The organism is Pseudomonas sp. CC6-YY-74, assembly GCF_002025205.1.
In the GTDB taxonomy this organism is placed as follows: Bacteria; Pseudomonadota; Gammaproteobacteria; order Pseudomonadales; family Pseudomonadaceae; genus Aquipseudomonas; species Aquipseudomonas paeninsulae.
This window is the reverse complement of the sequence record NZ_CP019947.1, coordinates 1042861-1098519: the sequence shown is the minus strand read 5'-3', so window position 1 is coordinate 1098519 and position 55659 is coordinate 1042861. Positions and strand designations below refer to the sequence as shown.

The 55659-nt window shown below is 60.2% G+C and carries 60 protein-coding genes and 1 pseudogene (2 of these 61 cut by a window edge); 12 read left to right on the top strand and 49 right to left on the bottom strand.

Annotated elements, in window-relative coordinates; all coding sequences use genetic code 11:
* Positions 1-884, bottom strand: the start of a protein-coding gene (gene fusA / locus B2D37_RS05165) for an elongation factor G (protein WP_079201710.1). 1219 nt of this gene lie to the left of the window's left edge; 884 of the gene's 2103 nt are visible here — the first part of the coding sequence; its start codon is at positions 882-884; its stop codon lies beyond the left edge, outside the window.
* Positions 885-1384: 500 nt separating this feature from the next.
* Positions 1385-1747, bottom strand: coding sequence for a winged helix-turn-helix domain-containing protein (locus tag B2D37_RS05160; protein WP_079201709.1), 363 nt, complete (start codon positions 1745-1747; stop codon positions 1385-1387).
* 325 nt (positions 1748-2072) lie between these two features.
* Here B2D37_RS05160 and B2D37_RS05155 point away from each other — a divergent pair, with 325 nt between their 5' ends.
* The 4 genes and pseudogenes from B2D37_RS05155 to arsJ all read left to right on the top strand — a co-directional run bounded on the left by B2D37_RS05155 (position 2073) and on the right by arsJ (position 5173).
* Complete coding sequence (locus B2D37_RS05155; RefSeq protein ID WP_079201708.1) at positions 2073-2429, top strand: metalloregulator ArsR/SmtB family transcription factor; 357 nt, start codon at positions 2073-2075, stop codon at positions 2427-2429.
* A 96-nt stretch (positions 2430-2525) separates the two neighbouring features.
* A complete protein-coding gene (locus B2D37_RS05150) occupies positions 2526-2852 on the top strand; it encodes a YnfA family protein (protein WP_079204903.1) in 327 nt (108 codons plus the stop codon).
* A 24-nt stretch (positions 2853-2876) separates the two neighbouring features.
* On the top strand, positions 2877-3881 hold the full coding sequence (locus B2D37_RS05145) for an ArsJ-associated glyceraldehyde-3-phosphate dehydrogenase (RefSeq protein WP_079201707.1): 1005 nt from the start codon (positions 2877-2879) through the stop codon (positions 3879-3881).
* Between the two features lie 63 nt (positions 3882-3944).
* A pseudogene (arsJ, locus tag B2D37_RS05140) lies at positions 3945-5173 on the top strand (organoarsenical effux MFS transporter ArsJ).
* Here the strand turns inward: arsJ and B2D37_RS05135 are convergent.
* From B2D37_RS05135 to B2D37_RS05115, 5 genes are all read right to left on the bottom strand, one after another.
* Positions 5174-6535: a hypothetical protein gene (locus B2D37_RS05135; RefSeq protein WP_256573150.1), complete on the bottom strand. Its 1362-nt coding sequence runs from the start codon at positions 6533-6535 to the stop codon at positions 5174-5176.
* 135 nt (positions 6536-6670) lie between these two features.
* Positions 6671-6973 carry a chaperone modulator CbpM gene (locus B2D37_RS05130; protein WP_079201706.1) on the bottom strand — a complete coding sequence of 101 codons (303 nt, stop codon included), beginning with the start codon at positions 6971-6973 and terminating at the stop codon, positions 6671-6673.
* 3 nt (positions 6974-6976) lie between these two features.
* Positions 6977-7915, bottom strand: a complete 939-nt coding sequence (locus B2D37_RS05125) for a DnaJ C-terminal domain-containing protein (RefSeq protein WP_079201705.1) — start codon at positions 7913-7915, stop codon at positions 6977-6979.
* 66 nt (positions 7916-7981) lie between these two features.
* The gene (locus B2D37_RS05120) at positions 7982-8149 is read right to left on the bottom strand and encodes a thioredoxin family protein (protein WP_154067042.1); all 168 of its coding nucleotides are present in this window, start codon (positions 8147-8149) and stop codon (positions 7982-7984) included.
* A gap of 423 nt (positions 8150-8572) precedes the next feature.
* Positions 8573-8812 (bottom strand): hypothetical protein, encoded by a 240-nt coding sequence (locus tag B2D37_RS05115; RefSeq protein WP_154067041.1) that lies wholly within the window; start codon positions 8810-8812, stop codon positions 8573-8575.
* 513 nt (positions 8813-9325) lie between these two features.
* On the opposite strand from B2D37_RS05115, the gene B2D37_RS05110 reads away from it, so the two are divergent.
* Positions 9326-9538: a cold-shock protein gene (locus B2D37_RS05110; protein ID WP_069516724.1), complete on the top strand. Its 213-nt coding sequence runs from the start codon at positions 9326-9328 to the stop codon at positions 9536-9538.
* A gap of 176 nt (positions 9539-9714) precedes the next feature.
* Here the strand turns inward: B2D37_RS05110 and B2D37_RS05105 are convergent, their stop codons facing one another.
* From B2D37_RS05105 to dnaX, 4 genes are all read right to left on the bottom strand, one after another.
* A complete protein-coding gene (locus B2D37_RS05105; protein WP_079201703.1) occupies positions 9715-10863 on the bottom strand; it encodes an acyl-CoA dehydrogenase family protein in 1149 nt (382 codons plus the stop codon).
* A 376-nt stretch (positions 10864-11239) separates the two neighbouring features.
* Positions 11240-11839: a recombination mediator RecR gene (gene recR / locus B2D37_RS05100; protein ID WP_079201702.1), complete on the bottom strand. Its 600-nt coding sequence runs from the start codon at positions 11837-11839 to the stop codon at positions 11240-11242.
* Positions 11840-12027: 188 nt separating this feature from the next.
* Positions 12028-12354: a YbaB/EbfC family nucleoid-associated protein gene (locus B2D37_RS05095; protein WP_079201701.1), complete on the bottom strand. Its 327-nt coding sequence runs from the start codon at positions 12352-12354 to the stop codon at positions 12028-12030.
* A gap of 4 nt (positions 12355-12358) precedes the next feature.
* Complete coding sequence (gene dnaX / locus B2D37_RS05090; protein ID WP_079201700.1) at positions 12359-14425, bottom strand: DNA polymerase III subunit gamma/tau; 2067 nt, start codon at positions 14423-14425, stop codon at positions 12359-12361.
* Positions 14426-14985: 560 nt separating this feature from the next.
* On the opposite strand from dnaX, the gene B2D37_RS05085 reads away from it, so the two are divergent.
* Both B2D37_RS05085 and B2D37_RS05080 read left to right on the top strand, forming a co-directional pair.
* Positions 14986-15207, top strand: a complete 222-nt coding sequence (locus tag B2D37_RS05085; RefSeq protein ID WP_079201699.1) for a hypothetical protein — start codon at positions 14986-14988, stop codon at positions 15205-15207.
* 58 nt (positions 15208-15265) lie between these two features.
* Complete coding sequence (locus tag B2D37_RS05080; protein ID WP_079201698.1) at positions 15266-15553, top strand: DUF3509 domain-containing protein; 288 nt, start codon at positions 15266-15268, stop codon at positions 15551-15553.
* Between the two features lie 221 nt (positions 15554-15774).
* Here B2D37_RS05080 and B2D37_RS23015 read toward each other — a convergent pair whose 3' ends face one another.
* From B2D37_RS23015 to B2D37_RS05040, 8 genes are all read right to left on the bottom strand, one after another.
* The gene (locus B2D37_RS23015; RefSeq protein WP_154067040.1) at positions 15775-16266 is read right to left on the bottom strand and encodes a hypothetical protein; all 492 of its coding nucleotides are present in this window, start codon (positions 16264-16266) and stop codon (positions 15775-15777) included.
* Between the two features lie 135 nt (positions 16267-16401).
* The gene (locus B2D37_RS05070) at positions 16402-17121 is read right to left on the bottom strand and encodes a hypothetical protein (protein WP_079201696.1); all 720 of its coding nucleotides are present in this window, start codon (positions 17119-17121) and stop codon (positions 16402-16404) included.
* On the bottom strand, positions 17118-17714 hold the full coding sequence (locus B2D37_RS05065) for an RNA polymerase sigma factor (RefSeq protein WP_079201695.1): 597 nt from the start codon (positions 17712-17714) through the stop codon (positions 17118-17120). The genes B2D37_RS05070 and B2D37_RS05065 overlap by 4 nt, the downstream gene beginning before the upstream one ends.
* A gap of 2 nt (positions 17715-17716) precedes the next feature.
* Positions 17717-19441, bottom strand: coding sequence for a VWA domain-containing protein (locus B2D37_RS05060; protein ID WP_079201694.1), 1725 nt, complete (start codon positions 19439-19441; stop codon positions 17717-17719).
* Positions 19442-19521: 80 nt separating this feature from the next.
* Positions 19522-20961: a PLP-dependent aminotransferase family protein gene (locus tag B2D37_RS05055; protein ID WP_079201693.1), complete on the bottom strand. Its 1440-nt coding sequence runs from the start codon at positions 20959-20961 to the stop codon at positions 19522-19524.
* A 250-nt stretch (positions 20962-21211) separates the two neighbouring features.
* A complete protein-coding gene (locus tag B2D37_RS05050) occupies positions 21212-22027 on the bottom strand; it encodes an OmpA family protein (protein ID WP_079201692.1) in 816 nt (271 codons plus the stop codon).
* The gene (locus B2D37_RS05045; RefSeq protein ID WP_079201691.1) at positions 22027-22377 is read right to left on the bottom strand and encodes a DUF4398 domain-containing protein; all 351 of its coding nucleotides are present in this window, start codon (positions 22375-22377) and stop codon (positions 22027-22029) included. The genes B2D37_RS05050 and B2D37_RS05045 overlap by 1 nt, the downstream gene beginning before the upstream one ends.
* A gap of 10 nt (positions 22378-22387) precedes the next feature.
* Complete coding sequence (locus B2D37_RS05040) at positions 22388-23215, bottom strand: ABC transporter substrate-binding protein (RefSeq protein ID WP_079201690.1); 828 nt, start codon at positions 23213-23215, stop codon at positions 22388-22390.
* A 114-nt stretch (positions 23216-23329) separates the two neighbouring features.
* On the opposite strand from B2D37_RS05040, the gene B2D37_RS05035 reads away from it, so the two are divergent.
* Complete coding sequence (locus tag B2D37_RS05035) at positions 23330-24268, top strand: alpha/beta fold hydrolase (protein ID WP_079201689.1); 939 nt, start codon at positions 23330-23332, stop codon at positions 24266-24268.
* A gap of 75 nt (positions 24269-24343) precedes the next feature.
* On the opposite strand, the gene B2D37_RS05030 is transcribed toward B2D37_RS05035, so the two are convergent.
* Positions 24344-25273, bottom strand: coding sequence for an electron transfer flavoprotein subunit alpha/FixB family protein (locus B2D37_RS05030; protein WP_079201688.1), 930 nt, complete (start codon positions 25271-25273; stop codon positions 24344-24346).
* Positions 25274-26023, bottom strand: a complete 750-nt coding sequence (locus tag B2D37_RS05025; RefSeq protein WP_079201687.1) for an electron transfer flavoprotein subunit beta/FixA family protein — start codon at positions 26021-26023, stop codon at positions 25274-25276. It lies immediately after the preceding gene.
* Between the two features lie 319 nt (positions 26024-26342).
* Here B2D37_RS05025 and B2D37_RS05020 point away from each other — a divergent pair, with 319 nt between their 5' ends.
* A complete protein-coding gene (locus B2D37_RS05020) occupies positions 26343-28007 on the top strand; it encodes an electron transfer flavoprotein-ubiquinone oxidoreductase (RefSeq protein ID WP_079201686.1) in 1665 nt (554 codons plus the stop codon).
* A gap of 114 nt (positions 28008-28121) precedes the next feature.
* Here the strand turns inward: B2D37_RS05020 and B2D37_RS05015 are convergent, their stop codons facing one another.
* The 5 genes from B2D37_RS05015 to B2D37_RS04995 form a co-directional block, all read right to left on the bottom strand.
* Positions 28122-28691 (bottom strand): DUF1285 domain-containing protein, encoded by a 570-nt coding sequence (locus tag B2D37_RS05015; RefSeq protein WP_079201685.1) that lies wholly within the window; start codon positions 28689-28691, stop codon positions 28122-28124.
* Positions 28692-28701: 10 nt separating this feature from the next.
* Positions 28702-29304, bottom strand: a complete 603-nt coding sequence (locus B2D37_RS05010) for a DUF4823 domain-containing protein (RefSeq protein ID WP_079201684.1) — start codon at positions 29302-29304, stop codon at positions 28702-28704.
* Between the two features lie 64 nt (positions 29305-29368).
* A complete protein-coding gene (locus tag B2D37_RS05005) occupies positions 29369-30259 on the bottom strand; it encodes a radical SAM protein (RefSeq protein WP_079201683.1) in 891 nt (296 codons plus the stop codon).
* A gap of 76 nt (positions 30260-30335) precedes the next feature.
* Positions 30336-31304, bottom strand: coding sequence for a GTP 3',8-cyclase MoaA (locus B2D37_RS05000; protein WP_079201682.1), 969 nt, complete (start codon positions 31302-31304; stop codon positions 30336-30338).
* 89 nt (positions 31305-31393) lie between these two features.
* Positions 31394-32032: a TetR/AcrR family transcriptional regulator gene (locus B2D37_RS04995; RefSeq protein ID WP_079201681.1), complete on the bottom strand. Its 639-nt coding sequence runs from the start codon at positions 32030-32032 to the stop codon at positions 31394-31396.
* Positions 32033-32108: 76 nt separating this feature from the next.
* On the opposite strand from B2D37_RS04995, the gene B2D37_RS04990 reads away from it, so the two are divergent.
* Positions 32109-33242, top strand: coding sequence for an aminotransferase class V-fold PLP-dependent enzyme (locus B2D37_RS04990; RefSeq protein ID WP_079201680.1), 1134 nt, complete (start codon positions 32109-32111; stop codon positions 33240-33242).
* 430 nt (positions 33243-33672) lie between these two features.
* On the opposite strand, the gene B2D37_RS04985 is transcribed toward B2D37_RS04990, so the two are convergent.
* The 13 genes from B2D37_RS04985 to B2D37_RS04925 form a co-directional block, all read right to left on the bottom strand.
* Positions 33673-34455: a TatD family hydrolase gene (locus B2D37_RS04985; RefSeq protein ID WP_079201679.1), complete on the bottom strand. Its 783-nt coding sequence runs from the start codon at positions 34453-34455 to the stop codon at positions 33673-33675.
* A 107-nt stretch (positions 34456-34562) separates the two neighbouring features.
* On the bottom strand, positions 34563-34919 hold the full coding sequence (locus B2D37_RS04980) for a PilZ domain-containing protein (RefSeq protein WP_003245164.1): 357 nt from the start codon (positions 34917-34919) through the stop codon (positions 34563-34565).
* A gap of 36 nt (positions 34920-34955) precedes the next feature.
* The gene (locus tag B2D37_RS04975) at positions 34956-35942 is read right to left on the bottom strand and encodes a DNA polymerase III subunit delta' (RefSeq protein ID WP_079201678.1); all 987 of its coding nucleotides are present in this window, start codon (positions 35940-35942) and stop codon (positions 34956-34958) included.
* Entirely contained in the window at positions 35935-36567 is a 633-nt protein-coding gene (gene tmk, locus B2D37_RS04970; protein ID WP_079201677.1) for a dTMP kinase, read from the bottom strand. The genes B2D37_RS04975 and tmk overlap by 8 nt, the downstream gene beginning before the upstream one ends.
* Before the next feature lie 10 nt (positions 36568-36577).
* Positions 36578-37630 (bottom strand): endolytic transglycosylase MltG, encoded by a 1053-nt coding sequence (mltG, locus tag B2D37_RS04965; RefSeq protein ID WP_079201676.1) that lies wholly within the window; start codon positions 37628-37630, stop codon positions 36578-36580.
* A gap of 3 nt (positions 37631-37633) precedes the next feature.
* Entirely contained in the window at positions 37634-38449 is an 816-nt protein-coding gene (pabC, locus tag B2D37_RS04960) for an aminodeoxychorismate lyase (RefSeq protein WP_079201675.1), read from the bottom strand.
* A complete protein-coding gene (fabF, locus tag B2D37_RS04955) occupies positions 38449-39693 on the bottom strand; it encodes a beta-ketoacyl-ACP synthase II (protein WP_079201674.1) in 1245 nt (414 codons plus the stop codon). Before fabF ends, pabC begins: the two co-directional genes overlap by 1 nt.
* 292 nt (positions 39694-39985) lie before the next feature.
* The gene (acpP, locus tag B2D37_RS04950) at positions 39986-40222 is read right to left on the bottom strand and encodes an acyl carrier protein (RefSeq protein WP_025167424.1); all 237 of its coding nucleotides are present in this window, start codon (positions 40220-40222) and stop codon (positions 39986-39988) included.
* 196 nt (positions 40223-40418) lie between these two features.
* Positions 40419-41162 carry a 3-oxoacyl-ACP reductase FabG gene (fabG, locus tag B2D37_RS04945; protein ID WP_079201673.1) on the bottom strand — a complete coding sequence of 248 codons (744 nt, stop codon included), beginning with the start codon at positions 41160-41162 and terminating at the stop codon, positions 40419-40421.
* 16 nt (positions 41163-41178) lie between these two features.
* Complete coding sequence (gene fabD, locus B2D37_RS04940; RefSeq protein WP_079201672.1) at positions 41179-42114, bottom strand: ACP S-malonyltransferase; 936 nt, start codon at positions 42112-42114, stop codon at positions 41179-41181.
* A gap of 166 nt (positions 42115-42280) precedes the next feature.
* A complete protein-coding gene (gene plsX / locus B2D37_RS04935) occupies positions 42281-43291 on the bottom strand; it encodes a phosphate acyltransferase PlsX (protein ID WP_079201671.1) in 1011 nt (336 codons plus the stop codon).
* Positions 43292-43294: 3 nt separating this feature from the next.
* Positions 43295-43477 (bottom strand): 50S ribosomal protein L32, encoded by a 183-nt coding sequence (rpmF, locus tag B2D37_RS04930; RefSeq protein ID WP_079201670.1) that lies wholly within the window; start codon positions 43475-43477, stop codon positions 43295-43297.
* A 13-nt stretch (positions 43478-43490) separates the two neighbouring features.
* Positions 43491-44018, bottom strand: coding sequence for a YceD family protein (locus B2D37_RS04925; protein ID WP_079201669.1), 528 nt, complete (start codon positions 44016-44018; stop codon positions 43491-43493).
* 111 nt (positions 44019-44129) lie between these two features.
* Between B2D37_RS04925 and B2D37_RS04920 the strand changes: the two genes are divergently transcribed.
* Positions 44130-44708 (top strand): nucleoside triphosphate pyrophosphatase, encoded by a 579-nt coding sequence (locus tag B2D37_RS04920; protein WP_079201668.1) that lies wholly within the window; start codon positions 44130-44132, stop codon positions 44706-44708.
* A 48-nt stretch (positions 44709-44756) separates the two neighbouring features.
* Here B2D37_RS04920 and B2D37_RS04915 read toward each other — a convergent pair whose 3' ends face one another.
* From B2D37_RS04915 to rluC, 3 genes are read right to left on the bottom strand one after another with little or no spacing between them, the layout of a single operon-like run.
* Entirely contained in the window at positions 44757-45737 is a 981-nt protein-coding gene (locus tag B2D37_RS04915; RefSeq protein WP_079201667.1) for a S49 family peptidase, read from the bottom strand.
* The gene (locus tag B2D37_RS04910) at positions 45727-46422 is read right to left on the bottom strand and encodes an HAD-IA family hydrolase (RefSeq protein ID WP_079201666.1); all 696 of its coding nucleotides are present in this window, start codon (positions 46420-46422) and stop codon (positions 45727-45729) included. The genes B2D37_RS04915 and B2D37_RS04910 overlap by 11 nt, the downstream gene beginning before the upstream one ends.
* Entirely contained in the window at positions 46415-47368 is a 954-nt protein-coding gene (gene rluC, locus B2D37_RS04905; RefSeq protein WP_079201665.1) for a 23S rRNA pseudouridine(955/2504/2580) synthase RluC, read from the bottom strand. The genes B2D37_RS04910 and rluC overlap by 8 nt, the downstream gene beginning before the upstream one ends.
* A gap of 578 nt (positions 47369-47946) precedes the next feature.
* Between rluC and rne the strand changes: the two genes are divergently transcribed.
* Entirely contained in the window at positions 47947-51036 is a 3090-nt protein-coding gene (gene rne / locus B2D37_RS04900) for a ribonuclease E (protein ID WP_079201664.1), read from the top strand.
* Positions 51037-51245: 209 nt separating this feature from the next.
* On the opposite strand, the gene murB is transcribed toward rne, so the two are convergent.
* From murB to B2D37_RS04865, 7 genes are all read right to left on the bottom strand, one after another.
* On the bottom strand, positions 51246-52265 hold the full coding sequence (murB, locus tag B2D37_RS04895) for a UDP-N-acetylmuramate dehydrogenase (protein WP_079201663.1): 1020 nt from the start codon (positions 52263-52265) through the stop codon (positions 51246-51248).
* A complete protein-coding gene (locus B2D37_RS04890) occupies positions 52262-52726 on the bottom strand; it encodes a low molecular weight protein-tyrosine-phosphatase (RefSeq protein ID WP_079201662.1) in 465 nt (154 codons plus the stop codon). Before B2D37_RS04890 ends, murB begins: the two co-directional genes overlap by 4 nt.
* Positions 52726-53490 (bottom strand): 3-deoxy-manno-octulosonate cytidylyltransferase, encoded by a 765-nt coding sequence (gene kdsB, locus B2D37_RS04885; protein WP_079201661.1) that lies wholly within the window; start codon positions 53488-53490, stop codon positions 52726-52728. Before kdsB ends, B2D37_RS04890 begins: the two co-directional genes overlap by 1 nt.
* Positions 53491-53676, bottom strand: coding sequence for a Trm112 family protein (locus tag B2D37_RS04880; protein ID WP_079201660.1), 186 nt, complete (start codon positions 53674-53676; stop codon positions 53491-53493). It lies immediately after the preceding gene.
* Between the two features lie 62 nt (positions 53677-53738).
* On the bottom strand, positions 53739-54743 hold the full coding sequence (lpxK, locus tag B2D37_RS04875; protein ID WP_079201659.1) for a tetraacyldisaccharide 4'-kinase: 1005 nt from the start codon (positions 54741-54743) through the stop codon (positions 53739-53741).
* 13 nt (positions 54744-54756) lie between these two features.
* Positions 54757-55185 (bottom strand): biopolymer transporter ExbD, encoded by a 429-nt coding sequence (locus B2D37_RS04870; protein WP_079201658.1) that lies wholly within the window; start codon positions 55183-55185, stop codon positions 54757-54759.
* On the bottom strand, positions 55182-55659 hold the 3' portion of the coding sequence (locus B2D37_RS04865) for a MotA/TolQ/ExbB proton channel family protein (protein WP_079201657.1). The gene runs 155 nt beyond the window's last position; 478 of the gene's 633 nt are visible here — the last part of the coding sequence; the start codon falls outside the window, past its right edge; it ends in the stop codon at positions 55182-55184. The genes B2D37_RS04870 and B2D37_RS04865 overlap by 4 nt, the downstream gene beginning before the upstream one ends.

Below are 55659 nucleotides of genomic sequence, written 5' to 3'. Positions count from 1 at the left end.
ATCGAGGGAACCTCGGTGGGCGCCGGCAGCAGCTCGACCACCGCATCCAGCACCAGCGGCACGCCCATGTTCTTGAACGAAGAGCCACAGACCGCCGGCACCACCTCACAGGACAGGGTGCGCAGGCGCAGGCCGGTCTTGATCTCGTCCTCCGACAGCTCGCCACCGTCCAGGTACTTGTTGAGCAGCTCCTCGTTGCCCTCCGCGGCGACCTCGAGCAGGTTGGCGCGCCAATGTTGCGCCTGCTCCAGCAACTCGGCCGGAATCTCCTCCTCGCGCCCGCTCAGGCCCTGGTCCTCGGCGCTCCAGTAGATGGCCTTCATGCGGATCAGGTCGATCTGCCCGCGGAACGCCTCCTCCTGGCCGATCGGCAACTGGATCGGCACCGGCGTATGGCCCAGGCGCAGCTTGATCTGCGCGACCACCCGGAGGAAGTCGGCGCCCGCCCGATCCATCTTGTTGACATAGGCGATGCGCGGCACCTGGTACTTGTCGGCCTGGCGCCAGACCGTCTCCGATTGCGGCTCGACCCCGTCGGCGCCGCTGAACACCACCACCGCGCCGTCCAGCACGCGCAACGAACGCTCCACCTCGATGGTGAAGTCGACGTGGCCGGGGGTGTCGATGATATTGATCCGGTACTTGTCCAACTGCTTGCGCGAGCCGGTCCAGAACGCGGTGGTCGCCGCCGAGGTGATGGTGATGCCGCGCTCCTGTTCCTGGACCATCCAGTCCATGGTCGCGGCGCCATCATGCACCTCGCCCATCTTGTAGTTGACCCCGGTGTAGAACAGGATCCGCTCGGTGGTGGTGGTCTTGCCGGCATCCACGTGCGCCACTATGCCGATATTGCGGTAATGGTTGATGGCTGTAGTGCGGGGCATGACGATCACCTCCATGACTGGCTGAGCGATACGCAGGACGTATGCCTGGCAGGGTCGGCGCAACAACCGACGCCCGCATGTGAACGCTAGCACCCCTGCAAACCTATGCAGACGCGACGCACCGCCGCCTATCGGGAGAGCGGCCAAAGGCCGTCAGCAAACACGCTCAGCGCCCGCTAAGAGCCCCCACCACCACTGGCGCCCCTTGGTACGAGCGGAGCGATGAGCGGCTTGAACTCAGGTACACCCTTGCCGATAGCATCAACGCGCTGATGGATACCGCGAATCACCTGGTGATGCTCCGCATGATCGATTTCTCCAGAAGATAACCGCACCCGGCGGTACTGACCACGCAACCTGGGCTTAACCAGCCTCCAGCCGCCTGGACAGGCCGGTGCAAGACGAATGAGCGAGCACGACTCGATGCTCGCCAGCGGGATGCCACGGGATAAAATTCAGCGGCAGAACCAGGCGCCCTTGGGTAACGGCCGGACTGCGGGCTAACGGGTTGCGGGCGCGGAATCCGCCAACAAGGCGCCAAGCTCATCCAGGCCATCCTGCACGGCGGCCAATGCCTGTGCACAGAGCTCACGGTAGCGCTGCAGTACCCGCACGCCCATCTCGGTCAGTTGGGTGCCACCACCATGGCGTCCGCCCGTCAGCGTGGTCACCAGGGGCTCCTGGAAGCAGCGATTCATGGTTTCCACCAGCAGCCAGGCGCGCCGGTAAGACATGCCCAAACTGCGCGCGGCCGCACTGATCGAACCGGTTTTCCGGATGGCTTCGAGCAAGTCGGCCTTGCCGGGGCCGATGGCGATATCGGCCCCGTTGTGCAGGCGAATTTTCAGGTCGAGTCGGTGCATAGGGGCTTGAGCTAAATTGGAGGAGGACAACCATTCACTGCTCGCACTATACCTGCCACGTGCGCTGGCGAACCGTAAAATGGCGAGCACCTGGGAGCTGATCGGGCTTTACGATACATACGGCTATACGTATATTCGCCAAGCCATATATTGTGAGTCGCGCGATGACCAACCAAACTCGTGTGCTGTTTGTCTGCGCGGCCAGGCCACAAGTTAATCGACGACATACACGTCGTTGAGCGCGAGCGCCTCATCAACCTATGCGCTAAATCTGCCGGGGCTGGTGATGAGCGGATCAAGATGGAAGCTAACGTTGAGAACCGCAATGGCAGCACACCTGACCCCGACCCGCGTCTTCAAGTGCCTGGCCGATGAAACCCGCGTACGCCTAATGCTGCTGATCACGGCCGAGCAGGAACTCTGCGTCTGCGAGCTGACCTGCGCCCTTGGCGAAAGCCAGCCCAAGGTCTCCCGGCACCTGGCACAATTGCGCACCTGCGGCCTGCTGGCAGATCGTCGGCAGGGTCAATGGGTGTATTACCGGCTGCACCCCAACCTGCCGGACTGGGTGATCGCCGTGCTGGACGCCACTCTGGCTGCCAACCAGCATTGGCTCAGCCCCGACGCCAAGCGCCTCGAGGGCATGGGCGAGCGACCCGAGCGCCTCGCCGCCTGCTGCTGAAACCCTGTTGCCACGCGACTGGAGTAATTTTATGGACGACGCTCACCCGCCAACATGGAGGAGCAACTGGTCGAACTGCCGATACCTGAGGTACCCATGTTCAATACTTTGGGCTTGTTCGCCCTGACTGCCCTGGCCGAGATCATCGGCTGTTACCTGCCCTATCTGTGGCTCAAGCAGGGCAAAAGCATCTGGCTGCTGCTGCCAGCGGCGGCCGCGCTGGCGCTGTTCGCCTGGCTGCTGACCTTGCACCCGGCCGCTGCCGGGCGGGTATACGCCGCTTACGGCGGGGTCTATGTGGCGATGGCGATCCTCTGGTTGTGGCTGGTGGATGGTATCCGCCCGACCCACTGGGACTTGCTGGGGGCCGGTGTGGCCATGCTTGGCATGGCGATCATCATGTTTGCGCCGCGTAACGCCTAATCACTGTTACAAGGAAATCGACACATGACCATCAAAGTAGGCATCAACGGTTTCGGTCGTATCGGCCGCCTGGCATTGCGCGCCGCCTGGGACTGGCCAGAGTTCGAATTCGTGCAGATCAACGACCCGGCCGGCGACCCGGCGACCCACGCGCACCTGCTGAATTTCGACTCGGTACACGGCCGCTGGCAGCATGAGGCGAGCAGCGCGGGCGACTGCATCCTGATCGGCGGCAAGCAGGTCAAGATCATCGCCAACAGGGCCATCGCCGACACCGACTGGTCGGGCTGCGATCTGGTGATCGAGGCCAGCGGCAGGATGAAAACGGTCGCGGTTCTTTCGGGCTACCTGGACCAGGGGGTCAAGCGTGTGGTGGTCAGCGCACCGGTGAAGGAAGCCGGCGCACTGAATATCGTCATGGGCGTCAATCAGGACCTGTTCGACCCGGCCCGGCACCGCATCGTCACGGCCGCATCCTGCACCACCAACTGCCTGGCGCCGGTGGTCAAGGTGATCCACGAGCACCTGGGCATCCGCCACGGCTCGATCACCACCATCCACGACCTGACCAATACCCAGAGCATCCTCGACCAGCCGCACAAGGACCTGCGCCGCGCCCGCGCCTGTGGCATGAGCCTGATTCCCACCAGCACCGGTTCAGCCTCGGCCATCGCGGAAATCTTCCCCGAACTGCGCGGCAAGCTGAACGGCCATGCCGTGCGCGTGCCCCTGGCCAACGCCTCGCTGACCGACTGCGTGTTCGAGGTCGAGCGCGCCACCACGGTGGCTGAGGTCAATGCCCTGTTCAAGACGGCGGCGGCCGGTTCCTTGAAGGACATCCTCGGTTACGAGGAGCGCCCGCTGGTGTCCATCGACTACCGCACCGATCCGCGTTCCTCGATCATCGATGCGCTCTCGACCATGGTGATCAACGGCACCCAGGTGAAGCTGTACGCCTGGTACGACAACGAGTGGGCCTACGCCAACCGCACCGTGGAACTGGCGCGGCTGGTCGGTTTGGCTGGCTGACTGACTGAGAACTCACGTGTGGCATATCCGCCCTGCACATTCATGTTCCTTTGCAGAATCTATATGCACGCTCTGTCCCGCCTCGCTCCAGAAGTCCGCCAATACCTGCTGGTGACCGGTAACTACTGGGCCTTCACCCTCACCGACGGCGCGTTGCGCATGTTGGTGGTGCTGCATTTCCACAGCCTCGGCTATACGCCGCTGCAGATCGCCGCGCTGTTTCTGTTCTATGAAATTTTCGGCGTGATCACCAACCTGGTCGGCGGCTATCTGGGCGCCCGCCTGGGCCTGAACCGCACCATGAATATCGGCCTGGGCCTGCAGGTGGCCGCCCTGCTGATGCTCACAGTACCGGCCCCTGGCTGACTATCCCCTGGGTGATGGGCGCCCAGGCCATGTCGGGTATCGCCAAAGACCTGAACAAGATGAGCGCCAAGAGCTCGATCAAACTGCTGGTTCCGGACAGCCAGCAAAGCACCCTGTACAAGTGGGTGGCGCTGCTGACCGGCTCGAAGAATGCGCTCAAGGGCGTCGGCTTTTTCCTCGGTGGCGCCCTGCTCGCCCTGCTCGGTTTTCGCGCTGCGCTAATGGTAATGGCCGCGTTGCTGGCGCTGATCTGGCTGGCCAGTTTGCTGCTGCTGAAAAAGGATCTGGGCAAGGCCAAGGCTAAACCCAGGTTCCGCGACATCCTCTCGAAAAGCCGGGCGATCAATATCCTTTCGGCCGCACGGCTGTTTTTGTTCGGCGCGCGCGATGTCTGGTTCGTGGTGGCGTTGCCGGTGTACCTGTCCAGTGTATTGGGTTGGGATTTCTGGATGGTCGGTAGTTTTCTCGCGGCCTGGGTGATCGGCTACGGCATCGTTCAGTCCTGCGCTCCAGCCATAACCGGCAACGCCCGCGGCCAGGTACCGGATGGGCGCGCCGCATTTGTCTGGGCCGCCTCGCTGGCAGGCCTGCCGGCCTCCATCGCCCTGGGCTTGTACAGCGACTTGTCGGTGCAGTGGGTGCTGCTCGGCGGCCTGCTGGTGTTCGGTGCGTTGTTTGCGGTGAACTCCTCGCTGCACAGCTACCTGATCGTCAGTTACGCCAAGGAAGACGGCGTGTCGCTGGACGTGGGCTTCTATTACATGTCCAACGCCCTGGGCCGACTGCTCGGCACCCTGCTGTCAGGCTGGGTCTATCAGGCTTATGGCCTGCAAGCCTGCCTGTGGATTTCCTCAGCCTTCGTCCTGCTCGCCGCGCTGATTTCCTTGGGGCTGCCCAGGCATGCCGATCCATCCCCTGCCGGCTAACTAGTTACAGCCCGGCGCACAACCTGACTGCGGCCCCGGATAGACCGGCGCAAAGCCGCCGCCCGGGGTGCGGAAGTTGGTGGTCTGACCCTGGTACAGGCGCGCCGCCACCCACTGCACCGCGCCGTCGTAGGCGTAATCGCGCAGATCGAATTTCAACGCCGGGGTATCGCTGGCCATCACCCGCTGCCCCGGCAACACCAGAGCCTGGGCCACGTAGTCGCCAGCGAGAATCTCCTGCCAGACGCGCTGGGTCAGCTTGTCGCCACGGTAGGCGGCGCGGCTGCCGTAACCGGCGCTGGGTTTGAAAAACAGCTGCTTGCGTTGGCGCCACAGGCGCTCGGCATTGGCCGGGTCCACTACCTCGGTATGCGGAATGGCCGCCAGGAGCAGCTCCTGAGTGGCCAGGGGCACATCCAGTGCCTGCAATTGCTCGGCATCGCAGAGCAGCGCCAGGTTGCGCTTGTCGGCATACAGGGCATGGGCTTGCGGGTGCGGCGTGAGCACGCTGGCGTGCTCAAGATAGGCCTGACGCAACGTCGCATTGGCTGGGGCGTCGAGGGCGAAATCGGTCAGGCGGTTGTAGACCAGATCGATGGCCAGTTCGCCATGCCAGAGCACGCCATCCTGCAAGCTCAACTCGGCCGGGTCGGCGATCACCGCCTGCAAGCCATGGCGCTGGAACAACTGCTGGAACAGCAGAAATTCCGGGTACAGGTACTGTTGCTGTGGCGCTTCGTCGACGATGGCAATACTGCGCAGCGGCCGTGCATGACCAGCCAAGGCCCATTCCTGCTGGAACATGGCCATTATCCCAGCCTCCAGCGTCTCGGCGCGCAACGCCGGCGGCAGCATGTGCTCGATAGCCGGACAGCAGGCATGTTGCGCCCGCGCCAGCACGGCGTTGAGCATCGCCCCGCCGGCATTGCTGTTGATCTCGATCAGGCCGAAGCCACCCTCGGTGACATGAAAGTCGTAGCCGAAGAACACCCCCTTGGCGCCGCCCGGATCATGCGCCGCGATGGCCGGCGAGCGGGCCAACACCAACTCACGATAGGCCGGCAAGGCCACCACCGACTCGATGGCGCGGATCACTTCGGCCATTCGCTGCAAATGCGCCGGGGCGATAAACACCGGATGGGCGGCGAACAGATAAGGGCAGCGCTGCTGCACCAGTTCGAACAGACCGGGCTGACCCAGCGTCGACTCCAGAGCACGACGCAACGCCTCGGGGTCCAGGCTGATGCAGAAGCAGTGGCTGTTCAGCGTCTCGATCGAAACCCCGGCCACAGCTGCCGTAGCGGCAGCCTTCGAAAGGAAGACAGTATCCGTATCTAACAGTGGCATGGTTTGCTTGGACATGTCAGGTTCCACATGGGGTTTTTGGGGGGGGCTGAAGGAAAAACTCGAAACCTAGTAGCCGCATATACCTTGGCCACTCAGACAGAGCGACAGGATGTCAGGCCTACAGCCATGCGCGGGCCTCAGAGCCGCACGCTACGCGTCGATGCCCGCCGCCCTGAGTCGGCCCTTGAGTCGCCCTACTTCCTCGATCAAATCCACCACTAGGGCAGCCAGTTCGGGGTTGGCGTCGAAATCCCGTTCGATCGCCAGCATGTGTCGGGCGCGGACCAACTCGGCACTGCTGAAGCGCTGCGGCTGGGCTACTTCGCAGAGCAACCCGGCCTCGACTCGCTCGACGATCCACTGTGCATCGACCGAACAGGCCTGGGCCAGTTCATCGAGGTCGAGGGCGACCTCGTCCAGCACAACGCCGGTGACAACTTCAGTGTGTGGCATGGTTCAGGCTCCCATGGCCAGGCGCGGATTGAAGGCCATCTCCTGCGCCATCATTTCATAGAGCTGACGCGCCTTTTCAGTGTCGGCAGGCGGCAGCACGATTTCCAGCAGCAGATACAGATCACCCGCCGGTTCGCCGGGTATGCCGCGGCCCTTGAGGCGCAACTTGCGGCCAGCTTGCGAATTGGCAGGTATTTTCACCTGCACCTTGCCGGAAGGCGTAGGCGCCTCGATGCTGGCGCCCAAGGCCGCCTCCCACGGTGTGACCGGCAGGGTCTCGTAGACATCGCGACCATCCACGCGGTAGTGCGGATCCTCTTTGAAATGCACCTCCAGAAACAAATTCCCAGCCGCGCTGCCGCCAATACCCGGGCTGCCCTGGCCGGCCAGGCGAATGTGCTGACCCGCCTTGACGCCCTTGGGTATCTGCACGTTGAGGCTATGCTCCCGCATGCTCACGCGGCCCTGGGCATCGGCCCGTGCGCCACGCAGGGTGATGGTGCGTGGCGCGCCCTGATAGGCATCACGCAGGTCGATGACGATCTTGGCGTGGTGATCCTCGCCGCGTCGTGGCCGTGGCCCGCCACGTCCACCGCGCCCGGGCTGACCAAACAGGTTGGCAAAAAAATCGCTGTATTCGCCCATATCGGCGCCGGAGAAGTCCGCACCGGAAAACTCGAAGCCGGCGTCCCAGTTCGGTGGTGGCTGGAATTCCTGACCATCCCGGTAGCGACTGCCAAGCTGATCGTAGGCCGCGCGCTTTTCCAGATCACCGAGTACCGCATAGGCCTCGTTGACTTCCTTCATGCGCAATTCGGCATCCGCCTCCTTGCTCACATCCGGATGATACTTGCGCGCCAGCTTGCGGTAGGACTTCTTGATTTCATCCTCGCTGGCGCTCTTCTCCAGACTGAGAACCTGGTAGTAATCCTTGAATTCCAATTGCTCACGCTCCCCTGCTGGTTGATGGCTAGCCCGTGCTGAATGCGAGCTACCTGGCAGTCTGCATCAGCGGGCTTGCAGAAAGGCAGCTATCTCACCGGCCGTCATTACCTTGCCGACCGAGACCACCTCGTCGTCGATCGCCAGGGCAGACGTCGACATGAGCCCGTAGGCGGCGATTTCGGCGAAGTCGGTGACCTGAGCGCCTCGGCCGGAAGGCCAAGATTGCTCAATGCCTGGCGAGCGCTCTCACTCAGGCTGACGCACTTTTTTACAACCGCTACCGAACATCTTGATAATCATATCGATGCACCTTGCAGGCTAGATGAACAGATAGCCGATCAGCACATACAAGCAAACGCGGCTGAACACATCGCACAGCTGCTCGCAGGAGAACTGCAGGCGGTTACCCATGTCAGCTACGTCGGCGGCAGGTCGAGGATCTTGCGGTGCAGCACGAAACATTCGACATAGCGCCCCATCCCTGCCCTACCTGATCAGGCTGCCATCGAGCAGACGCTGGGTTTGCGCGGGCTAACTTCGCTTGATTCACATCTATAGTTTGTCGTCGTTACACGGCAGATAGCGCGCATGCTCACTGCTGCAAAGCCTCGGCAATTTCTGCGGCGGCAGACCGCGCGGTACGCGTGACGCCAATCAAGATGGCGGCGACTGCGCCGGTTCATTCGCCATGCCGACCAGCCAGAGCCGGGGCTGCTTGAGCGAACGAGTGCCCTCGACATCCACCGTAGCTTGCTCACTCAGCACCTCCAGGGCGACCAGACGATCCAGCCGCGGACGAGAACCGCTGCACCAGATCGCTACATCTATCTGCGGCCCAGTACCGTCGGCCCACGCCACGCCAGTAGATGTGAAATGGGTAAATGGCCGCGCCATCTGGAGCGCACCGCGCTCGCGCGCTTCGATCACCGGCAGGTTACAAAAATGCCGTTCCTTAACTTAAGTGAACGGCAAGCAATTGAAAGCAGAAAGATAGCCTGACGAGCTGTGGCCGATATTGGCTAACGCTTACCCAGCCTTGCACGAACCATTGACTGGCCTGAGAGCCCAGGATGAGGTGCGCATATAGATCAAGAAACCGCCCCGGCCTCATCGGACAATGCAGCTAAGAGCTGCTCCTGGGTTTAGGAGTACCGCCACTCGGTGCCTTGGCACGACCGAGACGGGATGACTGACCACGCGACAGACAACTTCGCCGATATACAGGCAAAAAACCGGAAAACAGCGTTAAAAAAAACAAACATCACCGACTTAAGCTGAAATTTACAGTGCAATCGGAGAGAATTAATTTCCACTCAAAGCCACTGAATACCGAAAAATCATTGCGTTCATCACCCTCCTGCGGTATTTCTAGTACTGCAATCCGCATCGATTCATAAGAGATACATCATGGCAAACCGCGAAACTGGCACCGTCAAATGGTTCAACGATGAGAAGGGCTTCGGCTTCATTACCCCGACTAACGGCGGCGATGATCTGTTCGTTCATTTCAAAGCTATCCAAAGCGACGGTTTCAAGAGCCTGAAAGAAGGCCAAACCGTTACCTATGTGGCCGCTCGCGGTCAGAAAGGTATGCAAGCTGAAGAGGTACAGGTAGCTTAAGCTCCCTGTCCTATTCAAGACGAGCCCCGCACAAGCGGGGCTCGTTTTTTTATGCTTGCTGAACGGCAACAACCCCGCCCCTGATAACCTCCACGCACCCGCGCGGAAGGACACTCGAGGACGAAACGCGAAAAGCGCCGTGAGGCTTTCGCGTCACTGTAGCGCCAAACCCCGCCCTACAAACCCATCTGCTTGCTGATGATCTCGTTCATGATCTCCCGCGAGCCGCCGCCAATCGACAGAATCCGATTATCGCGGTACAGGCGCTCTACCAGACCGCCTCTCATATACCCCATCCCACCCATTATCTGCACCGCATCGTAGGTCAGCCGGTCGGCAATGTCGGTGGCGAAGTTCTTCGCCATGGAGATTTCCTTTATCACACTCTTGCCCGCTGCCATCTTCGCCGCCTGGCGGTAGGTGAACTCACGGGAAATCTCTAACTGGGTAGCCATCTCCGCCAGACGGTGCTTGAGCACCTGAAACTTGCCGATTGGCTTGCCGAACGCCTCACGCTGCTTCGCCCACTCCATCGCTTCCTCGAAGGCCAGCTGCGCCGTCATATTGGCCATGATCGCCAGCGACAATCGTTCGCTCTGGAAGTTGGCCATGATGCAGGCAAAGCCCATGTTCTCGGCACCAATCAGGTTCGACACTGGCACCTGGCAATCGTCGAAGAACAACTCGGCGGTATCCGATGCCCACCAACCCATCTTCTTCAACTTGCGACCGACAGTGAAACCGGGCGTGCCCTTCTCGATCAGCAACAGGCTGATACCACCGAAACCGTCTCCACCAGTCCGTACCGCCACGGTGTAGTAGTCGGCACGAATGCCACTGGTGATAAAGGTCTTGCTGCCAGTCACCCGATAGCAATCACCGTCACGTAGCGCGCGAGTCTTCAGATTGGCCACGTCAGAGCCACCAGAGGGCTCGGTGACCGCCAAAGCCATGATCTTCTCTCCTGCGAGCACCTGCGGCACTATGCGTTCACGCAGCGCCGGAGCGCCCCACTTAACCACCGGCGGCAGACCGATATCCAGCGAACCAAGACCAGCGACCAGACCACCGGAACCAGAGCGCATCAACTCTTCACTGGCGGCGACCTTGGCGAAGATATCGCCCTCGTGGCTGCCACCAAACTGCTCCGGATATCCGATACCAAGAATCCCGGCGGCACCAGCCTTCAGGTACAGCTCACGCGGAAACTCTTCGGCCTCCTCCCACTCATCGACATGCGGAAGGATTTCCCGCTCGACAAAGCGCCGCACTGAGTCGCGCACCAGTTGCTGGGATGCATCAAAGTAATCCTGAAAGACAGACATGGGGCAGCTCCGCAGAGGTTTCCGCGACCATACCGAGCGCTTGCTTGGTTTACAAGATGTGAATTACGCCATCTGCAAGGACGATAACGCCGCGCCCAGCACAACGCAGAGATTGTCACAGCGGGAGGGGCCACAGCCCACCACATGCAGTCTCGGCGGACTGAACCCACCCTACGAGACTTGAAGGGCGCAAAGGGCGCACAAGGGTCAAAACCCTGCCGTAATTACCCGCAGGAGTTTGCCCGAAGCGTGCCGCGCAGCAAACTGTGTGGAACGTCGGGGATACCCAGTCATTCAGCCGCGAGCTCTTCGATACACAGCAAAAGCTTCGCGGCTGGAGCCACTTCTACTGGGCGGGCCAACCGTAGATACAGCCTTACAACTGAATCGGTCGCCGCCCGGCAATCGAATGAGCCAAGGTTCCGCCATCGACCAGCTCCAACTCACCCCCGAGCGGCATGCCATGGGCGATACGCGAGGCGATCAGCCCCTTGTTAGCCAGCAACTGGGCAATGTAATGGGCCGTCGCCTCACCTTCTACGGTAGGGTTCGTAGCTAGGATGACTTCGGCAAAACCGCCCTGGGCAATACGTGCCAGCAGATCAGGAATGCCAATGGCCTCTGGCCCCAGGCCGTCGAGCGGGGAAAGATGCCCCTTGAGCACGAAGTAACGCCCACGAAAGCCGGTCTGCTCCACTGCGTAGACATCCATCGGCCCTTCCACCACGCACAGCAAGCTGTCGTCGCGACGCGGGTCAAGGCACAACTGGCAAACCTCATCCTCGCTCAGACTGCGGCACTGCGTGCAGTGACCAACACCCTCCATCGCCCGGGTCAGCGCCTGAGCCAAGCGCATTGCGCCTCCGCGATCACGCTCGAGCATCTGTAAGGCCATGCGCTGGGCAGTCTTCTGCCCCACCCCTGGCAGGATGCGCAAGGAATCGATCAATTGGCGAATCAGCGGGCTGAAGCTCATGGGGGTACTCAATGACGGCAGAATTCGAGATAGCCGTTAAGTTCGGGAGCACCGCAACCGCAGGGCGGTCAGACGGCGCGCAGAACAAGGCACCGGCGGACGAGGAAGCGCAGTATGCTCGTGCACATGAGGATTCCAAGTCCGCCGACAACGCCGCCCAGTGCGCCGACTGGACGGCACAGGATCAATCAGAAAGGCATTTTGAAGCCGGGGGGCAGTTGCATCCCGTCGGTCATACCAGACATCTTGCCCTGACTGTTCTGCTCGACCTTGCGCACTGCATCGTTCACTGCCGCCGCAATCAGATCCTCGAGGATTTCCTTGTCTTCCTGCATCAGGCTGTCGTCCAGGCTCACGCGTTTGACATCATGGCGACCAGTCATCACCACGCTGACCAGGCCGGCACCGGACTGACCGGTCACTTCGGCGTTAGCCAATTCTTCCTGCATCTTCTGCATTTTTTCTTGCATCTGCTGGGCCTGCTTCATCAGGCCGGCCATTCCACCTTTCATCATGGTGCTAGTCCTCGGTAATCAGGGAGTTAACTTGAACATCTACGGGCTCGATACTGTCCACGCGGATAACCGCAGCGAACTGCTGAATCATTTGCTGCACCAGTGGATCACTGTGGATCGACTCTTCCGCCTGGCGCTGGCGATTGGCGCGCTTGCGTGCCGCTGCCTGCGCCGGAGTTTCCTGCTCGGGCGCGCACAACTCGATCTGCAGGTTTAACTCGCGCCCATGATACTGATCCAGGGCATCATTCAAACGACGCTGCTGGGTCGCATTGAACAGCGCACTGTGTCCCGGGTCGAGATGCAACAACCAGCTATCACCCTCGACCGCCATCAGCGTGCAGTTGGCGCCGATACTGCCGGTCATGCCAGACAGACCAAGCTTGGGAAACAGCTCCAACCAGTCGGCTGCCAGGCCGGTCGCCGGCTTCGCCGCGAGCTGCGGCTCCGGTTCGACGGGCGCAACGGAATCAACCGCATCGAAATCGTAGTCGAACGACTGTGCATCCATCTCTACATAATCATAATCGCTCAGCGGCGGCTCATCATCGCTGTCACTACTGGCCTCGACCGACGGCGCAATGCTGGCGGGCTTTACTGCCAACGCCTCGGCTTGTGGCGGCACCGACACCGGCTCAGCCAGTGGCGCACTATCCTCATCCGGGGCGGCCTGTTCTTCCCAGGGTAAATTTGTCACTTCGGCAATCGCCGCGGGCGGCGCAGCAGTCGGCGGCGTGGCGACAACCGGGGACGCTGCACGCGCAGGCTCCGGCTCGACCGGCGCCGATGCCTGAAACTCGACCTGCGCAGGCGGCGGCTCAGGCGCAACAGCCGCAACCACCACTGGCTCGGCTTCAGCCTCGACAACGGTGGCGGTCACAGCCGACACAACCACAGCCGTGCCGGCCACTGGGTTGGGACGGGGATCAGCTGTGGCCTGGCTAATCCCTAGGGGCTTTAGCGCCACCCTCGGCCCATCGCCGGTATCGGCGGGCCGAAACGCCAACATGCGCAACAGCACCATCTCGAAGCCGCTGCGCGGATCCGGCGCCAACGGCAGGTCGCGCCGACCGATCAGGCCCATCTGGTAGTAAAACTGCACATCTTCGGCTGGTAATACTTCGGCCAATGCCAGCACCCGATCACGATCACCCTGGCCGTTGTCGACCGCATCCGGCAGCGCCTGAGCGATGGCCACGCGATGCAGGACATTGAGAACCTCCGCCAGCACCCCACTCCAGTCAGGGCCCTGCTCGGCCAAATGGCGCACGGCATCGATCAGACCACGCGCATCACCCTCGAGCAAAGCATGCAGCACGCCATACACCTGACCGTGATCGAGAGTACCGAGCATCGCGCGCACGTCTGCCGCTAGTACCTTACCTTCACCGAAGGCAATCGCCTGGTCAGTCAGGCTCATCGCGTCGCGCATCGAACCATCGGCCGCACGGCCGAGCAGCCAGAGTGCATCGTCTTCAAACGGAATATTTTCCGCACCCAATACATGGGTCAGGTGCTCCACCACCCGCTCCGGCGGCATGTTCTTCAGAGAGAACTGCAAGCAGCGCGACAAAATGGTCATCGGCAGCTTCTGCGGGTCAGTGGTTGCCAGCAGGAATTTGACGTGCGGCGGCGGCTCTTCCAGGGTCTTGAGCAAGGCGTTGAACGAGTGCGAAGACAGCATGTGCACTTCGTCGATCAGGTAGACCTTGAAACGCCCACGGCTCGGCGAATACTGCACGTTATCCAGCAGCTCGCGAGTGTCTTCGACCTTGGTACGGCTGGCAGCATCAACCTCGATCAGGTCGATGAAACGCCCTTCGTCGATCTCCTTGCAGATAGAGCAGACACCGCAAGGCGTCGAACTGATCCCGGTTTCGCAGTTCAGGCACTTGGCGATAATGCGCGCAATTGTGGTCTTGCCCACGCCACGGGTACCTGTAAACAGGTAGGCGTGATGCAGCCGTTGACTGTCGAGGGCGTTGATCAGCGCCTTGAGCACATGGGCCTGGCCGACCATTTCGCGAAACGAGCGCGGACGCCACTTTCGTGCAAGAACCTGATAACTCATCTAAAACCGTCGCGAGATGAAAGCAAAAGTGGGCTAATCGTAACGGAGCATGGGCTAAATTGCATCCGATGTGCAGCTCGGCCCTGCCTGGCAATACTCATTGCATCGACTGAACCCATGTATTGGGTGACTGCTAGCGAATCACAGGAATGCCGGACCCCAGCCAGCGGGCTCCTACCGGGTATTATCCGCGTCCTGTACAGATTAAGCTGGCTAAAATTTAATCAAACAGTTACCATCCGGACCGTTAGTACCACGCTGTAAGTCATACAGGCCTTTCGGCCCCCTCGCTGGACTCCAGGTAAAGAACGCATACGCCCTATCAAGCTATGCCGCACAGTTCCTTACCAGACCCAACCTGCTGACTGATCAGGCCGTCTTGCGCAAGCACTGACTCAGCCTGCCTCCGAAGTGCCGACCCACATAAGAACCAGGCTAATACTGAACTTATGTGCGCAGTCCCGCTCCGATCAGATTCATGCCGTCGACCCAGAAAGTCGAAAGCCTGGAGCATTATTTAGCGCAATGACGCGCCCGCTGTTTTAGGAAACACCCAAAAAATGAATACTCAACACCAAATTCAGGATGCCATTCGCACCCTATCCGACGCCTTTGCGCCATTCGATTGCCGCATTCTTGCCAGCCGCAAGGGTAACTTCAGCTTCACTATCGTCAATCAGGCCGGTATTGCCCAGCATACCCAGCGCCTGTACCCCGAGCAGTACAGCAGCGAGTCCTTGCCGCAAGTAATCGAGCGCGCGCGCCAATCGCTAATGGCCTGACCGAACTTCACAACGCCACAGAGGTCTTAAGTGACTAGCCTCAGGATGGAGAACGGTCATGGATAGCATCAATCGCCAATTCGTCGAACAGTTGTTTGCTCCTTTACGCGTCACTTTCAGCCCGCGCCGCCCAGATGGAGGCATTGTCCTCTCCCTCATCGACGCCGCCGATGTCACCGCCTACAGCCGAGTCCTCAGCTCCGCCCAGCGGGATGACGCGCAGGCTTTTGCGCAAAGCCTCGAAGAAATTCGCCTGGAACTCGCTGTTCGCTCCGGCAATATTCCAGCAGAAATGCGCAAGGCCCTGAAAGAACAAAACAGCGTGCTCAACTACCACGTCGACTGAAATAGCCTGTACCGCCCAACCTCACCGCACAGCACAATGCCGCTCACTTGAATCAAGTAAGCGGCATTTTTTGTAACCTTGGGCCGATGGATTGCCCAGGGGATAACTCATCGAAGCGATTGCATCGGCCAATTGGCTTACCGCGTTTGCGCCTCAGCCAGAGCGAAATAATTGGAACTGACTAGCGTGCAGCACCAATGCTGCCACTTCATTCTGACTATCTATCGCTTGAACTTGAACTGCAGTTCGGCGCCTTCTAGCGAATCCCAATAGTCATTACTTCGCTCACTGGTGATCAGCTTTCCATTGAGCTGAAAGGGGCTTTCTGCTGCCTGATCTGCCCGAAATAGCGGCGGCAGCAAGGTCGGCGACGGCAGTTCATCAGGAGCAACGAGCGACTGCAACTCTTCAAACAGATCCGCCGGCAGGCTCAAGTCCAGTTCCGCCCGGAGCGGAGGGACAACAACACTGTCGCTGGCCACCGGCTTGTTGACCACGGCAGGCTTCGGGCTGGGCCGAGCAGGCTCGACTACTTGCTTGACGACAGACCTGGTTACCGGCTTCGACACGGGAGTGGGCGCAACATCTGCAGCCGGCATTGGCACGGCAGGTTTGGCAGGCTCGCCCGGCACAGCGGTCGCTGACTTTTCATCGTCGCACGCACTCATCGCTAGTAGAGCTAGAAGCAAAGGCAAAAACCGGAAACTGATCATCAACAAGCACAATCGCAGTAAGGGCGGAGCACCATGCTCCACTCTCCCCCGACATCTAGCAAGCCTGCCGTGCAGTGCTTACACGGTTTTACTCAACTTGCGGCCGATGAAATCTGCCCTCATCGCACTGGCCTGCTAATGGCTTCTCTCGAGTCGCTCGAGCTGCGCCTCGATATCCATCTGCGGATAATCCAGCTGCAAGCGTTGTTGCAGGCGCTGCGCCTCCTGAGCCTTGCCTGCGCGGCGCAGTTCGAGCAGCTGCATGAGCACTTTTTCCGCTTCCTGCTTCGCCGCCATGCTGGCCGGCGGTATAGAACCCACGGCGGCTGGCAGCTCTGCACTCGGCGCCGGGGCATCAGCCAAGGCTTCGGCCTCGCCTGGTACTGGCGTGCCCGCATCCTCCATCAGGACTGACATTGACTGCTTCTTCTCGGCCTTTTGCCGCGGCTCGGCGTAACGCTGCATGGCTGGCGCCGCCGCTTGCTCGCGCAGCAGAGCATGCGGCGCGTCGGCATCGGCCATGGGCGTGGCTGGGGCCATTACGGCACGCGGCATTGGCGCAGCAAAGTTATCGGGCGCTTGTTCCAACGTGCGCCAAGTCAGGCTGATGCCGATGCCGACGCAGGCCAAACCGGCCACCGTCAGCGACCAGCGCTGCCGACCACCATGACCGAACAACCAGCTATGCAGACGCTGACTCCAGCTCGGTTTAACTGAGGGCTGCGCGGCACGGGCCGCAGCCAGGATCCGCGCATCCAGCCCGGCACTGGGTTCGGCCTGACTCTGGGCGCGAAAGTGTTCGAGCAAGGCCCGCTCATGCGCCACGTCTTGTGGCTCGTGTTGATCGCGCTTCATACGGGTAACTCCTCGGTTGCCGGGTCAGCCAGCAACCGACGTAGTTTCTGCAACGCATAGCGCAAGCGGCTTTTCACCGTTTCCGCAGGCGTGCGGGTCAGCTCGGCGATCTCGTGCAACTCCAGATCGCCGTGGGCGCGCAGCAGGAAGACCTCCCGCTGCTCGGCCGGTAGATCATCCAGCGCAGCCTGCAAGCGCTGCTGATCGCGACTCAGGCTGAGCTGCTGCTCAGGATCACTCTCGCTGCACGGCTGGTCATGCAGCTGCTCGTCGAACGCCTCATGCTTTGCCTGCTGGCGCCCCGACTTGCGCCAGTGATCGATCAGCCGATTGCGCGCGATCTGGTACAGCCAGGTCTTGAACAACACCGCCTCACGCTGCAACGACTGGCTGCGGATCAGGCTCATCCAAGTGTCCTGGAACACCTCCTCGGCCAGCGTCGGGTCGCCACACAGGCCACAGAGAAAGCGAAACAGGCCGAGGCGATGGCGCTGATAGAGCAGCGCAAAGGCCTCGGCATCGCCCTGGCGATAACGCCGCAACAAGGCGGCGTCCTCTTCGTCAGACAGTGGTGCAACAGGATGGGCAGTCACGCTTAATCGACCTGGGCAGCGCTGGGCACGGGAAGTGAAGACGAAGTTTGCAGGCTTTGCGCCAATTCGACCAGTTGCACGAATTCGCCGCGCAGACCCAAGCGGTCCTCGCCTTTGCCGCTACGCGCCAACTCGGCGCTGGCTGCCAGATCGAACTCACCGGTGTACTGCGCGCCTTTGAGCTGCTGGGCAAAGGCCGCGACGGCGGCGGCGAAGCGCAAGTCCTCGCTGGCCTGGGCGATTGCCGGAGCATTGCGTTGCGCCTCGATGGGGATTTCCAACAGGCGGCTGTTGCTCTGTAGCTGCGCCTTGTAGCGGATGCGCAGCAGCGCCAGTTCACCCTGTTTGCCCACGGCCTTTTCCGCCGGCTGATAGCGCAACGGCTCCAGCCAGCCTTGGTTACCGGCCGGAACTATTTCATAGAGCGCGGTCACGCTATGGCCGGCGCCTATTTCGCCGGCGTCGACCTTGTCGTTGCTGAAATCCTCACGTTTCAGCACGCGATTTTCATAGCCGAGCAGGCGGTACTCGCTGACCTGGGCCGGGTTGAATTCGACCTGAATTTTCACGTCCTTGGCCACCACCGCCAGGGTCGAGCTGAGCTGATCGACCAACACCTTGCGCGCCTCGCGCAGGTTGTCGATATAGGCGTAGTTGCCATCACCGGCATCGGCCAGTTGCTCCATCAGGCGTTCGTTGTAGTTGTCGGTGCCGAAGCCCAGGGTGGTCAGGGTAATCCCGCTCTTGCGCTTGTCGGCCGCCAGCTGTTTGAGCGAGTCGAAATCGCTGATGCCGACGTTGAAATCGCCATCGGTGGCCAGCAGAATACGGTTGATGCCGTTCTTGATAAAGCCCTGCTGCGCCTGCTGATAGGCCAGCTGAATGCCCGACTCACCGGCCGTCGAACCGCCGGCGCGCAACTGATCGATGGCCGCGCGAATCCTGGCCTTCTCGCTGCCCGCGGTCGGCTCCAGCACCACACTGGAGGAACCGGCATACACCACCAAGGATACTTTGTCCTCGGCGCGCAATTGCTCGACCAGCAACTTCAGGGTGCTCTGCACCAGAGGCAAGCCTTCGCGGCGATCCATCGAACCCGAGACATCCACCAAAAACACCAGATTGGCCGGCGGCATGGCCGCCACCGACAGATCCGTCGCCTTGATCGCGATGCGCAGCAAACGGCTGTGCGGGTTCCACGGCGTCACCGCCAACTCGGTGCCGACGCCAAAGGGCGTATCGTCCTTAGGCAGTGGGTAGGCATAGGGGAAATAATTGACCAGTTCCTCCAGGCGCACCGCCTCGGCTGGCGGCAACTGGCCCTGGTTGAGGAAGCGGCGGACGTTGGCATAACTGCCGGTATCGACATCGATACTGAAGGTCGACACCGGCGTTTCGGCCACGGCCTGCACCGGATTGTCGGCGAGCTTCTGGTACTCCTCGCGATATTGCTCGCGGTACGTCGACGGCAGAGAGTCCACCATAGGTGCGCCAGGTTGACCCGCCGCCGGCAACGAGGCGACGGCGGCATAGCGCTGTAACTCGGCTTTTTTCACTAGCAGCGGCGCAGGGGATTGCTCAACGGCCGGAACTACCTCTTGCTGATCAGCAACATGAACCTGCGGCGGCTCCGGTTGAGTGGCATTGCAGGCGGCCAGGGTCAGCAGCAGACTACCGGCAAATCCCTGCAGCAGCGGTTGCGGATGTAACGCACGAATCCTCGACATGACGCATCTCCTTAGGGCGAAAAAGTTCTTCGCCCTGGTAGACGCAATAGCCGGCCGATTCGGGTTAACGGCGAGGACATTCAGCTACTCGCCGTTGCCTCCTGGCACAACTGGCTGGCCAGCATGCCCAGGGTCATCAAGGCGCGCTCGGCCTCGCGATTCCAGGGAATGCCGCAATTCAGGCGCACGCAGTGGTTGAACTGTTCGGTATTGCTGAAGATCAGCCCCGGCGCAATGCTGATGCCCTGCTGCAAGGCGCGCACGTGCAAGTCCTTGGTATTGACCCGCACCGGCAGGCTGATCCAGAGGATGAAACCGCCATTGGGCCGCGTCATCTGCGTGCCTTCTGGAAAATACTGCTGTATCGCTAACTGGAAGGCACTGAGGTTCTTGCGGTACTCCTGGCGGATGTAGCGCAGGTGGCGGTCGTAACCGCCGTTCTCGAGGTAGGCGGCCACCGCCATCTGCGTGACGCTGCAGGCTGAGTGGGTGCTGAAAGTCTGCAGACGCTGGATCTCATCCTGATATTTACCGGCGATGATCCAGCCGATGCGCACCCCCGGCGACAGGGTCTTGGAGAAGCTCGAGCAATACACCACCCGCCCTTCCCGGTCATGCGACTTGAGCGCCTTGATCGGCCCTTGCTCGAACATCAGTTCGCCGTAGATGTCGTCCTCGACGATCTGGATATCGAAATCCCCAGCCAGACGCAACAACTGCTTCTGCCGCGGCTCGGGGATGCTGCCGCCGAGCGGATTGCTCAAGCGTGCGGTCAACACCAGCGCCTTGATCGGCCACTGACTGGCCGCCAACTGCAACGCTTCCAGGCTGATCCCCGTGGTTGGATCGCTGGGAATTTCGATGACCTTAAGGCCCAGCAGATCGGCCAACTGCAGCAGGCCGTAATAGGTCGGCGACTCGGTGGCGATCAAATCCCCCGGCTTGGTCAGCACTCGCAGCGACATCTGCAGCGCATCGACGCAACCATGGGTAATCACCACTTCTGATGGATCGACCACCACGCCGGCATCGCGCATACGGATCGCCACCTGGCGACGCAGCGGCTCGAAACCGGGGCTGAACATATAGCTGAAGGCACGCGGACTCTGAAACCGGGTAACCTTGGCCAACTGCTGGTGCAAGGCGCGTACCGGCAGGTAGTCAACATGCGGCACCGCCGCGCCGAGGGGGAACACGCCCTCGCGGCGCGACTCGGTGAGGATCTGATTGATGATGCTGCTGCGCGTCACCAGGCTGGGACGCTCGACCCTGGCGATATCCGGGGTCGGCGCGGTCAGGGCCGGGGTCTGGTGCACATAGAAACCGGATTGCGGGCGCGCGCGGATCAGCCCCTGGTCCTCCAGGTTGGCGTAAGCCTGCAATACCGTGGCATGACTGACACTAAGCTGCGAGCTCATCTTGCGCACCGACGGCACCCGCTCTCCCGGCTGATAGACACCGCGGCGGATGTCTTCCGCCAATTGCTGGGCGATACGCTGATAGAGCAACAGACTGGTCATGACCGCCTTCCCGCTTTATTGGACCCATACAGTAACCCGGAGAACCGAAAGTGCACCGGTACAGTTCCATAAATTGTGGACGAAACAGCACCGATCCGCCAGCGACTGCTGTGGAACAATTCAATAACCAGCCAACTGTTTTTTGGAATGACCCACTGCCTCTAGGTCGCGGCGATCCCGGCTACGGCCTGCGATAAATCGAGCGCAGTAAAAAGCCCCGGCGCGCCAGGGCTTTTGGGTTCTGCCTGGATCAGCGTGCGGAACTCAGCCGCCCCAACTCGTCGGAGAACACGATCTCGACTCGACGGTTTAGTGCGCGGCCCCTGGCCGACGCATTCTCGGCCACCGGGAAGCTCTCACCATGGCCTTGCACCTCGATGCGCGTGGTTTCGACACCCAGATCAACCAGGACATCGGCGACGGCTTGCGCCCGCGCGCGGGACAGTTCGAGGTTTGCCAGCTGGTCGCCACTGCTGTCGCTGTAGCCCTCGATACGCACCACCCGGCGCGGATTCAGCTGCAGGAACTGCACCAGTTTCAAGACTGTACGATTGGCCGAGGCCTTCAGCTCGGCCTGTCCTGCATCGAACAACACATCGCCAAGGGTCATCACCAAGCCACGCTCGGTCTCACCGGTTGTCAGGCTGAGTATCTGCTCTTCCAGCCAGTTGCTCTGCTCCTGCACACTGAGCAGCTTGGCCTCACGCAGGGCCAACTGCAGGCGTTGGCGCTCCATCTCGAGCTTGGCCGCCCGATCCTGATTCAGGGTCAAGGCACTGTTTTGTCCGGCGATTTCGCTGTAACGCTGACTAAGGTAGGCGTAATGGCCAACGTCATCCGTACTGCCCCAATAGCTCGACAAGCGGTCTGCACGGGCCAGGGATTCGCCCGCACGGATCACATCTTTCGGTGCGCTGCGCAGCACATCGGAGTTTTCCTTTACCGCCTGAAAGCTGCTGCGGGCCGTCTCGAGTGCCTCACTGCTGCTCTGCTGTTGCGACCCCGCGCAACCACTCAGCAGCAACGCCAACAGAGCGCCTCCCAGCAACTGGATTCGAGCATTCATCACAGCGCCCCCAACTGCTTGCGCAGGCGATTGATGCGGCTATTAAGTTCGTTCAGCTGATCCTGACTTTTCTGCGTCAACACCCGAGATTCCGCCAGGCGGGCATCCAGCTCGGCCTGCTCGGCAAGTACCCGCGCGTCCTTGAAGGCGTCACGTTGCATGGCAGATTGAGCCTGCAACAACTTGGCTTCGGCCATTGCCAGCTCAGCTACTTGCTCATCGGCACCAACAGCTTTGGCTTGTGCCAAGGCTTGCTCGGTGAGCCGCAATTGCTCGATGGGCGCTGGGTCGCTGGCGCAACCGGTCAAACTCAGCACCACGATTGCGGCGCATGAAAATCGATTAATCACAAAAAACTTCCTACGGATTCGGGACGCTTGCGGGTTGCAGATGCTGCTCTTTCCAGCGCAATAGATTGTGCTGCAGCAAGGCTTCCGGCAGGCCGGTAGCGACCGATTCTGTCATCTTTTTCGCCAGTTGTCCGCGCAGCCAGGGGTCGTTGCATGCCGAGTTGTGCGACAGGGTCAGGTACAAACCCTCGCTGGAAATAGGCGGATCCAGCACCAGCAGGTCATCCTCAATGCCCTGCGTCTCGGCCAGAGCCAAACCGGGAAACCGCTCGTAGAGCACATAATCGGTACGGCCCAGCAGTAACTTCTGAAATGCCTGAGTCAGACTGGACACGCCTTCCAGGGTCAAATTGGCCTTGGCATAAGCGTCGAACTGCTGGCCAAAACTGTTATTCACCAACGTCCCACCAGTGCGGCCATGCAGGTCGGCCCAACTGGCATAGGGAAACTCCGCGCCTTTACGCACCCAGATCACACTAGGGGTGAAGAAAAATGCCGGGTGCACATAATCCATGATTTCCAGACGCGGCAAGGTCAGAAAAGCACCGGCGAGCAAATCGACCCGTCCCGTGCGCACCTCGTCTTGGGCGCGAGACCAAGGCCCGGTATAGATCACATCGATCCCCAGACCCAACTCTTTGGCCAGATGCTTGAGCAAGTCGGCGTTGGCACCGATCAATTGCTGCGGATTCTGCGGGTCACGCCATAAATAAGGCGGATACTCCGGATTACCAGTGGCGACCAGCCGCTCACACTTGCCAGCAGCAGCACTCAGCCCTGGCAACAGGACTACGCCAAGAAAAAGCAATAGAGATTTCAATAACCCACGTTCGAGCATGGCGACTTCTCGACTGAACTGTTGATGGACTTTCAGGGCAAGCAAACACTGGTGAATGTCGGCTGCATGTTAGCTGACAACCAGCTTAATAATAATTTGCGATAAGGGTGCACCATGAAAAAACTGCTACTTGGCTTGATACTGCTGCTTGGCGGCGCCGCTACAACGCTCTATCTCTGCCCCGCCGCGCTACTGGCCACGACGCAGCTGATCGAGCAGCAACGGGCAGATCTCAGCGCCAAACGGTTGACCGTCAGCGATCTTAGCATTCATTACTACCAAGGCGGCCCGAGCAACGGCGAAACCATTCTGATGATCCATGGCTTTGGTGCCAGCAAGGACAACTGGCTGCAATTTGCTCGCTACTTCACCGAGGACTACCAGGTGATAGCCTTGGACTTGCCCGGCTTCGGCGACAGTAGCAAGCCTTACGCCAGCTACGATGTCGGCACTCAAGTCGAACGCCTCGCCGCATTCACTCAAGCCTTGAAGATCAAGAAACTGCATCTGATCGGCAATTCGATGGGCGGCCATATCAGCGCCCTGTATGCCGCACGCTACCCCGAGCAAATCCTGTCGGTAGCCCTGCTCGATAATGCCGGCATCGACTCGCCACAAAAAAGCGAGCTGATCGAGCGTCTCGAACGCGGCGAACCCAATCCGCTGATCGTCAACACGCAGCAACAGTTCGATCAGTTGTTGGCGTTCATCTTCGTCGAAGTGCCGAGCATGCCCGAGCGCATCAAGCACTATCTGGCAGCAAGAAGCATCGCCAATAGTGCACTTAACGAACGGATCTTCGCGCAACTGGTCAGTCGCTATATTCCGCTCGAACCTGAACTGCCGAAGATCCTGGCACCGACGCTACTGCTATGGGGTGCGCAGGACAGGGTTCTGGATGTTTCCAGTATCGAGGTCATGCAGCCGCTCCTGCAGCGACCCAGCGTGGTGATCATGCAAAACTGTGGGCACGCCCCCATGATCGAACGCCCCGAGGAAACCGCCGAACACTACCGGGCGTTTCTGCGCACCGTCGTAACAGAGCTTGAATAACGCCGCGCCAAGATACATTGCACACAAGAAAAAACCCGCTCAAGGCGGGTTTTTCATGGAGCCAGGAAAGCCGGCTTACACCAGTTTCTCGAACTCCGGGATGGCCTCGAACAGGTCGGCGACCAAACCGTAATCGGCCACCTGGAAAATCGGCGCCTCTTCATCCTTGTTGATCGCAACGATCACCTTGGAGTCTTTCATGCCAGCCAGGTGCTGAATCGCACCGGAGATGCCGACGGCGATGTACAACTCAGGGGCAACGATCTTGCCAGTCTGACCGACCTGCATGTCGTTGGGCACGAAACCGGCGTCGACCGCGGCGCGAGAAGCACCAACGGCTGCGCCAAGTTTGTCGGCCAAGGCATAGAGGTGCTTGAAGTTGTCACCGTTCTGCATGCCGCGGCCGCCGGATACGACGATCTTGGCCGCGGTCAGTTCCGGACGATCGGACTTGGCCAGCTCTTCGCCGACGAATGCCGACTTGCCAGCGTCGCCGCCAATGGCAACAGCTTCAACAGCAGCGGAACCGCCCTCAGCCGCAACCGGATCGAAACCAGTAGCACGCACGGTGATCACTTTCACCGCCGCCGAGGACTGCACGGTAGCGATAGCGTTACCGGCATAGATCGGACGCTTGAAGGTGTCAGCGCTTTCAACGGCAATGATTTCCGAGATCTGATCCACGTCCAGCTGAGCGGCAACCCGCGGCAGGATGTTTTTGCCGTTGCTGGTGGCTGCAGCCAGGATGTGGCTGTAACCAGCACCCAACTCGGCGACCAGCGGCGCGACATTTTCCGGCAGCTGATGAGCGAATGCAGCGTTGTCGGCAACCAGGACCTTGGCCACTCCAGCGATTTTGCCAGCAGCTTCGGCAACTGCGCCACAACCGCTACCGGCTACCAGCACATGGATATCACCACCGATAGCTTGCGCCGCGGCAATGGTATTCAAGGTGGCAGGCGCCAGGGCCGCGTTAGTGTGTTCTGCAACAACTAAGATAGCCATTTAGATTACCTTCGCCTCGTTCTTCAGTTTCTCGACCAATTCAGCCACCGACTTGACCTTGATGCCGGCGCTGCGGGTAGCAGGCGCTTCGACTTTCAGGGTCTTGACGGTGGAAGTGGTGGCAACGCCCAGGGCTTCTGGGGTGAGCACTTCCAGCGGCTTCTTCTTGGCCTTCATGATGTTCGGCAGCGATGCGTAGCGCGGCTCGTTCAAACGCAGGTCGGTAGTCACGATCGCCGGCAGGTTCAATGCCACGGTCTGCAGGCCGCCGTCGACTTCGCGAGTCACGTTGACCTTGTCACCGGCCACTTCCACCTTGGAGGCGAAGGTGCCTTGGGCGTAGCCGCTCAGTGCGGCGAGCATCTGGCCGGTCTGGTTGTTGTCGCTGTCGATCGCCTGCTTGCCTAGAATGACAAGCTGCGGCTGCTCCTTGTCGACCACTGCCTTGAGCAGTTTGGCGACGGCTAGGGAGTTCAGCTCATCGCTGGACTCGACCAGAATGGCGCGATCGGCGCCCAGTGCCAGGGCGGTACGCAGCTGCTCTTGAGCAGCAATCGGGCCGATCGACACCACGATAATTTCACTCGCCACGCCTTTTTCTTTCAGGCGTACCGCTTCTTCCACGGCGATTTCGCAGAAGGGATTCATCGACATCTTGACGTTGGCAAGATCAACGCCGCTGTTGTCCGCTTTGACGCGAACCTTGACGTTGTAGTCGACCACTCGTTTGACAGCTACAAGAACCTTCATGGATTCCTCGTTACTCTCCGGTGAATAGGAATGTCGCCAGAAGCGAACATGGCGGGTAATGCAAATCGGCCGGAACCGACCCTCAGCCCAGACGGCGAACGCAAAACCGCCCGTATCTTGACTGCACGGCCTAGCCTGGTCAATACAATGAGTCGGCCAGTCATCCGTGATGTAGTAGGATTCTAACAGGACTACAGAATATTCAAACAAACGTTTGTATTGGCCCGTTCGGAGGGTGCAGATATAATGCGCCAGCATCGCCCAGGGAACGAGCCTGATCGTCAAATAAAATTTGAGAGCCTTGAGTAGGAGATAACCTGTGGAACGCGAGTTTATGGAATTCGACGTCGTCATCGTCGGCGCCGGCCCAGCCGGCCTGTCCGCCGCCTGCCGACTGAAGCAGAAAGCCGCCGAAGCGGGCAAGGAAATCAGCGTCTGCGTGGTTGAAAAAGGCTCCGAAGTCGGTGCGCATATTCTCTCCGGTGCGGTGTTCGAGCCGCGCGCCCTGAACGAACTGTTCCCTGACTGGAAGGAACTCGGCGCACCGCTGCACACCCCGGTCAAGCGCGACGACATCTACCTGCTGAATAACGCGACAAAAGCCAGCCGAATTCCCGACCTGTTCGTGCCCAAGACCATGCACAACCAGGGCAACTACATCATTTCCCTGGGCAATCTGTGCCGCTGGCTAGCGCAACAAGCCGAAAACCTGGGCGTGGAAATCTACCCCGGCTTCGCCGCCCAGGAAGCCCTGATCGACGAGAAGGGCTCGGTCTACGGCATTCTCACCGGCGACCTGGGCGTCGACCGCGAAGGCAATCCGAAAGAGGGTTATTTCACCCCCGGCATGGAGTTGCGCGCCAAGTACACCCTGTTCGCCGAAGGCTGCCGTGGCCATATCGGCAAGCAACTGATCAAGAAGTACAACCTCGACAGCGAAGCCGACGCCCAGCATTACGGCATCGGCATCAAGGAAATCTGGGACATCGACCCGGCCAAGCACGAGCAAGGTTTGGTGGTACATACCGCCGGCTGGCCGCTGTCGCTGGTCGACAGTGAAAACACCGGTGGTTCCTTCCTCTATCACCTGGAGAACAACCAGGTCGTAGTAGGCCTGATCGTCGACCTGTCCTACAGCAACCCGCATCTGTCGCCGTTCGACGAGTTCCAGCGCTACAAGCACCACCCGGTGATTGCCCAGTATCTGGAAGGCGGCAAGCGCGTGGCTTACGGCGCACGCGCCATCAGTAAAGGCGGCCTCAACTCGCTGCCGAAGATGGTCTTCAACGGCGGCGCGCTGATCGGTTGCGACCTCGGCACCCTCAACTTCGCCAAGATCAAGGGCAGCCACACCGCCATGAAGTCCGGCATGCTCGCCGCCGACGCGGTGGCCGACGCGCTGTTCGCCGGACGCGAAGGTGGCGACCAGCTGACCGGCTACGTCGACGCCTTCAAGGCTAGCTGGCTGTACGACGAACTGTTCAGCAGCCGTAACTTCGGCGCGGCGATCCACAAGTTCGGCGTCCTCGGTGGCGGCGCGTTCAACTACATCGACCAGAACTGGTTCGGCGGCAAGATCCCCTTCACCCTGCACGACACCAAGCCGGATTACGCCACCCTTAAACCGGCTGCCGAGTCGACGCGAATCGACTACCCGAAACCAGACGGCAAGCTCAGCTTCGACAAACTCAGCTCGGTATTCCTCTCCAACACCAACCATGAAGAGGAACAACCCTGCCACCTGAAGCTCGCCGACCCGAGTATTCCGCTGACCAAGAACCTGCCGCTGTACGACGAACCGGCGCAACGCTACTGCCCTGCCGGCGTATACGAAATCGTCACCCTGGAAGACGGCGAGAAGAAGTTCCAGATCAACGCGCAGAACTGCGTGCACTGCAAGACCTGCGACATCAAGGACCCCGCCCAGAACATCAACTGGGTGGCACCGGAAGGCGCCGGCGGACCTAACTACCCCAATATGTAAGACGCGCAAAAAAGGCTCCCTCGGGAGCCTTTTTCTTTAGTCCGCAGGGTGCGCCGGGACCTCATGAACATGCTGCGTACGCTGCACCCGGCGATCTCGCCCTGCCGCCGAGCCCTAGGGCTGCGGCCCAATCGGGAAGAACTCGCCACTGCTCCACACCCCCAGCCAGGTCTTACCGTCGATCTCGCGTGGCACCGCCAACTCGACCAACTGATAAAACACATTGCGGTGAATCAATGCCTCCAGGTTGCTGCGCACATGCACGTAGGGCGACGGCTCCTGGGTCCGCTCACTAAGCACCACGCGTAGCGGATGCTCGGCGCCGGCGACGGCCTCCTCCTCGACGTTAGTGGTGAACCGCAGCACCTGCGCCTCGCCCTCACCGTCGACCTGCAGGCTGACGGCAACGAAGGGCGCATCGTCGACCTTGATGCCGACCTTCTCCACCGGGGTGATCAGGAAGTAATCGTCGCCATCGCGGCGGATGATGGTGGAGAACAACTTGACCATCGGCTTGCGACCAATCGGGGTGCCCATGTAGAACCAGCTACCGTCACGGGCGATGCGCATGTCGATATCGCCGCAAAAATCAGGGTTCCACAGGTGCACGGGCGGCAAGCCCTTCTTCTCGCTCTTGGGGATTTGCGCCAGCAGGTCGCCGGCTTTTTTGCCTGGGTCGGTCATGTGAGTTTCCTTAGCGGCTCAGCCCAATCAGGCTGCGGGCATAATCGCGCAGCGGCGGACCGAGCAAATCTTCTGGTTTGGCATCATAGAACGTCAGGAAGCCGCCACGGCTGCGAATTCGCGCGGTATCGACCAGATAACGGGTATTGGTCTCGATCAGCATCAACTGGATGACGCTACGGTCGGTGCCGAGCCGGTCCAGCGCCTGCTCATCCGCCCACTCATCGCCGGTACCGATGCGATCATCGGCATAGGCGAAGCGGCTGTAGAGCAGATAATGCGCGCCGGCCGCGCGCGCCTGGCCCATGGCCTCCTCCAGCCCGGCCGGGCTGCGCGCCCGACGGACCAGCGGGAAATACTCGACGAAGCCCTTGAACGCCTCTTCCGCCACCACATTCGGGCGCGGATAGGCCGCGCCGGGGGGAACGAAGTGCCCCTGGACGATATAGATGAAAGAGTCCTGCTGCAGGCGGCGCGAGGCCATGCGCTCGGTTTGCCCATGATCGAGAAAACCGGCATCGCGCAATTGATAGGCGGCGCCATCGGCCAGGTCGCTGACCTTCATGCAGCCGCCCAAGACCATCAACGCCAGGATTAACATCAGACTGCGCATCACTCTCCTCCCATGCCGGCGACGGAATACCGGCGGATAGGGCAGTAATGCAGGTTCCACGCCATCACAGGCCGCGCTGCCACTCCTGACGCAACCCGGCACCCTGCGGCTGTTCGATGGCGGCGCGCACCTGCGCCAACAGACGCGGCTTGTCCGCACCCAGGATGCCTTTGAGTACCAGGTAGTTGGAGGCATGGTCGCTGCGAAACACCGTGTCGCGCAGTTCAAGCCCTTGCAACAGGCGCTCGACCTCGATGAACAGTTGCTCCTGACTCAATGTCTGATAATCGGCGAACGCCTGACGAAAACGCGCCTCGCCCTGGGGAAAACTGACCACCAGGGTCGAGAGGAACTCCGGTTGCGCGGCATTCATCAGGCGCGCCGAGTTATCGGCATGCTGCACGCTCAAGGTGCTACCACCAAGACCATTGAGGATCATCACCGAACGAGTGATCCCTGCCTGGCCAAGCTTGTCCAGGGCACTCAGGCTGGACTCGAACGTTTCGCCCTTGTTGACCCGCGCCAGCACCTCGTCGTCACCCGACTCGCAGCCCACATAGGCCATACGCAGCCCGGCATCGGCCAGCTCCTTCAGCTCATCGACCGATTTCTTGCGCAGATTGCGTGGCAGGCAATAGCTCGAGACCCGCTCGACATCCGGCATGTGCTCACGAATGGCCGATAGGATGACCAGCAAACGTCGCGTCGGCAGCACCAGGGCATCGCCATCGGCGAGAAACACCCGCTGCACGATCAGCCGCTCGCCAGCGCGGCGAATTTCGTCCAGCACCTCCCGCTCATCGCGGGCACGGAATTTCTTCTGCGCCTCGGTGTACATCTCGCAAAAGGTGCAGTTATTCCAGGAGCAGCCGTTGGTCACCGGCAGAATCAGCGAGTGGGCCTCGCTTGGCGGGCGGAATACCGGTTCGATATAGGCAATCGGGAAATCAGTCATACTTTTTAGCGTCAAGCTTCAAGCCAGGATGCCTTGCACAACCGATAGAAATCACCCTTTTTGCGGCTTGCGGCTCTCACCCTCCAATAATCTTCATGACGGTCACACCCCCGGAAAAGGCAACCTCCTGCTTGTCACCCAGCGCCTTGACCAGCAACCCCTGCAAAGCCGGTAAAGCCTGGTGACGCGGTTTATCGAGCAGATCGCCGACATAGTGGCGATTGCTCGACGACAGACAGCCATGCAGCCAGCCGGTCGACGACAGGCGCAAACGTGAACATGTCCGGCAGAACGGCACAGTTTCGTTGGCAATCACACCGAAAAAGCCCTGACCGGGAACCTCGTAGCGCAACGCAGTGGCATCCACCGGCGCATCGGCCTGGGTATAGTCGTAGCGCTCGCCGATCATGGTCAACAGCTCGGGCATGCCGACGAACTGGCGCAGGAAACTGTTGCCGTCGCGCGCCAGATGGCCCATGCGCATCAGCTCGATAAAGCGCAGTTCGAAACCGCGCTCCAGACAATACTCCAGCAACGGCAGAACCTGATCGAGGTTCTGCCCGCGTAGCGGCACCATGTTGAGTTTGATCCGCATGCCGGCGGCATGCGCTTCGTCCAAGCCGGCCAAGACAGTGGGCAGATCACCACCGCGGGCAATGGTCCGGAAAGCAACGGGATCAAGGGTATCCAGGGATACGTTGAGGCGGCGAATGCCGTTTTCCAGCAGCAACGGCAGCTTGCGCGAGAGCAGTTGGCCGTTGCTGGTCAGACTGATATCGGCCAACCCCAGCGGGCTGACGCCGCGCAGAAACGCCTCCAGCTTCGGACTGACCAGGGGCTCGCCACCGGTAATACGCAAGCGCTCGATACCCGCAGCTTCGATAAGGTAGCCGACACCGCGCACCATGGCCTCGGCGGACAGCTCGTCCTGGGCCGCGACCAGGCGCTTGCCGTCGGGCACGCAGTAGGTACAGGCGTAATTACAGGCGGAGGTGAGGCTTACTCGCAGATTGCGAAAGCGTCTACCTTGGCGGTCAACAATCATGGAGGACTCCGGTTAACATTACTCGGAGTATATCGCCGCAACCCGCTACGGCACATGCACTGTATGCGCTATCAACCGGCCGAATAGCGTCAACTAGTCGGAGTCTCGGGGTCACGCTTGCGCTTGTTGCCCATGCGCACACCGATATCCATGAGGAACTGGAAGAACCCCTCCTGATCTTCCAGCACATTGCTCCAGAACGGCGAGTGATAGAGCGCCACGGCGCCATGCACCAACGCCCAAGCCGCGCAATAATGGAAATACGGCGGCACGTCTTCCAACTTGCCTTCGGCGATACGGCCCTTGATCAGCTGAGTCAGACGTTCAAAGTTGGAGGCGCGGATCTTGTGCAACTGCTCAACCAGTTCCGGCACCTGATTGCTCTTGACCACCTTCTCTTCCAGGCGGTCGAACAAGCGGTAGCGTTGCGGATCACGCATGCGGAACTCGAAGTAGGCGCGTGACAGTGCTTCCTTATCACGGTCGATGTCGGCCGAATGCAGCAACTCGTTCAAGTCGCGCTCGTAGTCGAGCATCAAGCGCAGGTAGATCTCCGCCTTGGACTTGAAGTGTTTGTAGATGGTGCCTTTGCCGATACCGACGGCGTCAGCGATCATCTCGACAGTAACGCTGTCTTCACCCTGTTCAAGGAACAGTTTCAGCGCGGTGTCGAGAATTTCCTGTTCGCGGCGGCGAAACTCACGGACCTTACGGGGTTCATTCTGCATAAGAAGGACTAAGAGGTCGAAAATCGAAGCCGAGTATTATGCCTAACTAACGCAAAATTGCACGGATCATCCGACCATGTACGGCATTCATGACGAGTTTCCGCAACTTCCCGGCATCCGGTACCTGAACCACGCCGCAGTCGCGCCCTGGCCACGGCGTGCAGTGCTGGCGGTCACGCGGTTTGCCGAACAGAACGCTCAGGTTGGCGCCCGCGACTACGCAGATTGGCTGCTAGTCGAGCGCCGCCTGCGTGAACGCCTGACCCGCTTGCTCAATGCCCCCTGCAGTGACGATATCGCACTGGTCAAAAGCACCTCGCAGGCGCTGTCCTTCGTGGCGTTCGGCCTGGACTGGCATGCGGGCGACCAGGTGGTGATCAGCAACGAGGAGTTCCCCTCCAATCGGGTGGTCTGGGAGGCGCTCAAGCCGCAAGGAGTCGAAGTAATCAAGGTCGACCTGCATAGCGGCAACCCGGAAACCAACCTACTCAACGCCTGCGGCCCGCGCACCCGGCTGCTGTCGATCAGCGCTGTGCAATACGCCAGCGGCCTGCGCCTGGACCTGCAGCGCCTCGGCCATGGCTGCCAGCAACGCGGCGTATTGTTCTGCGTCGACGCGATCCAGCAGCTCGGCGCCCTGCCCTTCGATGTCCAGGCTTGCCAGTGCGCCTTCGCCATGGCCGATGGGCATAAATGGCTACTCGGCCCGGAAGGACTGGGCGCGTTCTATTGTCGCAGCGACCTGCGCGCCCAGCTTGAATTGCATGAATACGGCTGGCATATGCTTGAACACCACGGCGACTACCTGCGCCAGGATTGGCAACCCGCGCAATCGGCCAGGCGCTTTGAATGTGGCAGCCCGAATATGCTCGGGGCCATGGCGCTGGAAGCCAGCCTGTCGCTGCTTGAGGAAGTCGGCATGGTCGAGGTCGGCAAGGCCGTGCAGGAGCGCGTGCAGTGGCTGCTCGACGGCCTAGCCACTCTCCCCGGCGTCACGCTGCATAGCCCGATTGACCCGGCTCGGCGCGCCGGCATCGTCACCTTCAGCCTCGCCGGCTGGGATAATCAGTCACTTTTCCAGCAACTCAGGTCCGAACAGGTGATTTGTGCACAACGTGGCGCCGGCATCCGCCTGTCCCCACATTTTTACAGCGAGGCACGGGTAATAGAGGAAACCTTGAGCCTGCTGCAGCAGTTGGCGACAGGATGAGGACTCAGAAGCCGGCCAGGTATTCCAAATCTGTTTAAAAAATGAGGCCAATGAGCCTGGACGTTCGGCAAACTTCGCCAATACTCAAGAGTACTGGTGGGGCATCTCCCCCCAAGTGTCCCGCCAGGCAAGGTACCGTGGACCGCGTGCCTTGATTTACTCCTAATGGTCTTAGCCCGGATTCCCCCCCAGAACCCGGGTTTTTTTTGTCGCGCCGATTATCCACCGCACACTGCCTTTGGCGAGTTGCGTCCCTACGGATCGCGGCGTGTATCAAACTGGCGGCACTCCGTACAGAGCGCAGCGACAGCCCATTAGGAGTGTGCCGCACCGGTTATTCACGGTGTACTGCCTTCGGCGAGTAGCGCCCAACTGATCGCGGATGGCCAGACTGACGGCGTTCCACTTGCTAGTAATCCGCCCACCTCATTCAGGCAACCCGCGCCAATGGGAACAGTCGCTTGAAGTTGGCGCTGGTCTGATCGGCCAACTGCTCGAAACTCACGCCCCGCAACAGCGCCAGATACTCGGCCACGTCTCTTACGTATTCCGGCAAATTTGGTTTGCCGCGGTGTGGCACTGGCGCCAGGTAGGGGGAGTCGGTTTCCACCAGTAAGCGATCGACCGGCACCTGACGGGCGACTTCGCGCAGCGCCTCGGCATTACGGAAGGTGACGATGCCAGATAGGGAAATATAGAAACCGAGATCCAGCGCGGCCTTGGCCATCGCCCAGTCTTCGGTGAAACAGTGCAACACCCCGGCCTGCGGTAAGGCGGCCTCGCGTAGCAAGGCCAGGGTATCGGCACGCGCTTCCCGGGTATGCACGATCACCGGCTTGCCGGTGATCTGGGCGGCCTGCAGATGCAGGCGGAAGGCCTGCTGCTGTGATTCTGCGGCTTGCGGTTCGTAATGGTAATCCAGCCCGGTTTCACCGATGGCCACCACCCGAGGGTGGTTCAGTTCGGCCAGCAACCAGTCCAGGACTGGCGCGGCGCCCGGATCGAGATCCAGAGGATGAACCCCGACCGAGCAATCGACATCGGCATAGCGCTCGGCCAGGCTTTTGACCGCCGCGGCATTGTCGGCACTGACACCGATGCAGAGAAAATGACCAACGCCGCGCGCCCGCGCCGCATCCAGCGCGGCATCGAGGGAGCCGTCATGGGCGGTCAGATCGAGGCGATCGAGGTGACAGTGGGAATCGATAAGCATCGGGGCCAGTCTCAAGCGAAAAGCTGCAAGGCACGCGCCTCAACCCACCAGAAAGCCCGAAGCACAGCAGCTTACGTGTGGCTTGGAGCTGGGACTTGCGCCTGCAGTTACATGGTATGGGTTGGCCGGTCCGACTTCAGCGCACCCGCCAGGTAGGTCTCGATCTTGTTCCGCGCGGTGTTGTCACCGTCATTGAACTGCACACCGACACCCGCTGCACGGTTACCCTGCGCGCCCTTAGGGGTGATCCACACCACCTTACCGGCGACGGGGATCTTTTCCGGCTCATCCATCAGGTTGAGCAACATGAATACTTCATCGCCAAGCTTGTAGCTCTTGTTGGTCGGGATAAACAGCCCGCCATTCTTGATAAAGGGCATGTAAGCGGCATAGAGCACGGATTTGTCTTTGATCGTCAGAGACAGGATTCCGTTACGCGGGCCCAAATTAGGTGGCAAGCTCATGCGGCGTTCCTGGTTTTCATTACGTGATGGCCGATTCTAGCCCGGTCCGGGCAGGCTTGCCCACTGCACCAGCAGGGCTTCGAGAAGCAAGACACGGTTGAGGTTGGCTTTACCTATGACTTTCTGCCGCTGCGCCAGCAACCAATCCTGCATCTTCAACACTTTCGGCTGAGGCGTTTTCTCCGCCAGGTACTGTACAACCTTGCGCATATCGGCTTGTCCCAGCCCATCCACGTCATGCGTCAGCTGATAACGCAGCATCAATTGCGCCCAGTCACAGAACCAGTCGAACAATAGCTGCAAGGATACCGCGTTCCAGCTTTCTGCCAATTGGCTTGCCGCGACCTGCTGCTTGAGCAGCTTCTTGACCCCCTCGACCACCAGCGCACGCTGCTGGCGCACGCCCTGTGCGTGCATACGCGCAGCGACCAATGGCGAACCTGCCGCCAGACAGAGCAACTCGGTGCGCTCTTCATCAGTACATTCCGGCAGCGTCTGTGCCAACCAGGCCTGGCTCATCGCCTGGCTCGGCAATGGACAGGCCTGCTGTACGCAGCGACTCCTCACCGTCGGCAGCAAACGACTGGGCTGATGACTGATCAACAGCAAAACCGTATCGCCGGAAGGCTCTTCCAGACTTTTCAGCAGGGCGTTGGCAGCGTTCAGGTTCATCGCTTCGGCCGGCTCGACCAGTACCACCTTACGGCCGGCGAGTTGAGCGGTCTGAACCACGAAACTGACCAAGTCACGCACCTGGTCGACCTTGATCGCCTTGTCGACCTCTTCCGGCTGCAAAATGTAGTTGTCCGGATGGGTGCCGGCAGCCAGCAGATGGCAGGATTTGCACTGACCGCAGGCATCCAGGTCCGCTGGCCGCTGACAGAGCAAGCGGGCCATTAGGCGCTCGGCGAGCGCGCGCTTACCAATACCGGCTGGACCATGCAGCAGATAGGCATGAGCATGCTGCGTGCGGCCGGCCAGTTGCTGCCAGAGCGTGGCTTGCCAGGGGTAGGCATCAGCCACGGCACAGCTCCGCAATGCCCGCCAACATGCCGTCCAGATCCTGCTGCACCTGACTCAGCGATTGCGCGGCATTCAAAATCCGATAACGCTGCGGCTCCTCACTGGCACGGCGCAGATAGGTCTGGCGCACCGCCTCGAAAAACGCCCGTCCTTCCTGTTCGAATCGATCCAGTCGGCCACGCGCCGCAGCACGGGCCAGACCAACCTCTACCGGCAAATCGAACACCAGGGTCAAATCCGGACGCAAGTCGCCTTGCACGAAGCTTTCCAGCACGGCAATTCGGACCTCCGACAAACCGCGACCGCCCCCCTGATAGGCATAGGTGGCATCGGTAAAGCGGTCGCAGAGCACCACACAACCGCGGGCCAGCGCTGGACGAATTACCTGAGCCAGATGCTGGGCACGAGCGGCGAACACCAGCAGCAACTCGGTATCGGCCGCCATTGGCTCATCGCACGGCGTCAATAACAGCTCGCGGATGCGCTCAGCCAGCGGTGTACCGCCTGGCTCGCGAGTCAACAACACCTCAATTCCTTGAGCTCGCAGGCGCTCGGCCAGGAACTCGCGGTTAGTACTTTTGCCAGCGCCTTCAGGGCCTTCCAGAGTGATAAACAAACCGCTCACAGGCTGTCCTTTATTGATTGTTCGACTGCACAGGGGCAGGACTTGAACGGTAATCTTCGCGGCGCGTGAGCTGATACTCGCGCACTGCACGGTTGTGCGCCTTGAGGGTGTTGGAGAATACATGGCTGCCATCGCCGCGGGCGACGAAATACAGGCTCTTGCCCGCCACCGGATGTAGCGCGGCATTGATTGCCTCGCGCCCCACCATGGCGATCGGCGTCGGCGGCATGCCATCGATCACATAAGTGTTATAGGCAGTCGGCTCACGCAGGTGAGCACGGGTCAACTTGCCGTTGTAGCGCTCACCCAGGCCATAAATTACCGTCGGGTCGGTTTGCAGGCGCATGCCGATACGCAAACGTCGGACAAATACACCGGCAATCTCGCTACGTTCCTCCGGCACCCCGGTTTCCTTTTCGATTATCGAGGCCATGATCAAGGCGTCGTAAGGCTCCTTGTAAGGCAGCCCATCGGCGCGGGCCTGCCACTCCTCGGCCAAGACCTGCTCCAGGCGGACATAGGCTTGCTTGAGCAGATCAAGATCGCTCATGCCGCGCACGAAACGGTAGGTATCGGGGAAGAAGCGCCCTTCCGGATTGGCCCCTGGGTAGCCCAGGCGCGCCATCAACTGGGCGTCGCTCAGCTCGGTCAAGGTCAGTTCAAGCTTGCTTTGGCGTTCCAGGGCCGCGCGAACCTGACGAAAACTCCAGCCTTCCACCAACGTCAGGCTGTACTGCACCACCTCGCCACGCTGCCACAGCCCAAGCATATCGCGCACGCTGAGCTCCGGAGTGAGGCGATACTCGCCACTGTGCAGAGGCTGCCCCTTGAGGTTGAAGCGCCAGTAGAGTCGCAGCCAGAGCGCGTCATGCAAAACGCCGTCAGCCTGCAGGCGATTGAGCACGCCACCAGGTGTGGTGCCAGCCGGCACTTCAAGCATCAGTTCCTCGGTCAAACTCAACGGTTGCTCGAGCGCCGAGTGCTGCTGCCAGGCGACAAAGGCCACCAGCAAACCAGCAATTAATACACCGCCCTCAAGCAGCAACAACAATTTACGTATCACTAATCAACTGTCCAGTAGATCGCGGGCTATGACCTGCAGTTTACGGGTCAGCGGGCCAACCGGCCACTCATGCCGTTGCAGTGCACGAACAGGCCAGATGCCATAGAGACTGTTGCAGAGAAAGACCTCATCTGCCCCTAGCAACGCATCAAGACCGATGTCGCCCACATGGCAGTGCAAACCTTGGCCCTCTGCCTGTGCCAGCAGCTCGGCGCGCATCACCCCGGCCACACCACAACGCGAAAGATCGGGCGTGAGCAAGACGCCATCCTTCAATAGAAACAAATTGCTGTAGACGCCCTCAATTACCCGCCCGGAGATATCCAGCATCAAGCCTTCGGCATGCTCGGCGTCCTGCCACTCGGCACGCGCAAGCACCTGCTCGAGCCGATTCAAATGCTTTATCCCGGCCAAGCGAGGCTGCTCGGCCAGTCGCGTAACGCAGGGGAACAAACGCACCCCCAGCGCTGCGTTGCAGGCTGGATAAGCTGGTTTGGCGCTGGCCTGCAGAATCCTTCGCGGCAACCCAGGCTGTGGCGGCGCGTAACCGCGCAAACCATCACCGCGGGTCACGATCAACTTGGCTACGCCATCAGCCAGCTCTCGACTGAACGCCAGCAGTTCTACACGCACCAGCGCCAGATCGAGATCGATCAGCAAGCGTGCACAACCTTCGCCAAGCCGCGCCAGGTGCCGATCCAGCAATGCGGGACGGCCGCCACTGACGGCGATGGTCTCGAACAGCCCATCGCCGTAGGCCAGACCACGATCCTTGACGGAGAACAACTCCATCGGTTGACCGTCGATCCAGCTAGGCATCAACCGACGTACCGGCGGAACACCAGCGAGCCGTTGGTACCGCCAAAACCGAAGGAATTGGACAGCACTACATCGATCGGCATGGCCTTGGCTTGATGCGCAACGAAGTCGAGGTCGCAGCCCTCGCTAGGTTCGTCCAGGTTGATGGTTGGTGGCGCCACCTGCTCACGAATTGCCAAGATACTGAAGATTGCCTCGACCGCGCCAGCCGCGCCCAACAGGTGACCGGTCATCGACTTGGTCGAGCTGACGGCAAGCCGATAGGCATTTTCGCCAAATACCGACTTGATCGCCGCGACCTCAGCCTTGTCTCCCGCAGAGGTCGAGGTGCCGTGGGCGTTGATGTACTGCACCTGATCGGTATTCAACCCGGCGTCGCGCATGGCATTAGCAATGCAGCGTGCGGCACCGGCACCATCTTCCGGTGGTGAAGTCATGTGATAGGCATCGCCGCTCATGCCAAAGCCGATCAACTCAGCATAGATGGTCGCGCCTCGCGCCTTGGCATGCTCCAACTCTTCCAGAACCAGTGCACCGGCACCATCCGACAGCACGAAGCCGTCGCGATCCTTATCCCACGGACGACTGGCGCTGGCTGGGTCGTCGTTGCGCGTGGACAGTGCCCGCGCCGCAGCAAAACCACCAATACCCAAACCACACGCAGCCATCTCGGCGCCACCGGCGACCATCACGTCGGCTTCGCCATAGGCAATATTGCGCGCGGCCATACCGATGCAATGGGTACCCGTGGTACAGGCCGTGGCGATCGCATAATTCGGCCCCTGCAACCCCAGATGGATCGACAGGAAACCGGAAATCATGTTGATGATCGAGCCCGGGACGAAAAACGGCGAAATACGCCGCGGGCCCAACTCATGCAACAATTTGCAGTTGTTCTCGATATTGGTCAGGCCGCCAATACCCGAACCCAGTGCCACACCGATACGCTCACGGTTGGCGTCGGTCACTTCCAGCCCGGAATCGCGCACAGCCTGAAAGCTCGCGGCCAGGCCATACTGAATAAATAGATCGAGCTTGCGCGCCTCTTTGGCGGACAAATACTCCTCGACATTGAACCCTTTGACCGAACCACCAAAACGGGTGGTGTAAGCGGAAAGATCCATGTGTTCGATGGGGGCGATGCCACTGCGTCCGGCCAAAATACCCTGCCAGCTGCTCGCCACATCGTTACCCAGCGGCGACAGCATGCCCATACCGGTAACCACGACGCGTCTACGCGACACAGCAATCTCCTCTTTTTCGGTTATTCAACACCTATCCATGCCCTTACCCTGCAATAGCGGGTAACGAGCGAAGAACAGGCAAGACGCTACACCGCGCGGCGCAGCAACAGCCAAAGACTTACCCGCAGGGCAAGCCCAGCATGTGAGTCGGCCTGGAATACAGCGTGCGAGACAGACCTCGCTACAAGCTTGAGGTGTAAACCGCATAGCCACGATCAACACCCCGTCAAAGAAAAACCGCACGCCCGATAAGGGCTGTGCGGCTTTTCCTGGTCGGGAACCGACGATCAGCTTATTGCGCGTGCGCAGTCACGTAATCGATGGCTTCCTGAACGGAGGTGATTTTCTCAGCTTGCTCATCCGGGATTTCAGTCTCGAATTCTTCTTCGAGAGCCATTACCAGCTCAACAGTATCAAGGGAGTCGGCACCCAGGTCTTCAACGAAGGAAGCGCTGTTGGTTACTTCGTCTTCTTTGACGCCAAGTTGCTCGGCAACGATTTTCTTGACGCGTTCTTCGATGGTGCTCATACCGTATTTTCACTCCTAATTGGAAAAATCCAGGCAGCTGGTCCGCGGCCAAGTGTATATAAAGGGTTTTTAGCTTTTCAAGCAGAATGCGAGATTGCCCCAGAACACTTCAACGATCCACCTATAAACCGATTGCAGCTTTAATAACGGATTTTAGACAGCATTTATGACAGTTTTCTGAAGTCCGCAGTCACATTCAGCTCATGTACATTCCGCCGTTCACAGGGATAGTAGCTCCTGTGACGTAGGCTGCGCCATCGGAAGCGAGGAAAGCGACTACTTTCGCGATCTCTTCGGCCTGCCCCAAACGACCCAGCGGAATCTGTGCCAGCAACGCGTCACGCTGTGCTTCCGGCAGTTCGCGGGTCATATCAGTATCAATAAAACCAGGCGCCACAGCATTTACAGTGATCGACCGCGAGCCGACTTCACGCGCCAGCGCCCGACCGAAACCTTCCACCCCGGCCTTGGACGCAGCATAGTTCACTTGCCCAGCATTGCCCATGGCGCCGACAACCGAACCGATATTGATGATGCGCCCGAAGCGCGCCTTGGTCATACCGCGCAGCACCGCCTTGGACAACCTATACAGGCTGTTCAGGTTGGTGTTGATGACATCGAACCACTCATCATCTTTCATGCGCAACATCAGGTTATCCCGGGTGATACCTGCGTTGTTGACCAGGATCAACGGCTGACCAAGGTGTTGCTGAATGTGTTGCAGAGTCGTGGCAACCGACTCGTCGCTGCTGACATCAAGCACCAGACCAGCCCCTTCGATGCCATGTTCTTTCAGGTACTCGGCGATCCGCTCGGCGCCAGACGGCGAAGTCGCCGTCCCAATCACAATGGCGCCCTGCCGCCCCAATTCCAGCGCAATGGCTTGACCAATGCCGCGACTCGCGCCAGTGACCAATGCAACCTTACCTTGCAGGCTCATAAAAACCTCTCTTAATTCAGGCCAAGGCCGCACGCGCGGCGGCAAAGGCGTCTGGAGTGTCCAGACTATACGTATTGATTCCTTTGACGCAGCGCTTGTTCAGCCCCGACAGCACCCTGCCTGGACCGCACTCGAGCAGATCAGCCACGCCTTGTTCAGCCATACAGACTATTGATTCAACCCAGCGCACCGGACTATACAGCTGCGCCAGCAAATCGGCCTTGAGAGTATCAAGGTCTGCGACCACGCGGGCACTGACATTCTGAACCAACGGAATTTGCGGAGATTGCCAGACAACCGCTGCAACCGCCTCAGCGAAGTGCTCAGCAGCCGGGCGCATCAGCGCACAATGCGACGGCACGCTAACCGGCAGCGGCATTGCACGTTTGGCACCACGCGCCTTACACGCCTCGACGGCGCGTGCCACGGCAGCTGCAGAACCTGCGATCACTACCTGGCCAGGCGCATTGAAGTTCACTGCGCTAACCACCTCACCTTGCGCCGCGTCGCTGCAGGCAGCCAGTACATCGGCATCGTCCAGCCCGAGGATTGCCGCCATACCGCCCTGACCAGCGGGCACAGCCTGCTGCATCAGTTGACCACGCAGCTCAACCAGCTTCACGGCTTCAGCGAAACCCAGACTGCCTGCAGCAACCAGTGCAGAGTATTCACCCAGGCTATGGCCGGCCACGAAAGCCGGCTGCAAACCACCCTCAGCGCGCCACAGGCGCCACAAGGCAGTGGATGCCGCAAGGATAGCTGGTTGAGTTTTATCGGTTTGATTGAGTTGCTCTTCCGGCCCCTGCTGGGTCAAGACCCAAAGGTCGTAGCCGAGTACTTCGGAGGCTTCGGCAAAAGTATCGATAACAATTTGCTGTGAGCCATGCCCAGCCAACATTGCCAGCGACTGCGAGCCTTGCCCAGGAAAGACGAATGCGAGGGATGCAGACATGTAAACGAGCCTCTATGGTCTTATCGTCGTATAAATTCGCGCCCAGCAGAGTCAAGCGCAACAATCTGACAGTTGGATGACAGGCCATCCGCCGCGGTCACATTAGCAGGCTACACAATCGCCAGCACCCTGCACCTGCCGCCTGCAAAACCCAGCAATAACCGGCTCAGAGCAACATACCCTCGAGACGGCCATGCAGGCGCCGCGGCAAATCGTCCTCGATTTCCCTCAGCGCACAACGGATAGCACTCTTGAAACCTTCAGTACCTGCTGAGCCATGACTCTTCACCACAATACCCTGCAAGCCGAGCAAGCTTGCACCGTTGTGCTGCGCGGGCGCCAACTCGGCACGCAGGCGGCGCAATACCGGCATCGCCAGCAGACCTGCCAGCCGCGAAACCAGGTTGCGCCTGAACAACAGCTCAATACGCGCCGTAATCATCGTCGCCAGGCCTTCGCTGGACTTGAGCAGAATATTGCCCACAAAACCGTCGCACACCACCACATCGGCGTCGCCACGATAAAGCCCGTCGCCTTCGATAAAGCCGATGTAATTCAAACCACTGGCCTGCTGCAAAAGACTCGCAGCAAGTTGGACTTGCTGATTGCCCTTGACTTCTTCGGTGCCGACATTGAGCAACGCCACACGCGGGTTCACCACCCCCAACGCCTCAGCCGCCACCGCGCCCATTACGGCGAACTGGTAGAGCTGCTCGGCACTGCAGTCGACATTAGCCCCCAGATCAAGCAAGTGACAGCAACCAGTCTGGGTTGGCACAGCCGAGACCATCGCCGGACGATCGATGCCCGGCAGGGTTTTCAGCAGATAACGCGACAACGCCATCAAGGCCCCGGTATTGCCAGCACTGACGCACGCCTGAACGCGCCCCTCACGCAGCAAATCCAGAGCCACCCGCATCGACGAATCCGACTTACCACGCAGCGCCAGCGCTGGGCGCTCATCCATGGCGATAACTTCGCCAGCATGCTCGACTTGCAGACGTGCACGATCGACGCCAGGACTACGGGCAATCAAATCTTCGATAAGAGGGGCTTGGCCGACTAGGACCAGATGCAGCGAAGGGTACTCAGCCAGGCAGGCAATGCTGGCCTGAACAATGCTGTGGGGACCGAAGTCCCCACCCATTGCATCAATCGCGATGATCGGAGCGGACAAGATTTACTCGTCAGCGCCCTTGTCGATCACTTTGCGACCACGGTAAACACCTTCCGGCGATACGTGGTGGCGCAGATGGATTTCACCGGTGCTTTTCTCAACGGACAGCGTGCTGGCATCGAGTGCATCGTGCGAACGACGCATGTCACGGGCGGAACGGGATTTTTTGTTCTGCTGAACAGCCATAACTAATTAACTCCTAAACGTTTGGGTCACGCTTTAACTGCGCCAATACACTGAACGGGTTGGACCGCGTTACCTCGTCCTCACTCGGCCCGGGCTCTTCGAGGCCGGCCGGCTGCTGGCAATCTTTAGGATCATGAAGCGGGACGATGGGCAAGGCGAGCAACAACTCCTCCTCAACCAACGCCAGCAGATCCAATGGCTCTTCACCCAATTCCAGAGCGTCATAGCCTTTCGGCACGGACTGGGTATTTGCACCTTCTTTCACCACAGCGTAATCACACACGCTATGGATCGGCAGGGCAACCAGCTCCAGACAACGCTGGCAAACCATCTTGACCTCAACCTCGAGTTCACTATGGAAAACCACAGCATTGCGCTCATCACGCTCGAAGAAAAACTTCACACGCACCGCGCCTTGATTATCGGCAAGCGGGTCGCAGAGTCGCGCCAAATCAGCTAGCAGTACCTCGCCTTCAAGCGTGGCACCACGATCAGCCAACTTTCGCGGATCAACATGAGGTGGAATCGGTGCATTTGACATAGGCGCCGCATTCTATGGATGCACCCTGCCCCTGTCAAAGGATATTAGGCCTGTCCCGCACGAAGAGTGCCGACTAGAATTGCCCCCCTATATAAAAGGAGATGCACAGACATGCTACCCCTGGTGCTCGCATCCAGCTCGCCCTATCGCCGAGAATTATTGACCCGCCTGCGCCAGCCCTTTATCTGGGACGCGCCTGCGATCAATGAAGCCCCTCGTCCCGATGAAGACGCCAGCACACTGGTGCGCCGCCTGGCAGAAGCAAAAGCCCGCGCCCTCAGCCTCAAACACCCGCAACACTTGATCATCGGCTCGGACCAGGTCGCCGTACTTGGCAGCCAGATTGTCGGAAAACCCGAAACATACCAGCGAGCCCATGCACAACTACTCGCCGCAAGCGGCAACAGCGTCACCTTCCTCACCGGCCTGGCCCTGCTCGACAGCCAAAGCGGCCACTGCCAGATCGACTGCATCCCCTTCACCGTGCACTTCCGCCAACTGAGCGCCGCACAAATCAGCCGCTACCTGCAGGCAGAGCAGCCCTACGACTGCGCCGGCAGCTTCAAGGCTGAAGGGCTGGGCGTCAGCCTATTTCGCAGCACCGAAGGCACTGACGCCACCAGCCTGATCGGCCTACCCCTGATCCGCCTGGTGGACATGCTCCTTATAGCCGGCATTGATATCCCATAAAGCAACAGGCCCGATCAATGACCGGGCCCGCGTGCAACGCGAAATCAACTAGCGCAGGCTTGGCCCCTGGAAACCCATCCACATGGCCAGGTCCTCGGCGACGCTGGCACCCAGGCGCTTGGCAAAGCGATCAAACGGCGATTCCTCGACCGTGAAGTCGACCAGCTCCTTCTCGCCGATCACTTCACGCGCGACATAACTGGTATTACCCAGAGCATCGATCAAGCCAAGCTGCAACGCCTGCTCACCCGACCACACCAAGCCTGAAAACAGTTCAGGATGCTCCGCCGACTTAAGCCGATCGCCACGGCCCTGCTTGACGCTTTCAATGAACTGCCGATGCGTGGTGTCCAACACCTCCTGCCAGAACAGCGCCTCTTCATCGTTCGGCGGCTGAAACGGATCGAGAAACGCCTTGTGTTCGCCAGAGGTATACACCCGACGATCGACACCCAGTTTTTCCATGACCCCGACAAAACCGAAACCGGCCGCCGTCACGCCAATCGACCCGACCAGGCTGGCCTTGTCGGCATAGATCTCATCTGCGGCACTGGCAATGTAATAAGCACCCGAAGCCCCGAGATCGGTGATCACTGCATACAGCTTGATCGCCGGATACTCGCCGCGCAAACGGCGAATCTCGTCATAGATATAGCCCGACTGTACCGGACTGCCGCCAGGGCTATTGATCCGCAGGATCACGCCCTTGGTCTTGTCGTTCTCGAATGCGGCGCGCAGACTGCTAACTATATTGTCAGCACTGGCCAGCTCCTTATCGGCAATCATCCCGCGCACCTCGATCAATGCGGTATGACTCGCACTGCTCTTGACGCCTTCCTTCAGGTTGAGCAGCGGCGCAAATAGCGCCAGCGCAGCAAACAGATAAATAAATGTCAGCGACTTGAAGAAAATCCCCCAGCGTCGTGCGCGACGCTGCTCCTGGACGCCAGCCAACAGGGTCTTCTCCAGCAACTTCCAGCTTTTCCCATCACCCTCACTGCCAGCCGCTGCTTTCCATTCATCCGACATATTCACCCACCTCAACTGGTTGCCCACCCGCACGCCTATCGAGCCAGGCATGCAATTCCATGAAATCATCTATCGCCAACGCCGGGCCATACTCGCGCAACACGGCCAAGGGCTGAGCCCCATACCCTACCGCCACGGAGTCCATCCCGGCATGCCGAGCCATCTGCAAATCGAACGACGAGTCTCCCACCATCAAGGCCCGCCCCGCAGACACACCGCAATGCTCAAGAATTTCCGCCAACATCAGCGGATCCGGCTTGCTCGCCGTTTCGTCGGCACAGCGGGTGACATCGAAGTAATCCAACCAGCCCCGCCCCTCCAGCACACGCCGCAAGCCATGACGGCTCTTACCGGTGGCCACGGCCAAGCGATAGCCCTGCGCACGAAACATCTCCAACGCCTCGGCAACCCCTGGGAACAACGCCGAGGGCTCGACCTCCAGCGCCAGGTAGCGCTCGCTATAACAGCGACGGAAGCGCTCGAGGAGCGTCGATTCGAGCAACTCAGGGTGCAGACTGGCTATCGCCTCCGGCAAACCAAGCCCGATAATCCCCTTGACCTGCGCATCGCTACACCGCGCCAGGTCACAAAAATCCGCGGCCCAATGCATCGACTCGACGATACGCCCAATAGAGTCGACCAGCGTGCCGTCCCAATCGAAGATCAATAACTCATAGTCAGGCACTCAGACGCTCCAGCGTGCGCACCCAGACCACATCGACCGGCGCCTCCAACCTGAGCTCGCCACCATCGGGCAGCGGCACGACCAACGCATAGGCATGCAGGAACAGACGTTTGCCGCCCAATTCGCGAATCTCGCGACTGAATTCGTCATCGCCATATTTGCTGTCACCGGCGATGCAATGCCCCGCATATTGGCTATGTACGCGAATCTGGTGGGTGCGCCCGGTCACCGGCTTGGCCTCGACCAAGGTGGCGAACTCGCCAAAACGGCGCAGCACGCGGAACAGCGTCAGCGCCTCCTTGCCCTCATCGTTGACCTCGACCATGCGCTCACCAGAACGCAGATTGCTTTTCTGCAAAGGTGCGTTAACCCGCTTCTTAGCAGCCGCCCAGTGCCCACGGACCAGCGCCATATAACGCTTGTCAACGCCGTCACCGCGCAAAGCCTCGTGCAGATGCCGCAGCATGCTGCGCTTCTTGGCGATCATCAGCAGCCCGGAGGTATCGCGATCGAGGCGATGAACCAGCTCCAGCTCCTTGGCGTCCGGGCGCAGCTGACGGAAAGCCTCTATCACCCCGTAGTTGAGACCGCTACCACCATGCACGGCGATGCCGGCTGGCTTGTTCAGTACGATCAAGGCCTTGTCTTCATAAACGATTGCCGCTTCAAGGCGCTCGAGCAAGCCCTGCGCCAAGGGTGCCGGCTCATCGCGCTCAGCCAGACGCAACGGCGGAACGCGAATGATGTCGCCCGCCTGCAGCTTGTACTCCGGCTTGATGCGTCCCTTGTTCACCCGCACCTCGCCTTTACGCAAAATTCGGTAAATCAATGTCTTGGGCACACCCTTTAACTGAGTGCGGAGGAAGTTATCGATGCGCTGGCCGGCGAGTTCCGGCGCAACCTCGAGCAGCTGAACGCCGGAGGTTGTAGAAGTAGGAATTGTCATCGCGCAATCATAACAATTTTTATGGATTTGAAGCACTTAATCATTACTGCTATAGTCGCGAACGCCGCCAAAAGCGGTCTGGTTTGCGGATGATCGCCAAAACTGCCATCCCCAACCGACGCAACCCATTTTGGACGTAAGGCCGTCCGACGGGTTATTCAGAGATAGAAAGCCGCAAAGGCCGCGAATAACTCGGAAATAAAGCCTTAAGCCATGATGCGCAGCCGCCCCCTTTGGGCGCTTGCGGTAAATGCCAACCCGCTGCGGATGTTATGCGAGCGGCACCCGATTTTCAGTCATACGTGTAGGGTGGAGACGTACAACCGTCGGTCTGCGTAGCAATTAGCTTTATCGAAGACGCTTTATCTCGTCCGCTACCGACAGTTGATTCCTCCTCCTGACTAGTGCTTTCTGTCACAACAGCGAGCAGGAGATGTCCGTCGCGACCCAGCCCAACTGGCTGACTGTCGTTTGACAATGAAACGATTTACGACCGTTTCTGACGCGCCTGACACCGACCCTGAGAGTCGTGTGTGCCGAACGCCGCTTCCGCCAGCACCGGAAACCGACGGTACAACATGAAAAGAATGCTGATTAACGCAACTCAACCCGAAGAGTTGCGCGTTGCTCTGGTCGATGGCCAGCGCCTGTATGACCTGGACATAGAATCGGGCGCTCGCGAACAGAAGAAGGCCAACATCTATAAAGGCCGGATTACTCGCGTCGAACCCAGCCTCGAGGCCGCCTTTGTCGACTTCGGCTCGGAGCGCCATGGTTTTCTCCCCCTCAAAGAAATATCCCGCGAATACTTCAGCAAGGCTACCGAGGGTCGCGTCAACATCAAGGACGTGCTCAAGGAAGGCCAGGAAGTCATCGTTCAGGTCGAAAAAGAGGAACGTGGCAACAAGGGCGCAGCCCTTACCACCTTCATCAGCCTGGCCGGCCGATATCTGGTACTGATGCCGAACAACCCGCGTGCGGGCGGTATCTCGCGCCGCATTGAAGGCGAAGAGCGTAACGAGCTGCGCGAAGCCCTCAATGGCCTGGTTGCACCAAGCGACATGGGCCTGATCGTGCGCACTGCCGGCCTAGGCCGCAGCAGCGAAGAAATGCAGTGGGACCTCGACTACCTGCTACAACTGTGGAGCGCCATCAAGGAAGCCTCACTGGATCGCGCCGCACCCTTCCTGATCTACCAGGAAAGCAACGTAATCATCCGCGCGATCCGCGACTACCTGCGTCAGGACATCGGCGAAGTACTGGTCGACAGCGTCGAAGCGCAGCAGGAAGCACTCAGCTTCATCAACCAGGTGATGCCGCAGTACGCCAGCAAGATCAAGCTGTATGAAGACAGCGTGCCGCTGTTCAATCGCTTCCAGATCGAAAGCCAGATCGAAACCGCCTTCCAGCGCGAAGTGAAGCTACCGTCCGGCGGCGCCATCGTCATCGACCCTACCGAAGCCCTGGTGTCCATCGACATCAACTCGGCGCGTGCGACCAAAGGCAGCGACATCGAAGAAACCGCGCTGCAGACCAACCTGGAAGCGGCCGAAGAGATCGCCCGCCAGCTGCGTCTGCGTGACATCGGCGGCCTGATCGTGATCGACTTCATCGACATGACGCCGGCGAAAAACCAGCGCGCCGTGGAAGAAAAGGTTCGCGAAAGCCTGGAAGCCGACCGCGCCCGCGTACAGGTTGGGCGTATCTCGCGCTTCGGCCTGCTGGAAATGTCTCGTCAACGCCTGCGCCCGTCGCTCGGCGAAAGTAGCGGTATCGTTTGCCCGCGCTGCAACGGCCAAGGCATCATCCGCGACGTCGAGTCGCTGTCCTTGGCAATCCTGCGCCTGATCGAAGAAGAAGCACTGAAGGATCGCACCGCCGAAGTTCGCGCTCAGGTGCCGATCCCGGTTGCCGCCTTCCTGCTCAACGAGAAACGCAACTCGATCACTAAGATCGAACTGCGCAGCCGTGCGCGCATCGTCATCCTGCCTAACGATCACCTGGAAACGCCGAACTTCGAAGTGCAGCGCATCCGCGACGACAGCCCGGAAGCTCAATCCATCCAGTCCAGCTATGAAATAGCGGCTACCGAAGTGGAAGAAGTAGTTCCGGTTGCTGCCACTCGCACCCTGGTTCGCCAGGAAGCAGCGATCAAGACCGCGCCACAACGCACCGCGCCGACACCGACACCGACACCAGTGGCCGAGGTCAGCGAACCAGTAGTAGCCGCCAGCCAACCTAGCCTGTTCAAGGGCTTGGTAAAATCCCTGGTCAGCCTGTTCGCCGGCAAGGAAGAAGAAGTAAAACCTGCGGTAGTCGAAAAGAAAACCAGCGAACGCCCGCAGCGTAGCGATGAACGTCGCAACGGTCGCCAGCAGAGCCGCAGCCGCGGTGGTCGCCGCGACGAAGAGCGCAAGCCACGTGAAGAGCGCGCCCCGCGCGAAGAACGAGCGCCGCGCGAAGAGCGTCAGCCGCGTGTAGCACGCGAAGAAGCGCAACCGCGTGAAGAACGCCCAGCACGTGAAGCGGTTGAAGTTCGCGAGCCGCAGGAAGTCCGCCAGTCGCGCCCACCACGCGAAGGTCAGGACAAGCGTCGCGAACGCAAGCCACGCGAAGATCGCCCAGCACGCGAACTGCGCGAGCCGCTCGATGCAGTACAAAACGCTGACAGCAACAGCGACGATAGCAGCGTAGAAGTGCCTGCCGAGCGCCCTCAGCGCGAACCGCGTCAACCGCGCGCCCCGCGTGAAGAGCGTCAGCCGCGCCCCGAAACCGCTGCAGCCGTCGATGATGAAGTACTGAGCAACGAAGACGCGCAGCAAGACGAAGAGCCAGAAGGCGCAGAAGGCGCAGAAGGTGAGCGTCCACGCCGCCGTTCGCGTGGTCAGCGTCGTCGCAGCAATCGCCGCGAGCGTCAAAGCGATGCCAGCGGTAATGTGATCGAGGGCTCTGAAGAAAGCACTGAAGACAACGTTGAAGCCACGGCTCCACTGGCCGTTGCCGCAACCGTTGCCGCCGAACTGAGCGCAGAACTGCTCAGCCCAGAGCCTGCCGAGATCGAACAACCCGCAAAGGAAGCTCCGGCTCAACCTGCTGCAGAGCCAGAACTGCCTGCAGTCGAGCAATTGGCCGAAGCACACACCGAGACGAGTGAAGAAGCTGCTGTAGCGACTGCCGAAGTCAGTGCGCCGCAGGTCATTGAAGCAAGCCCTGAGGCGGCCGCAGAAGTAGTCACTTCCGCACCAAGCGAAGAGCAGGCCGAAGTGGTCGCTGACATTGTTGCCAGCGAGCCGGCTGAGCCAGCAATCACAGCGCCCGAAACAGTGAGCGAAGAGATCGCAGAAACCGCAAGCATTGTGCCGAGCGCCACCGGTCGCGCACCGAACGATCCGCGCGAAGTGCGTCGCCGTCAACGCGAAGCCGAACGCCTGGCTCGTGAAGCTGCCGACGCTCCGGCCCCTGCGCCACAAACCGAAGCGGTAGAAGAAGCCAGCCCAGCCGAAATCCAGGAATCGGTTGAAGCTCCAGCTAGCGAAACCACTGAAGCAACCAACGAAGCAGCAGTGGCTGAGACCCGCGAACCGGAGCTCACGCCGGCAAGTGATGCTGATGCCGAAAGCGAAACTGAAAAGAACCAGGATGAGCACGCGGACAAGCCGCACGCCTGAGACTATTCAGCGCAATAAAAAAGGGGATGCTTCGGCATCCCCTTTTTTTTGCTTCTGTTCACGCTAACGGTGCAACTCGCTTTTGTCGGTCGGGCCGGGCTCGCCCACCGCCGCTAACATAAGCAGTCTTGGTGGACTGAAGACCACCCTACTTTGACTCTACCCACGCCCTTCACCCCGTATAGCCATCTTGTCGCGCCGAACGCGGCTTACAGCACGTTAGGCTCGATCTCCAGGTCAATCGCAAAGCGCTGGAAAATATCCGCTTGAATGCGCTGCGCCAGCGCCAACAACTGCCGTCCGCTGGCCTGGCCATAATTGACCAACACCAGGGCTTGCAGCCGATGTACTCCGGCATCGCCTTCGCGAAAGCCTTTCCAGCCAGCGCGCTCGATCAACCAGCCAGCGGCCAACTTGACCCGGCCATCAGCCTGCGGGTAAGCCACCAGGCCGGCATGTTCGGCGCTTAAGCGCTGCGCCAGCTCAACCGAAACCAAAGGGTTCTTGAAAAAACTGCCGGCATTACCCAGCACCGCCGGATCCGGCAATTTTTCGCTGCGAATCGCACAGACGGCCTGGCTGACATCGACCGCCGTCGGCAACGCGATGCCCTGCTCTGCCAGACGCTGGCGCAGCGGGCCGTAGTCAAGATGCAGCGCCGCCGTACGGCGCAAGGCAAAGCGAACGCGCAGGATCACCCAGCGCCCCGCCTCACGCTTGAACAGGCTGTCGCGGTAGGCGAAAGCACAGTCGTCCAGGGAAAACTCGCGCAACTCGCCGCTGCGACGATCCAGGGCGGTCAAGCCGGCGAACTGGTCTTTCAACTCGACCCCATAAGCACCGATATTTTGCATCGGTGCGGCGCCGACTGTGCCCGGGATCAGGCTGAGATTTTCCAGACCTACCAGGCCCTGCTGCAACGTCCACTGCACAAAGGGGTGCCAAGGCTCGCCGGCCTCAGCCTCGACCAGCACACGGTCGCCATCATCCTGCAACACACGAATGCCGCGACTGGCCATACGCACGACCAACGCCTCGACATCGGCGGTCAACAACATATTGCTGCCACCACCGAGCAGCAGCACGGGCAACTGCTGCTGCTCGGCATAAACCAACGCCTCACGCACCTGATCGTCGTCATGTGCCTCGGCAAACCAGCGCGCCGCAACATCCACGGCGAAGCTGTTATAGGCCTTGAGCGAAACCTGCTGCTGCACGCAAAGACTCATAGTCGCCCCCGCAGTTCACGGAGCAAGCCATCGCAGGCCTGCTCAAGCAGATCAAGCACCTGCTCGAAACCTTGCTCGCCACCATAATAGGGGTCCGGCACCTCATCCAGCGTCAGGTCATAGCGGCGCAGAAACAGATCCAGCTCGGCCCTGGCGCCGCCTGGACGCAAGCGCCGCAGGTGCTCGAGATTGCTGTTATCCATGGCCAGAATCAGATCGAAACGACTGAAGTCACTGACGCAAACCTGACGCCCGCGTAGCTCTGAAAGATCATAACCGCGCAGCTGCGCCGCTTGCCGAGTGCGGCTGTCCGGTGGCTTACCCACATGCCAATCGCCGGTGCCAGCGGAATCGACCTCGACACCCTCCTCCAGCCCCAGCTCACGCAACTTGTAACGCAGCACCGCTTCGGCGGTTGGCGAGCGGCAGATATTGCCCAGACAGACAAACAAGACCCGCATCAAGCCCCCAGCAGTCGGCGCACGCGCTCTAGATCTTCCTGGGTATCGACCCCAGCCGGTGGAGCCTGCAGGGCATCGGCAACATGGATGCGCACGCCGTGCCAGAGTGCGCGCAGCTGCTCCAGGCACTCGGCGTCTTCCAGCCAGCAAGGGCCCCAGGCGACGAAATCGTGTAGGAACTGTGCGCGGTAGGCATAGATGCCGATATGCCGACGGTAAGGCACGCTGGCCGGCAACTGCTCGCGACTGCCGGCAAAAGCCTCACGCGCCCAAGGTAACGGTGCGCGGCTGAATGTCAGCGCCAGGCCATTGCGATCGCTCGTGACCTTGACCACATTGGGATTGAACAGCGCCGCCACCTCATCGATCGGTTCGGCCAGGGTGGCGATCGCCGCCTGCGGGTTGGCCGCAAGATTGGCCGCCACTTGATCGATAAGCGCCGGCGGAATCAGCGGCTCGTCACCCTGCACGTTGACCACGATGGCGTCAGGCGTCAGGCCCAGCGCCGCGGCCACTTCGGCCAGGCGATCGGTGCCGGAGTTATGGTCGATACGGGTCAACAGCACTTGAGCGCCGAAACCGCGGCATGCCTCAACGATGCGTGCATCGTCGGTCGCCACCACCACTTGCTGGGCACTGCTTTTACACGCCTGCTCCCAGACATGTTGGATCATCGGCTTGCCGGCAATGTCCTGCAGCGGCTTGCCGGGTAGACGGCTAGAGGCGTAACGCGCCGGGATCACAACGGTAAAAACGCGGTTCATTTACTTGTCCAGGCGCTCGTCGACGTTGAGGGTACGGGCTTCGCTTTCCAGCATCACCGGGATGCCGTCGCGCACCGGAAAGGCCAGACCATCGGCCTTGCAGATCAACTCGGACTTGTCGGCGGCAAGCTTCAGCGGGCCCTTGCACAGGGGGCAAGCCAATATATCGAGTAATTTCGGGTCCATGGGAGATCCTTGCCGTAGAGCGGCTGCAATGAATGGGACGGCGCCCGCAATAGCCAGCGGGCTTAGCGAGCGAGAGGCAACAACGCGGTCAATTGCGCATCGAACCAGGCAATGAAGGCCGCCGAGGGCTCGGCATCCACCACCAGATACCACCAGTCATCGGCGGCAAAAGCCCGGCATTTGACCGCATCCTTTTCCGTCATGACCACAGGCAACGTCGGGCTGAATTTCAGCAGCTCTGCGCTGTACTGCGCATGATCGGCAAAAGCATGCGGAATCGGCCGCCAGTGTAGCGTTTCGAGCGTATTGAAGAAACGTTGCGGGTTACCGATACCGGCGACGGCATGCAGCGGCTGTTGGGGCGGGAAATGCGTCAGCGGGTGCTGCTCGCCACTGCGCAGGTTGACCAGAGCGCGCGCGCGCAAGCCGAAGGCATAACCGCCCTGCGGATCGCTGCTGGCACCGTTGTAGAGCAGCGCATCGACGCTCAGCAGGCGCTCGACCGGCTCGCGCAACGGCCCAGCAGGCAGACAACGACCATTGCCCAGGCCGCGCGCCGCATCGATCAGCACCAGCTCCAGATCACGCGCCAGGCGGTAGTGCTGCAAACCATCATCACTGAGAATCAGATCCAGCGGCTCCGCTGCCAGCAATGCCGCAACCGCACGCCCCCGGTCGGGATCGATCATCAAGGGCACACCGCAGCGCTGAACGATCAGCAACGGCTCGTCGCCGGCAACGCTGGAGCATTGATCGGCTTGCACACGCCAGGGTAATTGCGGTGGCTTGGCGCCGTAGCCACGGCTGACCACGCCGACCTTGAGGCCACGCTGGCGGCAGTGTTCGATCAACCAGATAATCAACGGGGTCTTGCCAGTGCCGCCGACGGTGATATTGCCCACCACCACTACCGGTACAGAAGCGCGGTAGATTTCGCCCGCGCCAGCGAGAAACCGCGCCCGCTTGCGCTCCACTACAGCACGGTAGAGGCGCTCGAGTGGCCGCAGCAGGGTCAGCGCCGGATGCCCGGCGTACCAGGCAGCCAGCAGGCGCTCGGACAGACTCATTGGAGAACAGCCCTCAAGGCGCGGCCTGCACCTCGACCGTGGTAATGCGCAGATGGGCAAAGCCCAACTTGCCTGCAGCATCCATGGCCGTGATCACCGCCTGATGAGGGGTCTGGCCATCGGCACTGATAGTCAGCGGCAGGCTGTTATCGCCCTCCGATTCCTTTTGCAGGGCCGCCATCAAACCATCCAGGTTACTTTTCAGCAGTTGCTTGCCATTCAGCGAATAACTGCCATCGACTGCGATCAGCACCTCCAACTGCTTGAGTTCGGTCTGCTCCGGCGGCGTGCCACTGGCAGCCTCGGGCAGATCGACCTTGAGCTGGGTCTCACGGGTGAAGGTGGTGGTGACCACGAAAAACAGCAGCAGGATGAACACCACGTCGATCAGCGAAGCCAGGTTGATCTCGATATTCTCCCGCGGTTTGCGCCGGAATTTCACGCCCTGCCCTCAGCAAAATCGACGTCACGATCACCTTGCACTACTTCCACCAGCTTGATCGCTTCCTGCTCCATGCCGACCACCAGCTCATCGACCCGCCGTTGCAGATAGCGGTGAAAGAACAAGGCTGGAATGGCCACCATCAACCCGGCCGCAGTGGTGATCAATGCCGTGGAAATACCTGCTGCGAGCAGCGCCGCATTGGCCATGCCCGAGCCCATGAAGGAGCTGAAGATCTCGATCATACCCAACACGGTACCGAGCAAACCGAGCAGCGGCGCGATACCGGCGATGGTGCCCAGGGCATTGAGATAGCGCTCCAGATCGTGGATAACCCGCGCGGCGGCCTCTTGGATGCACTCCTTCATGATCTCGCGACCATGCTTGGAATTGGCCAGGCCGGCAGCCAGAATCTGCCCCAAGGGCGAGTTGGCACGCAGCTCCTTGAGTTTCTGGTTATTCAGCTTTTTATCC

What these genes read in the sequence shown, in the direction of transcription:
- B2D37_RS04920 (WP_079201668.1), top strand. Translation starts at nt 44,130, where the DNA reads ATGCTACCCCTGGTGCTCGCATCCAGCTCGCCCTATCGCCGAGAATTA.
- B2D37_RS05070 (WP_079201696.1), bottom strand. Translation starts at nt 17,121, where the DNA reads ATGAAGCGCGATCAACACGAGCCACAAGACGTGGCGCATGAGCGGGCC.
- B2D37_RS23015 (WP_154067040.1), bottom strand. Translation starts at nt 16,266, where the DNA reads ATGATCAGTTTCCGGTTTTTGCCTTTGCTTCTAGCTCTACTAGCGATG.
- B2D37_RS05105 (WP_079201703.1), bottom strand. Translation starts at nt 10,863, where the DNA reads ATGTCTGTCTTTCAGGATTACTTTGATGCATCCCAGCAACTGGTGCGC.
- B2D37_RS04915 (WP_079201667.1), bottom strand. Translation starts at nt 45,737, where the DNA reads ATGTCGGATGAATGGAAAGCAGCGGCTGGCAGTGAGGGTGATGGGAAA.
- B2D37_RS05030 (WP_079201688.1), bottom strand. Translation starts at nt 25,273, where the DNA reads ATGGCTATCTTAGTTGTTGCAGAACACACTAACGCGGCCCTGGCGCCT.
- B2D37_RS04890 (WP_079201662.1), bottom strand. Translation starts at nt 52,726, where the DNA reads ATGCGGGTCTTGTTTGTCTGTCTGGGCAATATCTGCCGCTCGCCAACC.
- B2D37_RS05145 (WP_079201707.1), top strand. Translation starts at nt 2,877, where the DNA reads ATGACCATCAAAGTAGGCATCAACGGTTTCGGTCGTATCGGCCGCCTG.
- rne (WP_079201664.1), top strand. Translation starts at nt 47,947, where the DNA reads ATGAAAAGAATGCTGATTAACGCAACTCAACCCGAAGAGTTGCGCGTT.
- acpP (WP_025167424.1), bottom strand. Translation starts at nt 40,222, where the DNA reads ATGAGCACCATCGAAGAACGCGTCAAGAAAATCGTTGCCGAGCAACTT.
- B2D37_RS05150 (WP_079204903.1), top strand. Translation starts at nt 2,526, where the DNA reads ATGTTCAATACTTTGGGCTTGTTCGCCCTGACTGCCCTGGCCGAGATC.
- B2D37_RS05055 (WP_079201693.1), bottom strand. Translation starts at nt 20,961, where the DNA reads ATGACCAGTCTGTTGCTCTATCAGCGTATCGCCCAGCAATTGGCGGAA.
- B2D37_RS05085 (WP_079201699.1), top strand. Translation starts at nt 14,986, where the DNA reads ATGAATACTCAACACCAAATTCAGGATGCCATTCGCACCCTATCCGAC.
- B2D37_RS05130 (WP_079201706.1), bottom strand. Translation starts at nt 6,973, where the DNA reads ATGCCACACACTGAAGTTGTCACCGGCGTTGTGCTGGACGAGGTCGCC.
- B2D37_RS05115 (WP_154067041.1), bottom strand. Translation starts at nt 8,812, where the DNA reads ATGGCGCGGCCATTTACCCATTTCACATCTACTGGCGTGGCGTGGGCC.
- rpmF (WP_079201670.1), bottom strand. Translation starts at nt 43,477, where the DNA reads ATGGCTGTTCAGCAGAACAAAAAATCCCGTTCCGCCCGTGACATGCGT.
- B2D37_RS05040 (WP_079201690.1), bottom strand. Translation starts at nt 23,215, where the DNA reads ATGCTCGAACGTGGGTTATTGAAATCTCTATTGCTTTTTCTTGGCGTA.
- B2D37_RS04925 (WP_079201669.1), bottom strand. Translation starts at nt 44,018, where the DNA reads ATGTCAAATGCACCGATTCCACCTCATGTTGATCCGCGAAAGTTGGCT.
- B2D37_RS05000 (WP_079201682.1), bottom strand. Translation starts at nt 31,304, where the DNA reads ATGATTGTTGACCGCCAAGGTAGACGCTTTCGCAATCTGCGAGTAAGC.
- B2D37_RS05005 (WP_079201683.1), bottom strand. Translation starts at nt 30,259, where the DNA reads ATGACTGATTTCCCGATTGCCTATATCGAACCGGTATTCCGCCCGCCA.
- B2D37_RS05050 (WP_079201692.1), bottom strand. Translation starts at nt 22,027, where the DNA reads ATGAATGCTCGAATCCAGTTGCTGGGAGGCGCTCTGTTGGCGTTGCTG.
- B2D37_RS05135 (WP_256573150.1), bottom strand. Translation starts at nt 6,535, where the DNA reads ATGTCCAAGCAAACCATGCCACTGTTAGATACGGATACTGTCTTCCTT.
- lpxK (WP_079201659.1), bottom strand. Translation starts at nt 54,743, where the DNA reads ATGAGTCTGTCCGAGCGCCTGCTGGCTGCCTGGTACGCCGGGCATCCG.
- B2D37_RS05155 (WP_079201708.1), top strand. Translation starts at nt 2,073, where the DNA reads ATGGCAGCACACCTGACCCCGACCCGCGTCTTCAAGTGCCTGGCCGAT.
- B2D37_RS05080 (WP_079201698.1), top strand. Translation starts at nt 15,266, where the DNA reads ATGGATAGCATCAATCGCCAATTCGTCGAACAGTTGTTTGCTCCTTTA.
- B2D37_RS05015 (WP_079201685.1), bottom strand. Translation starts at nt 28,691, where the DNA reads ATGACCGACCCAGGCAAAAAAGCCGGCGACCTGCTGGCGCAAATCCCC.
- kdsB (WP_079201661.1), bottom strand. Translation starts at nt 53,490, where the DNA reads ATGAACCGCGTTTTTACCGTTGTGATCCCGGCGCGTTACGCCTCTAGC.
- B2D37_RS05035 (WP_079201689.1), top strand. Translation starts at nt 23,330, where the DNA reads ATGAAAAAACTGCTACTTGGCTTGATACTGCTGCTTGGCGGCGCCGCT.
- dnaX (WP_079201700.1), bottom strand. Translation starts at nt 14,425, where the DNA reads ATGAGTTATCAGGTTCTTGCACGAAAGTGGCGTCCGCGCTCGTTTCGC.
- B2D37_RS05025 (WP_079201687.1), bottom strand. Translation starts at nt 26,023, where the DNA reads ATGAAGGTTCTTGTAGCTGTCAAACGAGTGGTCGACTACAACGTCAAG.
- fabG (WP_079201673.1), bottom strand. Translation starts at nt 41,162, where the DNA reads ATGAGCCTGCAAGGTAAGGTTGCATTGGTCACTGGCGCGAGTCGCGGC.
- pabC (WP_079201675.1), bottom strand. Translation starts at nt 38,449, where the DNA reads ATGCCTAGCTGGATCGACGGTCAACCGATGGAGTTGTTCTCCGTCAAG.
- B2D37_RS04985 (WP_079201679.1), bottom strand. Translation starts at nt 34,455, where the DNA reads ATGCTTATCGATTCCCACTGTCACCTCGATCGCCTCGATCTGACCGCC.
- murB (WP_079201663.1), bottom strand. Translation starts at nt 52,265, where the DNA reads ATGAGTCTTTGCGTGCAGCAGCAGGTTTCGCTCAAGGCCTATAACAGC.
- B2D37_RS05095 (WP_079201701.1), bottom strand. Translation starts at nt 12,354, where the DNA reads ATGATGAAAGGTGGAATGGCCGGCCTGATGAAGCAGGCCCAGCAGATG.
- B2D37_RS04990 (WP_079201680.1), top strand. Translation starts at nt 32,109, where the DNA reads ATGTACGGCATTCATGACGAGTTTCCGCAACTTCCCGGCATCCGGTAC.
- B2D37_RS04880 (WP_079201660.1), bottom strand. Translation starts at nt 53,676, where the DNA reads ATGGACCCGAAATTACTCGATATATTGGCTTGCCCCCTGTGCAAGGGC.
- B2D37_RS05110 (WP_069516724.1), top strand. Translation starts at nt 9,326, where the DNA reads ATGGCAAACCGCGAAACTGGCACCGTCAAATGGTTCAACGATGAGAAG.
- B2D37_RS05010 (WP_079201684.1), bottom strand. Translation starts at nt 29,304, where the DNA reads ATGCGCAGTCTGATGTTAATCCTGGCGTTGATGGTCTTGGGCGGCTGC.
- B2D37_RS05160 (WP_079201709.1), bottom strand. Translation starts at nt 1,747, where the DNA reads ATGCACCGACTCGACCTGAAAATTCGCCTGCACAACGGGGCCGATATC.
- B2D37_RS04995 (WP_079201681.1), bottom strand. Translation starts at nt 32,032, where the DNA reads ATGCAGAATGAACCCCGTAAGGTCCGTGAGTTTCGCCGCCGCGAACAG.
- B2D37_RS05060 (WP_079201694.1), bottom strand. Translation starts at nt 19,441, where the DNA reads ATGTCGAGGATTCGTGCGTTACATCCGCAACCGCTGCTGCAGGGATTT.
- B2D37_RS04980 (WP_003245164.1), bottom strand. Translation starts at nt 34,919, where the DNA reads ATGAGCTTGCCACCTAATTTGGGCCCGCGTAACGGAATCCTGTCTCTG.
- recR (WP_079201702.1), bottom strand. Translation starts at nt 11,839, where the DNA reads ATGAGCTTCAGCCCGCTGATTCGCCAATTGATCGATTCCTTGCGCATC.
- rluC (WP_079201665.1), bottom strand. Translation starts at nt 47,368, where the DNA reads ATGACAATTCCTACTTCTACAACCTCCGGCGTTCAGCTGCTCGAGGTT.
- fabD (WP_079201672.1), bottom strand. Translation starts at nt 42,114, where the DNA reads ATGTCTGCATCCCTCGCATTCGTCTTTCCTGGGCAAGGCTCGCAGTCG.